The 55,769-nt window shown below is 70.2% G+C and carries 53 protein-coding genes and 1 pseudogene (1 of these 54 running past the window's edge); 29 read left to right on the top strand and 25 right to left on the bottom strand.

The features are described 5' to 3' along the window. The 4 genes from ACFYPC_RS16705 to ACFYPC_RS16690 form a co-directional block, all read right to left on the bottom strand. A protein-coding gene (locus ACFYPC_RS16705; protein WP_388676045.1) for a flavin reductase family protein crosses the window boundary here: on the bottom strand, positions 1-583 show its 5' portion. 44 nt of this gene lie to the left of the window's left edge; 583 of the gene's 627 nt are visible here — the first part of the coding sequence; the start codon lies at positions 581-583; its stop codon lies beyond the left edge, outside the window. Positions 584-640: 57 nt separating this feature from the next. Then, entirely contained in the window at positions 641-1,465 is an 825-nt protein-coding gene (locus tag ACFYPC_RS16700) for an enoyl-CoA hydratase/isomerase family protein (RefSeq protein WP_388676043.1), read from the bottom strand. Between the two features lie 172 nt (positions 1,466-1,637). Further along, positions 1,638-3,863 (bottom strand): acetate--CoA ligase family protein, encoded by a 2,226-nt coding sequence (locus ACFYPC_RS16695; protein WP_388676040.1) that lies wholly within the window; start codon positions 3,861-3,863, stop codon positions 1,638-1,640. A 344-nt stretch (positions 3,864-4,207) separates the two neighbouring features. Further along, the gene (locus ACFYPC_RS16690) at positions 4,208-5,413 is read right to left on the bottom strand and encodes a flavin-containing monooxygenase (protein ID WP_388676038.1); all 1,206 of its coding nucleotides are present in this window, start codon (positions 5,411-5,413) and stop codon (positions 4,208-4,210) included. 342 nt (positions 5,414-5,755) lie between these two features. On the opposite strand from ACFYPC_RS16690, the gene ACFYPC_RS16685 reads away from it, so the two are divergent. The 3 genes from ACFYPC_RS16685 (at position 5,756) to ACFYPC_RS16675 (ending at position 7,457) form a co-directional block, all read left to right on the top strand. After that, complete coding sequence (locus ACFYPC_RS16685) at positions 5,756-6,208, top strand: DoxX family membrane protein (RefSeq protein ID WP_388676035.1); 453 nt, start codon at positions 5,756-5,758, stop codon at positions 6,206-6,208. A gap of 78 nt (positions 6,209-6,286) precedes the next feature. Continuing rightward, on the top strand, positions 6,287-6,694 hold the full coding sequence (locus tag ACFYPC_RS16680) for a Zn-ribbon domain-containing OB-fold protein (RefSeq protein WP_388676032.1): 408 nt from the start codon (positions 6,287-6,289) through the stop codon (positions 6,692-6,694). Positions 6,695-6,845: 151 nt separating this feature from the next. After that, positions 6,846-7,457 carry a GNAT family N-acetyltransferase gene (locus ACFYPC_RS16675; RefSeq protein ID WP_388676029.1) on the top strand — a complete coding sequence of 204 codons (612 nt, stop codon included), beginning with the start codon at positions 6,846-6,848 and terminating at the stop codon, positions 7,455-7,457. 37 nt (positions 7,458-7,494) lie between these two features. On the opposite strand, the gene ACFYPC_RS16670 is transcribed toward ACFYPC_RS16675, so the two are convergent. Further along, positions 7,495-8,172 (bottom strand): pyridoxal 5'-phosphate synthase, encoded by a 678-nt coding sequence (locus ACFYPC_RS16670; RefSeq protein WP_388676026.1) that lies wholly within the window; start codon positions 8,170-8,172, stop codon positions 7,495-7,497. 40 nt (positions 8,173-8,212) lie between these two features. Then, positions 8,213-8,638, bottom strand: coding sequence for a pyridoxamine 5'-phosphate oxidase family protein (locus ACFYPC_RS16665; RefSeq protein WP_388676024.1), 426 nt, complete (start codon positions 8,636-8,638; stop codon positions 8,213-8,215). A 427-nt stretch (positions 8,639-9,065) separates the two neighbouring features. Between ACFYPC_RS16665 and ACFYPC_RS16660 the strand changes: the two genes are divergently transcribed. Next, positions 9,066-9,632: a GtrA family protein gene (locus ACFYPC_RS16660; protein WP_388676259.1), complete on the top strand. Its 567-nt coding sequence runs from the start codon at positions 9,066-9,068 to the stop codon at positions 9,630-9,632. Positions 9,633-9,652: 20 nt separating this feature from the next. On the opposite strand, the gene ACFYPC_RS16655 is transcribed toward ACFYPC_RS16660, so the two are convergent. Continuing rightward, the gene (locus ACFYPC_RS16655; protein ID WP_388676022.1) at positions 9,653-10,855 is read right to left on the bottom strand and encodes an acetyl-CoA acetyltransferase; all 1,203 of its coding nucleotides are present in this window, start codon (positions 10,853-10,855) and stop codon (positions 9,653-9,655) included. 200 nt (positions 10,856-11,055) lie between these two features. On the opposite strand from ACFYPC_RS16655, the gene ACFYPC_RS16650 reads away from it, so the two are divergent. Continuing rightward, complete coding sequence (locus tag ACFYPC_RS16650; protein WP_388676019.1) at positions 11,056-12,381, top strand: acyl-CoA dehydrogenase family protein; 1,326 nt, start codon at positions 11,056-11,058, stop codon at positions 12,379-12,381. A gap of 74 nt (positions 12,382-12,455) precedes the next feature. Then, positions 12,456-13,025 (top strand): nitroreductase/quinone reductase family protein, encoded by a 570-nt coding sequence (locus ACFYPC_RS16645; RefSeq protein WP_388676256.1) that lies wholly within the window; start codon positions 12,456-12,458, stop codon positions 13,023-13,025. Between the two features lie 186 nt (positions 13,026-13,211). On the opposite strand, the gene ACFYPC_RS16640 is transcribed toward ACFYPC_RS16645, so the two are convergent. Then, positions 13,212-13,847, bottom strand: coding sequence for a TetR family transcriptional regulator (locus tag ACFYPC_RS16640; RefSeq protein ID WP_388676253.1), 636 nt, complete (start codon positions 13,845-13,847; stop codon positions 13,212-13,214). A gap of 327 nt (positions 13,848-14,174) precedes the next feature. On the opposite strand from ACFYPC_RS16640, the gene ACFYPC_RS16635 reads away from it, so the two are divergent. Both ACFYPC_RS16635 and ACFYPC_RS16630 read left to right on the top strand, forming a co-directional pair. Continuing rightward, a complete protein-coding gene (locus ACFYPC_RS16635) occupies positions 14,175-14,942 on the top strand; it encodes a VOC family protein (protein WP_388676016.1) in 768 nt (255 codons plus the stop codon). 392 nt (positions 14,943-15,334) lie between these two features. Continuing rightward, positions 15,335-17,650: a PQQ-binding-like beta-propeller repeat protein gene (locus ACFYPC_RS16630; RefSeq protein ID WP_388676014.1), complete on the top strand. Its 2,316-nt coding sequence runs from the start codon at positions 15,335-15,337 to the stop codon at positions 17,648-17,650. Positions 17,651-17,820: 170 nt separating this feature from the next. Here ACFYPC_RS16630 and ACFYPC_RS16625 read toward each other — a convergent pair whose 3' ends face one another. The 3 genes from ACFYPC_RS16625 to ACFYPC_RS16615 are packed head-to-tail and all read right to left on the bottom strand — an operon-like array spanning position 17,821 to position 20,202. After that, entirely contained in the window at positions 17,821-18,603 is a 783-nt protein-coding gene (locus ACFYPC_RS16625) for an enoyl-CoA hydratase/isomerase family protein (protein WP_388676011.1), read from the bottom strand. Then, positions 18,600-19,046: a Zn-ribbon domain-containing OB-fold protein gene (locus tag ACFYPC_RS16620; RefSeq protein ID WP_388676009.1), complete on the bottom strand. Its 447-nt coding sequence runs from the start codon at positions 19,044-19,046 to the stop codon at positions 18,600-18,602. The genes ACFYPC_RS16625 and ACFYPC_RS16620 overlap by 4 nt, the downstream gene beginning before the upstream one ends. 7 nt (positions 19,047-19,053) lie before the next feature. Then, positions 19,054-20,202, bottom strand: coding sequence for a lipid-transfer protein (locus tag ACFYPC_RS16615; protein WP_388676006.1), 1,149 nt, complete (start codon positions 20,200-20,202; stop codon positions 19,054-19,056). Positions 20,203-20,354: 152 nt separating this feature from the next. Between ACFYPC_RS16615 and ACFYPC_RS16610 the strand changes: the two genes are divergently transcribed. Continuing rightward, positions 20,355-21,953: a FadD3 family acyl-CoA ligase gene (locus ACFYPC_RS16610; RefSeq protein WP_388676003.1), complete on the top strand. Its 1,599-nt coding sequence runs from the start codon at positions 20,355-20,357 to the stop codon at positions 21,951-21,953. 115 nt (positions 21,954-22,068) lie between these two features. Here ACFYPC_RS16610 and ACFYPC_RS16605 read toward each other — a convergent pair whose 3' ends face one another. From ACFYPC_RS16605 to ACFYPC_RS16595, 3 genes are all read right to left on the bottom strand, one after another. Further along, positions 22,069-22,821, bottom strand: coding sequence for a hypothetical protein (locus tag ACFYPC_RS16605; protein ID WP_388676001.1), 753 nt, complete (start codon positions 22,819-22,821; stop codon positions 22,069-22,071). A gap of 680 nt (positions 22,822-23,501) precedes the next feature. Beyond that, on the bottom strand, positions 23,502-23,729 hold the full coding sequence (locus tag ACFYPC_RS16600) for a hypothetical protein (protein WP_388675998.1): 228 nt from the start codon (positions 23,727-23,729) through the stop codon (positions 23,502-23,504). A gap of 206 nt (positions 23,730-23,935) precedes the next feature. After that, positions 23,936-26,893 (bottom strand): BTAD domain-containing putative transcriptional regulator, encoded by a 2,958-nt coding sequence (locus ACFYPC_RS16595; protein ID WP_388675995.1) that lies wholly within the window; start codon positions 26,891-26,893, stop codon positions 23,936-23,938. A 201-nt stretch (positions 26,894-27,094) separates the two neighbouring features. Here ACFYPC_RS16595 and ACFYPC_RS16590 point away from each other — a divergent pair, with 201 nt between their 5' ends. From ACFYPC_RS16590 to ACFYPC_RS16565, 6 genes are all read left to right on the top strand, one after another. Continuing rightward, entirely contained in the window at positions 27,095-28,342 is a 1,248-nt protein-coding gene (locus ACFYPC_RS16590) for an amidohydrolase family protein (RefSeq protein ID WP_388675992.1), read from the top strand. A 26-nt stretch (positions 28,343-28,368) separates the two neighbouring features. Further along, the gene (locus ACFYPC_RS16585; RefSeq protein WP_388676247.1) at positions 28,369-29,274 is read left to right on the top strand and encodes an LLM class F420-dependent oxidoreductase; all 906 of its coding nucleotides are present in this window, start codon (positions 28,369-28,371) and stop codon (positions 29,272-29,274) included. Between the two features lie 188 nt (positions 29,275-29,462). After that, positions 29,463-30,248: an SDR family NAD(P)-dependent oxidoreductase gene (locus ACFYPC_RS16580; RefSeq protein ID WP_388675989.1), complete on the top strand. Its 786-nt coding sequence runs from the start codon at positions 29,463-29,465 to the stop codon at positions 30,246-30,248. Positions 30,249-30,374: 126 nt separating this feature from the next. Further along, entirely contained in the window at positions 30,375-31,493 is a 1,119-nt protein-coding gene (locus ACFYPC_RS16575; protein ID WP_388675987.1) for an LLM class flavin-dependent oxidoreductase, read from the top strand. A gap of 25 nt (positions 31,494-31,518) precedes the next feature. Further along, positions 31,519-33,249, top strand: coding sequence for an amidohydrolase family protein (locus ACFYPC_RS16570; protein WP_388675984.1), 1,731 nt, complete (start codon positions 31,519-31,521; stop codon positions 33,247-33,249). After that, positions 33,246-34,721: an aldehyde dehydrogenase family protein gene (locus ACFYPC_RS16565; protein WP_388675981.1), complete on the top strand. Its 1,476-nt coding sequence runs from the start codon at positions 33,246-33,248 to the stop codon at positions 34,719-34,721. The genes ACFYPC_RS16570 and ACFYPC_RS16565 overlap by 4 nt, the downstream gene beginning before the upstream one ends. 21 nt (positions 34,722-34,742) lie before the next feature. Here the strand turns inward: ACFYPC_RS16565 and ACFYPC_RS16560 are convergent, their stop codons facing one another. Together ACFYPC_RS16560 and ACFYPC_RS16555 are read right to left on the bottom strand one after the other, a co-directional pair. Then, positions 34,743-35,042 (bottom strand): type II toxin-antitoxin system PemK/MazF family toxin, encoded by a 300-nt coding sequence (locus tag ACFYPC_RS16560; protein ID WP_388675978.1) that lies wholly within the window; start codon positions 35,040-35,042, stop codon positions 34,743-34,745. Then, positions 35,039-35,269, bottom strand: coding sequence for a hypothetical protein (locus ACFYPC_RS16555; RefSeq protein ID WP_388675975.1), 231 nt, complete (start codon positions 35,267-35,269; stop codon positions 35,039-35,041). Before ACFYPC_RS16555 ends, ACFYPC_RS16560 begins: the two co-directional genes overlap by 4 nt. 142 nt (positions 35,270-35,411) lie before the next feature. Between ACFYPC_RS16555 and ACFYPC_RS16550 the strand changes: the two genes are divergently transcribed. The 4 genes from ACFYPC_RS16550 to ACFYPC_RS16535 are packed head-to-tail and all read left to right on the top strand — an operon-like array spanning position 35,412 to position 38,750. Then, a complete protein-coding gene (locus tag ACFYPC_RS16550) occupies positions 35,412-36,167 on the top strand; it encodes an SDR family oxidoreductase (protein WP_388675972.1) in 756 nt (251 codons plus the stop codon). Positions 36,168-36,211: 44 nt separating this feature from the next. Next, entirely contained in the window at positions 36,212-37,108 is an 897-nt protein-coding gene (locus tag ACFYPC_RS16545; RefSeq protein WP_388675969.1) for an SDR family NAD(P)-dependent oxidoreductase, read from the top strand. Between the two features lie 24 nt (positions 37,109-37,132). Beyond that, a complete protein-coding gene (locus ACFYPC_RS16540) occupies positions 37,133-37,876 on the top strand; it encodes a TetR/AcrR family transcriptional regulator (RefSeq protein WP_388675966.1) in 744 nt (247 codons plus the stop codon). A 22-nt stretch (positions 37,877-37,898) separates the two neighbouring features. Beyond that, positions 37,899-38,750 carry an aldo/keto reductase gene (locus ACFYPC_RS16535; RefSeq protein ID WP_388675963.1) on the top strand — a complete coding sequence of 284 codons (852 nt, stop codon included), beginning with the start codon at positions 37,899-37,901 and terminating at the stop codon, positions 38,748-38,750. Positions 38,751-38,759: 9 nt separating this feature from the next. Here ACFYPC_RS16535 and ACFYPC_RS16530 read toward each other — a convergent pair whose 3' ends face one another. After that, positions 38,760-39,398 (bottom strand): TetR/AcrR family transcriptional regulator, encoded by a 639-nt coding sequence (locus ACFYPC_RS16530; protein ID WP_388675961.1) that lies wholly within the window; start codon positions 39,396-39,398, stop codon positions 38,760-38,762. A 65-nt stretch (positions 39,399-39,463) separates the two neighbouring features. On the opposite strand from ACFYPC_RS16530, the gene ACFYPC_RS16525 reads away from it, so the two are divergent. Continuing rightward, complete coding sequence (locus tag ACFYPC_RS16525; protein WP_388675958.1) at positions 39,464-39,796, top strand: EthD domain-containing protein; 333 nt, start codon at positions 39,464-39,466, stop codon at positions 39,794-39,796. 8 nt (positions 39,797-39,804) lie between these two features. Here ACFYPC_RS16525 and ACFYPC_RS16520 read toward each other — a convergent pair whose 3' ends face one another. Together ACFYPC_RS16520 and ACFYPC_RS16515 are read right to left on the bottom strand one after the other, a co-directional pair. Then, entirely contained in the window at positions 39,805-40,764 is a 960-nt protein-coding gene (locus ACFYPC_RS16520) for an alpha/beta hydrolase family protein (protein WP_388675955.1), read from the bottom strand. A 769-nt stretch (positions 40,765-41,533) separates the two neighbouring features. Continuing rightward, the gene (locus ACFYPC_RS16515; RefSeq protein ID WP_388675952.1) at positions 41,534-41,899 is read right to left on the bottom strand and encodes a hypothetical protein; all 366 of its coding nucleotides are present in this window, start codon (positions 41,897-41,899) and stop codon (positions 41,534-41,536) included. A gap of 84 nt (positions 41,900-41,983) precedes the next feature. On the opposite strand from ACFYPC_RS16515, the pseudogene ACFYPC_RS16510 reads away from it, so the two are divergent. Continuing rightward, positions 41,984-42,195 (top strand): annotated as a pseudogene (locus ACFYPC_RS16510) (IS630 family transposase); the annotation flags it as partial. 21 nt (positions 42,196-42,216) lie between these two features. Next, positions 42,217-42,654, top strand: coding sequence for a cytidine deaminase (locus ACFYPC_RS16505; protein ID WP_388675949.1), 438 nt, complete (start codon positions 42,217-42,219; stop codon positions 42,652-42,654). Between the two features lie 58 nt (positions 42,655-42,712). On the opposite strand, the gene ACFYPC_RS16500 is transcribed toward ACFYPC_RS16505, so the two are convergent. The 3 genes from ACFYPC_RS16500 to ACFYPC_RS16490 are packed head-to-tail and all read right to left on the bottom strand — an operon-like array spanning position 42,713 to position 44,192. Then, the gene (locus tag ACFYPC_RS16500) at positions 42,713-43,111 is read right to left on the bottom strand and encodes a nitroreductase family deazaflavin-dependent oxidoreductase (RefSeq protein ID WP_388675946.1); all 399 of its coding nucleotides are present in this window, start codon (positions 43,109-43,111) and stop codon (positions 42,713-42,715) included. 35 nt (positions 43,112-43,146) lie between these two features. Then, a complete protein-coding gene (locus tag ACFYPC_RS16495) occupies positions 43,147-43,329 on the bottom strand; it encodes a DUF397 domain-containing protein (RefSeq protein ID WP_388675943.1) in 183 nt (60 codons plus the stop codon). 11 nt (positions 43,330-43,340) lie between these two features. Next, positions 43,341-44,192, bottom strand: coding sequence for a helix-turn-helix domain-containing protein (locus ACFYPC_RS16490; RefSeq protein ID WP_388675940.1), 852 nt, complete (start codon positions 44,190-44,192; stop codon positions 43,341-43,343). A 211-nt stretch (positions 44,193-44,403) separates the two neighbouring features. On the opposite strand from ACFYPC_RS16490, the gene ACFYPC_RS16485 reads away from it, so the two are divergent. From ACFYPC_RS16485 to ACFYPC_RS16470, 4 genes are all read left to right on the top strand, one after another. Further along, on the top strand, positions 44,404-44,841 hold the full coding sequence (locus ACFYPC_RS16485) for an ATP-binding protein (protein WP_388675937.1): 438 nt from the start codon (positions 44,404-44,406) through the stop codon (positions 44,839-44,841). 261 nt (positions 44,842-45,102) lie between these two features. Beyond that, positions 45,103-45,309, top strand: a complete 207-nt coding sequence (locus ACFYPC_RS16480; RefSeq protein ID WP_388675934.1) for a hypothetical protein — start codon at positions 45,103-45,105, stop codon at positions 45,307-45,309. 479 nt (positions 45,310-45,788) lie between these two features. After that, positions 45,789-46,043, top strand: coding sequence for a helix-turn-helix transcriptional regulator (locus ACFYPC_RS16475; protein WP_388675931.1), 255 nt, complete (start codon positions 45,789-45,791; stop codon positions 46,041-46,043). After that, positions 46,040-46,681: a hypothetical protein gene (locus ACFYPC_RS16470; protein ID WP_388675928.1), complete on the top strand. Its 642-nt coding sequence runs from the start codon at positions 46,040-46,042 to the stop codon at positions 46,679-46,681. Before ACFYPC_RS16475 ends, ACFYPC_RS16470 begins: the two co-directional genes overlap by 4 nt. Before the next feature lie 307 nt (positions 46,682-46,988). On the opposite strand, the gene ACFYPC_RS16465 is transcribed toward ACFYPC_RS16470, so the two are convergent. After that, positions 46,989-47,846 (bottom strand): DUF2690 domain-containing protein, encoded by an 858-nt coding sequence (locus ACFYPC_RS16465; protein WP_388675926.1) that lies wholly within the window; start codon positions 47,844-47,846, stop codon positions 46,989-46,991. Then, positions 47,843-48,640 carry a peptidoglycan-binding protein gene (locus ACFYPC_RS16460; RefSeq protein ID WP_388675923.1) on the bottom strand — a complete coding sequence of 266 codons (798 nt, stop codon included), beginning with the start codon at positions 48,638-48,640 and terminating at the stop codon, positions 47,843-47,845. Before ACFYPC_RS16460 ends, ACFYPC_RS16465 begins: the two co-directional genes overlap by 4 nt. 307 nt (positions 48,641-48,947) lie before the next feature. On the opposite strand from ACFYPC_RS16460, the gene ACFYPC_RS16455 reads away from it, so the two are divergent. Next, the gene (locus ACFYPC_RS16455; RefSeq protein WP_388675920.1) at positions 48,948-49,397 is read left to right on the top strand and encodes a peptidoglycan-binding protein; all 450 of its coding nucleotides are present in this window, start codon (positions 48,948-48,950) and stop codon (positions 49,395-49,397) included. Between the two features lie 371 nt (positions 49,398-49,768). After that, positions 49,769-51,262, top strand: a complete 1,494-nt coding sequence (locus ACFYPC_RS16450) for an alpha/beta hydrolase (protein ID WP_388675917.1) — start codon at positions 49,769-49,771, stop codon at positions 51,260-51,262. Between the two features lie 145 nt (positions 51,263-51,407). On the opposite strand, the gene ACFYPC_RS16445 is transcribed toward ACFYPC_RS16450, so the two are convergent. Continuing rightward, entirely contained in the window at positions 51,408-52,874 is a 1,467-nt protein-coding gene (locus ACFYPC_RS16445; RefSeq protein WP_388676244.1) for a CehA/McbA family metallohydrolase, read from the bottom strand. A gap of 269 nt (positions 52,875-53,143) precedes the next feature. Here ACFYPC_RS16445 and ACFYPC_RS16440 point away from each other — a divergent pair, with 269 nt between their 5' ends. Beyond that, entirely contained in the window at positions 53,144-55,729 is a 2,586-nt protein-coding gene (locus tag ACFYPC_RS16440; protein WP_388675915.1) for a bifunctional FO biosynthesis protein CofGH, read from the top strand. The last annotated feature ends 40 nt before the right edge of the window (positions 55,730-55,769 follow it).

Raw genomic sequence — 55,769 nt, 5'->3', positions numbered from 1 at the left:
CGTCGCCCGTGCCCAGCGCCTCCACCCGCCCCACCACGATCAGATGGTCCCCACCCGTGTGCACCGCGTGGATCGTGCAGTCGATCCAGGCGGAGGCGTCCGCGAGACGGGGGGAGCCGGTGGCAGGGGCGGCGTCGAACGCGACGCCGGCGAACTTCTCCCCGCCGCGCACCGCGAACCCGCGGCACAACTCGCCCTGGTGCGCGCCCAGCACGTTGACGCAGAAGACACCGGCACGGGCGATCCGTGGCCAGGTCGACGACGTACGGCCGACCAGGAAGCAGACCAGCGGAGGGTCGAGCGAGAGGGAGGAGAACGACTGGCAGGCGAACCCGGCGGGGCCGCCCCTTCCCGAACCAGAGCCGTCGGAGTCCTCGCTCGCGGGTGCCGTGACGACAGTCACGCCGGTCGCGAAGTTCCCCAGTACGCGGCGGAATTCGGCTTGGTCGACCGGCGCGCGCTCGTCGTCCGCGACCGCCCGTAGCTCCGGGGGCGGCAGCGCTTCGACGGGCTCCGCGACCGTGGGCGCCCCGACCGACCTGAGGTATCGGACAGCGGTGGCCGCCATCCCTGCGTGTCCCATCACGACATCCATTGAAGCTGACGGATAGTCAGAAGTGAATGCCGTGAGCCGTTTTGGTCAGCGTCCGCGGTACTGAGGGTCCCGCCGCTCCACGAAACTCGCGACCCCCTCCTTCGCGTCCGCGGTCGTCATGTTGATCTCCTGCGCGGCGGCCTCGGCGGCGAAAGCGGTCCCACGATCGCTGTCCAGAGACGCGTTGACCAGCTGTTTGGTGAGGGCGAGCGCGCGGGTCGGGCCGGTGGCGAGGCGCTCGGACCACTCGCGGGCGGTCTTCTCCAACTCCTGTGGCGGTACGACCTTGTTGACCAGGCCGAGCCGCTCCGCATCCGCCGCCGTCAGCGCGTCGCCGAAGAACATCAACTCCTTGGCGCGCTGCGGACCGACCAGCCGGGGCAGCAGATACGCGCCGCCGCCGTCCGGGACGAGGCCGCGCCGTACGAACACCTCGATGAACCGGGCCGAATCCGTGGCGATCACGAGATCGCACGCGAACGCGAGGTGCGCGCCGATCCCGGCCGCCGTGCCGTTCACCGCCGCGATCACCGGCTTCTCGCAGTCGAGGACGGCCGCGATGAGGCGCTGGGCACCGAGACGGATCGTACGGGCGACGTCGCCGGGCACCCGTTCCCCGGCCGCCGCGCCCCCGCGCAGGTCCGCGCCCGCGCAGAATCCGCGGCCCGTCCCCGTGATGACGACAGCCCGTACGTCCGGGTCGGCGGAGGCTTCTTCAAGCAGCCCGATCACCCGTTCCCGCTGGTCCCGGGTGAGGGCGTTCATCGCCTCGGGCCGGTTGAGGGTGATCCACGCGACGGCATTGTCAGTGGCGTGAAGTATCAATGAGTCGAGGGACTTTTCGGGAGATTCATGGGGGGAGTCGGACATGGGGGTACTCCGTTTCGCACGAGGAGCGGTGGGTTTTTTCGTACGAGGAGCAGTGGGCCTCCGGTGTGGGAGGCACAGGACGCGCCGGTGGTGCGGGACCCGCGGGTGGCGCGGGTGGTGCGGGTGGTGTGGGACGCACCGGTGGTGCACGTGGCGCGGGTGGTGCGGCAGCTCAGCGGCACACCACCAGCGCGTCCAATGCCACCGCCCCCTGTCCCCGAGGCAGCACCATCAGCGGATTGATGTCCAGCTCCGCGATGTCGTCACCGAGTTCGAGCGCCATGCGCTGGACCCGGATGACGACCTCCACCAGCGCGTCGATGTCGACGGGCGGAGCGCCGCGGACCCCGTCCAGAAGCGCCCGCCCCCGCAGCTCGGCGAGCATGGTGCGGGCCTGGTCCTCGCCGAAGGGCGGCACGCGGACGGCTGCGTCGCGGAGTACTTCCACGAGGACGCCGCCGAGGCCGACGGTCACCGTCGGTCCGAAAAGCTCGTCGTGCGTGACACCGACGACCATCTCGACGCCCCGCTCGACCATCTGGCACACGAGCACCCCGTCGAGCGAGATCCCCTCGTAGCGCGCGATGTCGGTCAGCTCGCGATAGGCGTCGCGGACCTGGCTGGCGGAGGTCAGGGGAAGCTTCACCAGGCCGAGTTCGGTCTTGTGGGCGATCGGCGCGCCGGATGCCTTCATCACGAGGGGGTAGCCGATCAGGCTCGCCGCGCGCACGGCCGCCGCCGCACTGGTCACCAACTGTTCGCGGGGCACGCGGATTCCGTACGCGCGCAGCAACTGCTTCGCCGCGTGCTCGCTCAGCTGCTGCCCGGGCCGCATCAGGGCCTGCGCCTTGCGGAAGGAGGGCGAGGGGGTGCGGGGCGCCTCGTCGAAGGGGGAGCGGTAGGCGGCGGCGAACCGGTGGTGGTCCAGATAGGCGCGTACGGCGGTGATGCAGTTGGCGAAGGTACGGAAGGTGGCGACCCGGGAGGACCCGAGCAGCGTCTCGCGGTAGGCGGCCTCCGTGCCGACCGGCGACCCCCACACCACGCACACCAGCTTGTCGCTCTGTTCGGCCGCGTCCACCAGATCCTGCGCCAGCTTGTCGCTCATCGGCGGGAAGGGTCCCGTGATGGGGCAGACCAGCACGCCGACGGAAGGGTCGGCGAGGATCGCGTCGATGATCTTGCGGCCGCGCCAGTCGCCCACCGGGTGGCCGCCGTTGTCGACGGGGTTGGCGACGTTCAGGTAGTCGGGTATCCATTCGTGCAGCTCGGCCTGCTTGTCGGGCGGCAGCGTGGGCAGGGACAGTCCGGCCCCGCTCGCCAGGTCCGCGAAGTGCGCGCCCGTGCCGCCCGAGATCGAATAGACGACGACGCCGTCCGCCTGCGGGGCGCGGGCGCGGGCCAACAGGGCTGCGGTGTCCTGGAGTTCGTCGAGTCCGTCGACGCGGATCACGCCGTACTGCCGCATTGCCGCGTCCACCACGGTGTCGGCGCCGGTCAGCTTGCCGGTGTGTGAGGCGGCGGTGCGGGCGCCGGTCTCGGTGCGGCCGACCTTGACCGCGACGACGGGTACCCCGCGCCGGGCGGCGCGGTCGGCGGCGAGCAGAAAGGAGCGGCCGTCCTTCAGTCCCTCCAGGTAGCAGGCGATGGCACCGACCTCGGGCCGCTCGGAGAAGTAGGAGATGAAGTCGGCGGTCTCCAGGTCGGCTTCGTTGCCGGTGGGTGCCCAGTGCGAGAGCCGCACACCCAGCTCCTGCATCGCGAACACCGGCCGTCCCTGGTGTCCGGACTGTGTGATGAGCGCGATCGCGGGACCGTCGAGGTCGTCGCGGAATTCCTCGAAGGCGTTGAGGTTGGTGTTGGGCCCGAGCAGCCGCAGCCCTGAGCCGGCGACGGCGGTGGCGAGCCGGGCCTGTGCGAGGGCTCCCTCGGCTCCGGTCTCGGCGAACCCGGAGGCGAAGGCGACCGCGAACCTCACCTTGGCCTCGGCCAGTTTCTCGATCATGGGAAGGGGGTCGCCGACCAGAAGCACAGCCAGGTCGACCTGTTCGGGCAGGTCCGAGACGGAAGGGAAGCACGGTATGCCGAAGACGGACTGACGGGTGGGGTGCACCGGGTGCAGCCGCGCACCGACCCGTTCGGCCCAGGCGATCAGCTGTCGCGTGATGCCGGTGTTGGGCCGCCCTTCGGCGTCCGAGGCACCGATCACGGCCACGGATTCGGGACGGAAGAAGCGGTCCAGATCGGGTACGCCCGCATAAAGGGGGCGGCCGCTGACGTCCAGGTCGTGGACCTCGGCCGGTCGGCCGTGGACGACGGGTGAGGGTTGCTCGCCGCAGGCGATGACCCGGGCCCGGCGGGAGTCGGTGGTGAGGGTGCCGTGGGTTGATCCAAGCATCGGTCCGCCCGCTCCTGTGTGACAGCCAATTAACTGACGCATAGTCAGATTACTTAACTGACGCCGCGTCAGGAACTGTTGTGCACGCAAAGACGTGCGGAGGGGCGCTTGGTTGGGGGTTCTCGGCTTCCGTACCCCCGCTCGCGAGAGTCTCATGCGTGATGTGGACCCGGGTGGCGCGCTGCAGGCGGGATCGCCCGAAACCGTGGCCGCAAGATCACCGCGAGGTGGGGCGAGGCGAGGCGAGTCGAGGTGAGGTGAGGCGAGTCGAGGCGGGGCGCGCGAGGCGGCACCGGGCAGCCCTCGGCCGGGCAGGGTCGGGCAGGGGGCTGAAGGTTGCGGGATCAGGGTGTGGACGACGGTTTGCGTGTCGCGGGGTGGCGGGCGACCGCCTTGGCGATCTTCTCGGCGTCTAGGGCGAGTTCGCGGAACATTCCGCTGATGGGGTTGGTGAAGCCGCTGAAGTAGAGGCCGGGGGCGTTCCTCGGGGTGCGGGCGCCGTGCACGGCCGGCTTGCCGCGTGCGTCCAGTACGTCGAGGTGCCCGACGAGACCTTCCAGGGCGCGGACGTAACCGGTCGCGGCAATCACGACGTCCGGGCCGATCCGGCCTCCGTCGGCGAGGGCGACCTTGCCGTCCTCGAAACCGTCCACCGCGGCCACGATCTCGACCCGGCCCTTGCGGACGGCGTCGATGAGGCCCACGTCCTGGACGGGGATGGAGCCTTCGTTGACGCGTGAGTAGAGGCCGGTGTCGGGGCGGGGCAGCCCCTGGGCGGAGAGGTCGGGGACGCTCAGCCTGGCCATCGGCCCGGCGAGGCGGTCGACGAGGCCGACCGGCAGTCGTCGTACGACGATGCCCGTGAACTGGGCGGCCCATCCGGCCGTGGAACGGCGCACGATGTGCGGGGCGGTCCGGACGGAGAGGCGGACGCGCGAGGCACCGCCGTCGATCAGGTCCACGGCGATCTCGGCGCCCGTGTTGCCGACGCCGACGACGAGGACGTCGCGGCCCGCGTAGGGGGCGGGGTTGCGGTAGTGGCCGGCGTGCAGGAGTTCGCCGGTGTAGCCGTCGCGGCCGGGCCAGTCGGGGATGTGCGGCGTGTGGTTGTAGCCGGTGGCGACGACCACCGCGCTGCCCGTCAACTCCCGCCCCCCGGTGGCGTGCAGCAGCCAGCCGTCGCCACCCGGGGCGGGTTCGACGCGCGAGACCTCGACGCCCGTCACGATCTCCAGCTGGTGGTGCTCGGCGTACTTCTCCAGGTAGCGCACCACGTTGTCTCGTGACACCCATCGTCCGAACTCACGCGGCATGGGCAGACCGGGGAGCGACGACAGTCGCCGTGTGGTGTGCAGGTGCAGCCGGTCGTAGTGGCGCCGCCAGGACGCCCCGACGTGCTCGGACTTCTCCAGTACCACGGCGCGTACGCCCTGCGCGCGCAGGGCGTAGGCCGCGGCGAGTCCGCCGGGGCCGCCGCCGATCACGTACACGGGGCGGTCTTCGTGGGACGGCACCGGGTGCGGTGTCGAGGAAGCAGAGGAGTCGGCCATGTCCGCGAGCGTAATCACGTAGTTACTTGTTAGGTCTCGGTCAAGCCCGGAATCGGTTGCGAACTGATCACGGCTGTAGGAGGGGTGGGTGGGGTTCGTGGCGTAGGTCACTTCATTGTGCCGGGTGCGTGGACGTGGAGAGGGTGGGTGTGCCGGTGCCGGGCTGAGGGGTCGCGCCGGGTGCCTCGGGGGAGGGGGTGTCAACGGGCAGCCTCCGGAGGGAAGGCTTGGCCGCCGGGAGTGCGAGCCGGGGCCGTACGTCTCTTGCCTGTGGGGCCCCGTGCGGTGAAACTGACGTACGAAACTGACGTACCGTCAGAAACCGAGGGAGTGGGTTCGCCCATGGACACGATCTGGCTCAGCGAGGCGCAATGGCTGGCCGTGCTCCGTATCGGGCTCGGGCTGTGGTGGCTGGAGAGCTGGCGGCACAAGGACAAGAAGGCGTGGTTCGAACGGGGCGCCGGGATCGCCTGGGCCGCGGACATCGCGGCGAAGCACCGATGGAACGCGGTCCGGAGCGGCTTCGACACGGTGGTGGCGCCGCGCCCGCGGACGATGGCCTACGTGGTCGCGTACGCGGAACTGGCGCTCGGCCTGGGGCTGATCCTCGGTTTCCTCACGCCGATCGCCCTGGTCGGAGGACTGCTCCTCAACCTTCTCTACCTCGTCCTCATGATCCACGACTGGGCCGAGCAGGGCCAGAACTCGATGATGGCGCTGATCTCGGTCGTCGCGCTGTTCGGGATGTCGTGGCAGACGTGGTCCTTGGACGACGCGATCGGACTGTTCTCATGACCGCCGGGTTGCCGACCTGCTCCGCCGGCCTCGTGAGTGGCGGGCGGCGGTCCTGGTGAGTGGCGGGCGGCGGTCCTGGTGAGTGGCGCGCGTTTCGATCTGCCCGAGGTGGACGCCTTCACACGGCCGTACTGGGACGCGGCGGCGGAGGGCCGGCTCCTGGTCCGTCGCTGCGGGGGCTGCGGACACGCCCACCACTACCCGCGGGAGTTCTGCCCGCACTGCTGGAGCGAGGACGTCCGGTGGGAGCCGGCGAGCGGGCGCGCCACGCTCTACACCTGGTCCGTCGTCCACCGCAACGACCTCCCGCCGTTCGGTGAGCGGGTCCCCTACGTCGCCGCCGTCGTCGACCTCGTGGAGGGACCGCGGATGATGACCGAGGTGGTGGAGTGCGCGGAGGGGGCGCTGCGGGCCGGGATGGAGCTGGGGGTGACGTTCCGGTGCGCGGTGGACGTGTGGGTGCCGGTGTTCCGGCCTCGGGGGTGAGTCGTACGCGCGCTCGGACGGCCGGGGTGTGCGGGGCCGAGCCCCTGCCGCGTGAGCGGTCGGTGCCCGGCATCCGGTGCCGGGTCGCTGGTGCTTCGGTGTTCCGGCCCCGGGGTGGGGGCCGTACGCGCTGAGGCGTTTCAATGGATGGATGGCCGACATCCACGAGCAGTACGCCCTCCGTCCCTTCCCCGAGAAGCGTGGTCACGGTCTGCGGCTGCGCCCCTGGAACGCCGAGTCCGACGTCGATGTGTCGGCGTGGCTGCGCGGGCTGTCCGACCCGGAGTTCCAGCGCTGGAACACGCCGCTGAAGATCGTCCGGGACATCGACGGCGCGCGTGAGTCGCTCCGCTCGCGTGCCGAGGCCGCGACGGACGCGAGCGGTGTCTCCTTCTGCGTCACGGATGCGGACACCGGCGAGGTGCTCGGCCACATCGGCGTCAACGAGATCGACCACGTCATACGCAACGCCCGCGTCGGCTACTGGGTTCTCCCCGAGGCCCGCGGCCGCCAGGTCGCCACCCGCGCCCTGCTCGTCGCCACCGGCTTCGCCTTCACCGACCTCGGTCTGCACCGCCTCGAACTGGGCCACGCCCTCGGCCACGACGCGTCCTGCCGCGTCGCCGAGCGCTGCGGATTCCCGTACGAGGGGACACTGCGGGGCGCGATGTTCGAGGCGGGACGGCACGACGCGTTCCGCGATGTGCATCTGCATGGGCGGGTGGCGACGGATCCGGAGCCCGCGGTGCCGTCCTCGGGCTGAGGTGCCTCAACGAGTTACAGCCCGACGCCGCTCACCTTCACGGCCACAGCAGTTCCTTGAGCCAACCGGAGTCGGTGCGGCGGTAGTTGAGGCGTACGTGTTGTCTGCTGGGGCTGCCCTGGAAGAACTCTGCTTCGTCCGGGCGGAGGTGGTAGAGGGTCCAGGTGGGGGCCGGGGTGGTGGGGTCGTGCTGGGCCTGTGACCAGGCTGCGCCGGACGCCTGCTCCAACTCCTTTAGGGAGGGCAGGACTTCACTCTGGTGACCGACGAGGGCCGCGGCGAGAGCGCCGGTGGAGCGGGCGTGCAGGTCGGCCTGGCTCGCCTCGGGCGGGGCCACGGTGACAGGGCCGCGGAGGCGGATCTGGCGCCCCTGTGCGGGCCAGTAGAAACCGAGGGCGGCGTACGGGCGGGCGGCCAGTTGCCGGCCCTTGCGGCTCGTCGCGTGCGACGCGAAGGACCAGCCCGCCGGGTCCGCCCCGTGCAGCATCACCGTACGGACGTCCGGCAGTCCGTCCGCGTCCACCGTGGCGAGGGAAACGGTGTGCGGCTCGGTCTGCCCAGCCGCCACCGCCTCCGCGAACCACCGCTCGAACAGCGGCAGCGGCTCGTCGGGCGCCGCCCCCGGATCGAAGGAGGGCAGCTCGGTGTCCCAGACTCGTTGGGACCGGAGGAGACGGACGAACTCGGCTGACGGGTCGGTGTGGTCGGCGCTCATGCCCTGATTGTCACGTGGGATCCGGATCCACGTACCCCGCTCACACCGAGCCGAGGTCGGACGAGACCCAGTGTTCGGGCCGCATGCGGACGATCACATTGGCGCCGTGTTCCTTCCAGGCGAAGTCGACGTAGGCGTCGACCTTTTCGGCCGGGAGGTAGCGGGCCGAGATCTCATGGAGCTGTTCGCGGGTGGCGGGCGTGGTGTCGAGCACCGGTCCCTCGACCGACACGTACCGGATGGTGGGTTCGAGCCGGTCGACCAGCAGCGTGAACCGGCCCGCCGCACTGATCAGGCTGTTCTTGCGGGAGTCCCGCCCTGTCATGATCCACACGACGCCGCCGGGCTCGTACTGGTACCAGATGGGCACGGTGAGAGGGGCCCTTCTCTCCCCGGCGTCGATCGCGATCGCGGCGACGTGCGGCTCGGCGAGGAAGGCTTCGCGCTCTTCGCGGGTCAGGGCCATGTCGGTCTCCTCCATGCTGCGGGCGGGCTGCGAATGGTGGCTGTCTGCGTCAGCGTGCCCGGTACCACTCCGTATTCCGGGCGACCGACACACCCGTGGGCACCCGGCACTTGGTGGGGCTAGCCGTACCCCGGGTCGGGTAGTACACCTCCTCGTGCTGAGGGCCGGGCGACGGCATCGTTGAACCCAGTTGATCCCAGAGGTTCACGGCCCCGATCCCAGAGGTTCACGGCCCCTGATTCCAGAGGTTCACGGCCTCGCCCGGAAGGAACCCCCCATGAGTTCGCTGCTGTTGTCGAAGCCGGAGACGGCGTTCGCGGCGCGGGGTTCCGAGCCGAAGGAGCCCGGCACGGACGGTGTACGCCGGACCCGGGTGGTTCCCTTGACCTCGGTGACCTCGGTGACCTCGGTGACCTCGGTGACCTCGGTGCGCCCGGCTGTCTCGGCGGTTACGGCGGTTACGGCGGCCCCGGCCGCCCCCGGTCCGCTCGCTTCCTTCGCCCGGTTCGTGCTCTGCGGTGGCGGTGTCGGGCTCCTCTCCAGCGTCGCCGTGGCGCTGCTCGCGGGGGCGCTGCCCTGGGTCGTGGCGAACGCGCTGGTCACCGTCGCCTCCACCCTTCTCTGTACGGAGTTGCACGCCCGCTTCACCTTCGGGGCCGGGCGGCGTGCCGGACTGCGCCAGCACTGGCAGTCGGCGGGATCGGCTGGGGGTGCCTACGCGGTGACCTCCGCCGCGATGCTCGTACTGCACCTGGTGCAGTCGTCGCCCGGCATGCTGACGGAGCAGATCGTCTACCTCAGCGCCTCCGGGCTCGCCGGAGTCGGACGGTTCCTGGTGCTGCGGCTGTTCGTCTTCGCCGGCGGCCGGAACAGTAACCGGATATCGGTGTCCGCACAGATGCCGGGGGCGATCCCGGCGCCGCGCAGGGCGAACGGACAGCGGATCAGTGCCCGCCGGCCGGGGCCCAACGTGGCGTCGCCTTCGGTGAGTTGAGGCAGGAGCCGATCGCGAACTCACCCCCGCCCCAGCACCACCGTCGCCGAGGAACAGAACCACCCGCCCGTCCCCGAGGCGACCGCCAGCTCCGGCAGGTGCCCGCCGGCCTTTCTCACCTGGCGTTCCCCGGCCTCGCCACGCAACTGCCGTACGGCTTCCACCAGCAGGAACAGCCCCCGCATCCCGGGGTGTTGGGCCGACAGCCCGCCGCCGTCGGTGTTGACGGGCAGTTCCCCGCCCACCAGCAGCCGGCCCTTCGCGGCGTCCACGAACGAACCCCCTTCCCCCTTCGCGCAGAAGCCGAGGTCCTCCAGCGTCACGAGCGTCATGTAGGTGAAGGCGTCGTAGATCTCGGCCAGGTCGATCTCGTCTGGGCGGATCCCGGCGCGGGCGAAGGCGAGGCGGCCGCTCTCCGCCGCCGGGGAGACGGTGAAGTCCGCCCACTCGGACATGGTGGTGTGCGAGACGTGCTCGCCGGTGCCGAGGACCCAGACGGGAGCGGTACGGCAGTCCCGTACGTACTCCTCGGCCGCCAGCAGGACCGCCGCCCCGCCGTCGGAGCGGATGCAGCAGTGCAGCTTGGTGAAGGGGTCCGCGATCATCGGGCCGGACAGCACGTCGTCGACGGTGACCGGGTCGCGGAACATCGCCTCCGGGTTCGCCGCCGCGTTCGCGCGGGCCTGGACGGCGACGGAGGCGAGCTGTTCGAGGGTCGTGCCGTACTCGTGCATATGGCGCCGGGCCGCCATCGCGTACTTGGCGATGAGGGTGTGGCCGTACGGGACCTCGAACTGGAGGGGGCCTCGGGCGCCGAAGGAGAGGTTGCCGGTGCGGCGGCCCGCCTTGATGTCGGCGCGGGCGGTGGAACCGTAGACCAGCAGGACCGCGTTCGCGTGGCCGACCGCGATCGCGTCGGCCGCGTGGGCCGCCATGACCTCCCAGGTGGAGCCGCCGACGGAGGTCGAGTCGACCCAACTGGGCCGCAGCCCCAGGTACTCGGCCACCTCGACGGGCGCCAGCGTGCCGAGGCCCGCCGACGCGAAGCCGTCCACCACCTCACGGCCGAGCCCCGAGTCGGCCAGCGCACGGCGGGCGGCCTGGGCGTGCAGGGCGTACGGGGTCGCCTCGTCGACGCGTCCGCAGTCGGAGAGGGATACGCCGACGACGGCGACCTTGCGCTTACCGGAAGCCCTGTCCTCGGAGGGAGTTCCTGGCGTCATGGACCTGACGGTACATCAGGTAATGGTGGGTGGAGGAGGGTGTGGCGGCCTGTGCGTTCCCGTGCTGCGGGGCGGGCGTTCCGCGCTGTAAGACCGTGCAGTCCCCTGGTGCAAGACCGTGCATTCCCCCGATGCAGGCCTGTGCATTCCTCGGGTGCGGGCCTAATATGACGACCCGTCAGATTTCGGAGGGAGGCCGCATGGACGCCCGTTTCACCGCTGAGCAGGAGGAGATCCGGCACACGCTGAGGGAGTTGCTGGTCAAGCGGTGCGGGCCGGAGCAGCTGCGGGCCGCCGTGCGGAGCCCCGACGGATACGATCCCGCGCTCTGGGACGCGCTCGCGCGGCAGCTCGGGCTGCCCGGTCTGGCCCTGCCCGAGGAGTACGGCGGCGTCGGCTGCTCGGCCACCGAACTCGCCCTCACCTGCGAGGAGTCGGGGCGTGCCCTCGCTCCCTCGCCGCTCCTTTCCACGGCCGTCCTCTCGGCCCCGCTGATTCTGACCCTGGGCACGGAGGCGCAGCGCGCCGAACTGCTGCCGCGCCTTGCCTCCGGCGAGGTGACCGCCGCCCTCGTGGTGCCGGGCGCTCGGCTTGCGACCGTGCTCGGACTGGTGGGCGACAACCGCGGGGACTGGGCAGGAGGCGGCCGCGCTGGGGGCATACAAGCTCGGCAGGTCGATGGTGTGTGGCGGCTCTATGGGCAGGCGGCACAGGTGCTCGACGGACATAGCGCGGGGCTGCTTGTGGTGGCTGCGCACACAGGGGGCTACGTACGGGCCCGGACGCTGTTGTTCCTCGTGCGGGTGGGGAAGACGTTCTCGACCCGAGCAGGGGACGGGGCTGTCGACGGGCTGGTACGGGTCCGACAGACGTCCCTCGACGAGACCCGGCCCCGGGCCAGGATCGAACTCCGGGATGTGGAAGCCGAGTTGCTCGGAGGCGAGGAAGCCGACGTGACCGGGGCGCTCGCCGTTGCCGGGGACGTGGCCGCCGCCGTACTCGCTGCCGAGGCCGTGGGAGCCGCCGACCGGGCGCTGGAGCGAACGGTCGAGTACGTGCGGCAGCGGGAGCAGTTCGGGCGGCCGATCGGGTCGTTCCAGGCGGTGAAGCACCGGCTGGCGGATGTGTACGTGGGGGTGCAGGCGGCGCGGTCGGCGGCGTACTACGCGGCTTGGGCGGCTGGCGTCGAAACCGGTTCCGGTGTCGATGTCGGCGCCGGTACCGGTACCGGCACTGGCACCGGCACCAGCTCCGGTGTAGACGCCGGTTCCGGTCGCGGTGGTGAGCGGGTGGGCCGGCTCGCGCTCGCTCAGGCGCTGGAGGCGCTGCGGGTCGCCGCGTCCGAGGGGATCCAGTTGCACGGCGGTATCGGGTTCACCTGGGAGCACGAGGCTCATCTGTACTTCAAGCGGGCGGCCGGCGACGAGCTGCTCTTCGGGCCGGTGCATCGGCTACGGGGGTATGCCGCCGATGTAGCGCACTTGTTTGATTGCGGCAGCCTCAGCCGTGGAAAGGTGACCGTGTGATGCGCAAGGCCAGTGCCAGTGCCAGTGCCAGTGCGGGTGCCGGTGCCGGTGCCGGTCGTCGAGTCGGAGGCAAAGTGCTGGGGGTCCGGCTGGTGCAGAGGGTCTCCTCGACCCGGGCGTTCGCGCGGCTCGCGCCGTATGTCGTTCCCGCGCTGGACCGTGTGGTGCACCGGCTGACGCGCGGCAAGGTGCTGCTCAGCGCGCAGATGCTGCCGGGGGTCGTCCTCAGCGTGCGCGGCGCCAGGAGCGGGGTGGAGCGTCGGACGCCATTGGCCTGTATGCCCGAGCCCGCGACTTCAGGCGCTTCAGGCGCTCCAGGTGCTTCAGATGCTTCAGATGTCGTGGGTGTCGGTGGTGTCGCGGGTGCCGCGGGTGTTACGGGTGCCGTCGGTCCGCGGAGCTGGATCCTCATCGGCTCCAACTTCGGGCGCCCGGATCACCCTGCCTGGACCGCCAATCTCCTTGCGCATCCGGACGCCGCGATCAGCTGGAAGGGCGAGGACATCGCCGTAACCGCTCATCTCCTGGAGGGGGACGAGCGGGCCGCGGCCTGGAAGGCGGTGGTGGCGTTCTGGCCGCCGTACGTCACCTATCAGGAGCGGATCGACCGGGAGATCCGGTTGTTCCGGATCGTACGGCGCTGAGCTCATCCGAAGGGGGCGAAGGGAAGGGTCGTGCGAAGGGGGCGAGGGGGAAGGGTTGTGCCGCGTCCACAACGCAGCGGGCGGCAGTCCACCTGGATGGATGGACTGCCGCCCGCATGACAGGAGTTGGGCAGCTGGACGGAAAGGGCAGGGCTGGGCTGGGACAGGAACAGGCGTGAAGGATGGTTACTTCGTGGGCTTCTTGCCCGTCACGCCCAGGTGCACCAACAGTGCCAGATTCGGCTTGAGTTCAGCCTGCTTGACGCCCCACGACTGGAAGCCCCGCTGGTGCGAGGCCACCGCCGCGAGCATGGCGACGAGGGAACCGGCCATCGCTGCCGGGTTCACGTCCTTGTCGACCTTGCCCTTGGACTGGAGTTCGGTGACCGTGTCCGTAAGGGAGTTGTTCACGGAGTTGAGGATCTTCATACGGATCTTGTAGAACCGTTTGTCGCCCTCGGCGGCACCCAGATCGACGACCCTGAGGATCGCGTCGTTGCGCCGCCAGAACTCCAGGAAGCCGTCGACGAGTTCCTGCGAGGTCTGCCAGCCGGCCTTGCCGACCCAGGAACGGCCATCGAGCAACTGGGCCAACCCGGCGCCCTCCGTGGCCATTTGCTCGGCGATCTCCAGGACGGCGCCTTCGACGTCCGGGAAGTACTGGTAGAAGGTCGCGGGTGAAGTGCCCGCCTTCCGGGCGACATCAATGACTTTGACGTCCCGGTAGGGCGAGGAGCTGAGCATCTCGCTGAGGCAGTCGAGCAGCTTCTGCCGGGTCGCCTGCCCACGCCGCCCGGCCACGCGGCCGTCGACGGTACGCACTTGTCCTGTCATGCCGTCAGCTTACCGAGGGGTGATCGGAGCGCGATTCGGCCGACTGCAAATGGGGTGCGGCTGCTCATCACAGGGGTGCGTGGGCCTGTTCACACCGGGTGCGGGCGCTGCTCACGCGGGGGACCGCGTGCCCGTGCGTGAACCCAGACACGGCCCCAGACACGAGCCCAGACACGAGCCCAGACACGGACCCAGACACGGCCCCAGACACGGCCCCAGACACGAGCCCGTACACGAACCCCCGTACACGAGCCCCCGTACACAAAGGGATGCGCATGCTCTGCGGGATGCGTGAAGGCCCGTTAGCTTGGCCGCATGGCCGAATCCGCCCCTTTGCCCGGGAGCCCCGCCGCCTTCTCCGAAGGTGTGCCCTGCTGGATCGACGCACAGCTCCCCGATGTCGCGGCCGGCAAGCGCTTCTACGGCGAGCTCTTCGGGTGGACCTTCGAGGAGGGGCACCACCCGGACGAACCCGGGGCTCCGGCGCGAGGGGCTGTGCGGGCGCGCCATCACGGCGAGCCCGTCGCCGCCCTCGTGCACAAGCGGGACGGCCGGATGCCCACCGTATGGACCGTGTACTTCGCGACGCCGGACGCCGTCGCGCTCGCCGGCCGGATCGAGGCGGAGGGCGGTCAGCTGATCACCGCGCCGACGCCGGTGGGCGACTTGGGCACGAGGGCCCTCGCGGCCGACCCGGAGGGCGCGGTCTTCGGCATCTGGCAGGCCGGTACCCACCCCGGCTTCGGCAGGCGCCACGAGCCGGGCACCTTCTGCTGGGCCGAGCTGTACGCCCGGGACATGGCGACCGTCGACCAGTTCTACGGCACCGTCTTCCTGGAGGCCCTCTTCGGTCCCGACGCCTCCCCCGACTTCGGGCGGGCCCCCGTGTCCGACGTGTTCCCGGCCGAGATGCCGCCCCACTTCCTCGTGCACTTCGGCGTCGAGGACTGTGACGCCGTCATCGGGACGGTCAACCGGCTCGGCGGCCGCGTCCAGGCCCCGCCCTTCGACACGTCGTACGGGCGGGTGGCGGTGGTCACGGACAACCAGGGGGCGTCGTTCGCCGTACTTGAGCGGCCCTAGCCGGTAGAAGCCGTACTTGAGCGGTCCTAGCCGGTAGAAGCCGTACTTGAGCGGTCCTAGCCGGTAGAAGCCGTACTTCAGCGGCCCTAACCGGCAGGGGCCGTACTTCCGTCGGTCCCAGCAGTCAGGTGGCGCGGCAGGGTTGTAATTGACATGGCCTATGGGGCGTAAAAAGTCTTGTCCCGGCCGTATACGGGGGTGGGGGTCCCGGCCGTGCTCGAAAGTGCGGCCATTTTGCCCCAGGACACCCCGTTCCGCCCCCGGGTTCGCAACCATCGGCTCGGACAGGAAGAATCGGGGTGCGTGCCGCCATGGCGGTGCGGTGGTGAGACGCTGCACTGGGTCGCGTTCACACGTGGATGGCGTGGCCCGTACGGGGAGGTGGCAGGCAAGTGGTGGATCAGCTGACGCAGCACGATCCGCGTCGGATCGGGCCGTTCGAGGTGCTGGGGCGGCTGGGTGCCGGCGGCATGGGGCTGGTCTATCTCGCGCGCTCGGCCTCCGGCCGGCGCGTGGCGATCAAGACGGTCAGGACGGAGCTCGCCGAGGACCAGTTGTTCCGGGTCCGTTTCTCGCGCGAGGTCGAGGCGGCCCGGGCTGTGTCGGGCTTCTACACGGCGGCGGTGGTCGACGCCGACGCGCGCGCGGCCGTGCCGTGGCTGGCCACCGCGTACGTGCCCGCTCCCTCGCTGGAAGAAATAGTGAATGAGTGCGGGCCGATGCCGGCCCAGGCGGTGCGCTGGCTGGCGGCCGGTGTCGCGGAGGCGCTGCAGTCCATCCACGGCGCGGGCCTCGTCCACCGCGACCTGAAGCCCTCGAACGTCCTCGTCGTCGAGGACGGTCCACGAGTGATCGACTTCGGTATCGCCTCCGGCGTCTCGAACACCCGTCTGACCATGACGAACGTCGCCGTCGGTACGCCCGCCTACATGTCGCCCGAGCAGGCCAAGGACTCGCGCAGCGTGACCGGCGCCAGTGACGTCTTCTCGCTCGGCTCGATGCTCGTCTTCGCCGCCACCGGCCACGCCCCCTTCCACGGCGCGAACCCCGTCGAGACCGTCTTCATGCTGCTCAGGGAGGGCCCGGACCTCGAAGGCCTGCCCGAGGAACTGCGCCCCCTGATCGAGTCCTGTATGCAGATGGAGGCCGCGGGCCGCCCCAACCCCGCCGACCTCCAGGCCCAGCTGGCACCCCACCTCTTCGGCTCCGGATCCGATGACAGCGGTACGGCGTCGGCGTGGCTGCCCGAGCGCGCGGTGACCCTGATCGAGCAGCGCCGAGGGGGCCGGCCGCCCGCGAAGCCCTCGCCGTCGGCGGGCCGCAGCGGTGGCGGGCGCGTGCCGCCTCCGCCCGCGCACGCCCCCCTGCCCGTCGGGGCGCCCGACACCGGCCCCGTACGCCTCGCGGGCGGCAAGGTGCCCATCGGCCCAGGTCCGCGCGTCGCCGACGCCCGCGCCGCCGCTGTCAAGGCACCCCCTCCGGAGGCGGGACTCGCCGCGTCCTGGTCCCGGCCGCGCGCCGGCGTGAACGGCGCCGACCCCGCGCCCGTCGCCGCGCCCCCCGCGCCGGACTCCCCGGCCGGCTGGCGGCCGTGGCGCTTCCGCATGTCGAACGACGTATGGGGTACGCCCGCGGTCGCCGACGACCTCGTCTACGTCACCTCCTTCGAGGTGCACGCCCTGGACGTCGCGACCGGCCGGCGCCGCTTCAAGACGCGCGACGTGGCCTGGTCCATGTCGGTGGCGGACGGCCGTATCCACGCCTCCGACGGCCCCACGCTCTTCGCACTGAACGCCCGGGAGGGCGGGGACCTGTGGCGGCTGTCGACGGACGCCTGGGTGTACTCGCTCAAGGCCGACCGGGGCACCGTCGTCACCGGCACGCGTGGCGGCGGCGTACAGGCCTGGGAGGCCGCCAACGGCCACAAACTGTGGGAGCTCACCGGCGCCCAGACCGACTTCGAGTCCCCGGAGGCCGGGCCCGCCGTCCACGACGGCACCGTGTACGTCTGGCAGGACGCCCGGCTGCGTGCACTGGAGGCCCGTACCGGCAAGGAGCGCTGGTCCTACCCGATCGGTGACGCGGCTTCCTGCGGCGGCGTGCCCGTGCGGATCACCCAGGGGCCCGACGGGTACGTGTACATCTCCGCCGGCACCCGCGTCCTCGCCGTCGACGTGGCGAACGGTCACGTCCGCTGGCACTTCGAGGCCCCGGCGGTCTTCCTCTGCCCGCCGACCTTCGTGCCGGGTCCCGCCGTCACCGGCGGTGGCGTCTACCTCGCCGACTACCTCGGCACCGTGTACGCCCTGGACGCCGCCGACGGCCGCGATCGCTGGCGCATCGCGACGGAGTCCCGCGCCTCCATCGAACCGGTCCTCGTCGCCGCCGGTCACGTCCACGTCGGCAGCGGCAAGGGCCTCTACACCCTCGACGCCGTCACCGGCACCCCCAAGTGGCGCTTCCAGGCGGGCGGCGACCTGGTCGGCGCCCCGGCCGTCGCCGAGGGCCGCATCCACTTCGGCTCCACCGACCATCTGCTGTACACCCTGAAGGCGGACGACGGGCGGCTGCGCTGGAAGCTCGCCACGGGGGGTGAGATCACCGGAGCCCCGGTGGTCAAGGACGGCGTCGTGTACGCCTGCAGCAAGGACCGCTGCGTGTACGCGCTGGACGCGGAGAAGGGGACGGGGACGGCTCGGACGGTGTGAGGGGGAGTTTTCGCCCCCTCCGCCCCTGCTGCACTGGCCTCAGCCCGTCCGGCGTTTGAGGACGAGCGCGTTCAGCGCGACAGCGGGGGTCTGGGGGCGGCAGCCCCCAGGAGCAAGGGACGGGTAGGGGCGGAGGGGGCGAGAAACCACCCCCACCCCCGTCACCCGCCTCAGCGGGTCCTGAACCCCGTGCCGCGGGCCGCGAACAGGCTCGCCTGGCGGTCCCTCGGCAGGTTGCCGAGGGAGACGAGATGCGGCGCGTGGGCGAGCGCCTGGGTGCGGGCCGGCTCCTGCGCGGCCCACAGCGCACGCACGGTGCCCTGGACGGCCTCGGCCGGATAAGAGGCGATGACGACGGCGCAGGCCACGGCCGCCGCCAACGCCCCACCGGAAACGGTGAGTTCGGACACCAGCCCCACCTCGTACGCACGCCGCGCCGAAATCCGCTCGGCGGTCCCCATCAACGCCATCCGCGCCACATCCCCGAACGGCATCCGCTGCGCCATGTAGACGGACTCGTACGCGCTGACCATCCCGTATGTGGTGTGCGGATCGAAGAACGTCGCCGTCTCGTCCGCGACGACGAACTCCGATTCCCCCAGTAGGTAGAAGGCCCCGCCGCAGGCCATGCCGTTGACGGCCGCGATGACCGGCTTCCACAGGTCGTTCGCCTTCGGCCCGATGGCGAGGAGCGGATCGTCCACCATGTAGGGGGAGTTGGGCTGCGGGACGTCGACGCCCCGGTCGATCCCGGTGCAGAAGGCCCGCTCGCCCGCCCCGGTGACGACGAGGGCCCTTACGGAGTCGTCGTACCGGAACTCCCGCCATGCCGAGGCGAGTTCCGAGGCCGTCTCGACGTCGATGGCGTTGAGTTTCTCCGGCCGGTCGAGGGTCAGGACGGCGACCCCGGTGTCCTTGTCGGCGCTGACGCGCAGGCCGCTGCCGCCGCTCATGACCGCTCCAGGATCCAGTGGGGCACGGACATCCCGGCGACCTCGGTGAACACGGCCTGCACCCGCGCCCCGATCCGAATCCGGTCAACCGCAACGGAGTTGAGCGGCGCGCCGGGCCCGCTCACCAGATTCCCCACCAGCCGGATCCGCGGAGCCTCCGCGAGCTCGACCACGATCGCGTTGTACGGAGCCTGCGCGGCGTACGCGGGTAGGAGCGGCGGGTGCGGGACGACGTACGACCAGATACGCCCCCGCTCGCTCATCCTGCGCCACTCGCTCGCGAAGGAGTGGCAGAGCGGGCAGCAGGGGCGGGGCGGGAAGCGGAGTTCGCCGCAGTCGGCGCAGGCCTGGATGCGGAGTTCGCCGCGGGCGGCGTACTGCCAGAAGGGGGCACCGTCGTCGTCGGGGACGGGGGAGAGGAGGGTGGTCTCGTCGTTTCTCATGGGTCGGTCAACTCCTCAGGAGAAGGGCGGAGGTCGGGACGCCCTCGCCGGCCGTGACCAGGCAGGTGGCGGCGCCCGGCACTTGGGCGGTGCTGGTGCCCCGCAGTTGCTTCACCCCTTCGTTGATGAGGTTGAAGCCGTGCACATACGCCTCGGAGAGACCGCCTCCCCCCGTGTTCACGGGCAGCCGCCCGCCGATCTCCAGCGCACCGCCCTCCGTGAACCCCGCGCCCTCGCCCTTCCCGCAGAAGCCGTACCCCTCCAGGGAGAGCGGAATGAGAGGCGTGAACGCGTCGTAGATCTGCGCGACATCCACATCGTGGGGCGTGAAGTCGGCGTGCTTCCACAGGTGTCGGGCGGCGGTCCAGGCGGGGCCGGTTAGCGGATCGTCGTTCCAGTAGTTGACCATGCCGTGATGCTGGGCGGGCAGGCCCTGGGCGGCGGAATGGACGTACACGGGCTTGCGTCGGCAGTCCCTGGCCCGCTCGGCGGAGACGATGACACACGCCAACGCACCATCCGTCTCAAGGCAGTTGTCGAAGAGGCAGAGGGGTTCGCTGATCCAGCGGGAGGTCATGTACATCTCGCGGGTGAGGGGGCGCTCGTACATGATCGCGGCCGGGTTCTGGTTGGCGCGGTTGCGGCAGGCGAGGGCGACGTTGAAGAGGTGGTCGCGGGTCGCGCCGTACTCGTGCATGTAGCGGCGTGCCAGCATGCCGATCTCGTCGGCGGGTCTGAGCAGCCCGAAGGGTCGCGTCCACTGGGCCGGGGTGGGGAGTTGGACGCTCGTGTTCGTCCAGGGCCGGGGCCCGCTGCCCCGCTTCCGCGACCGCCAGGCCACACCCACGCTCGCCTGTCCGGTGGCGATGGCGGCGGCGAGATGCGCGACGGTGGCGCACGAACCCCCGCCCCCGTACCCCACTTTGCTGAAGAAGGTGAGGTCACCGAACCCGACGGCCTTCGCCACCTCCACCTCGTCGGTCTCCTCCATGGTGTAGGAGGCGAGCCCGTCGACCTCGGCCGGCTCGATCCCGGCGTCGCGGAGCGCGGCGAGAACCGCCCGACAGGCCAAGGCCTTCTCGGACTCGGGGAGTTGCCTGGCGAACGCGGTCTGCCCGATCCCGACGATGGCAGTGGCGTCCTTGATTCCCGGCATGGTCCTGGGAGTCCTGGGAGTGGCCCTTTTCGCGGTCCTTGCCATGTGCGCGCACCTCCGCACGGAGTCCCGACTGCTGACAGACCGTCAGGCTACAGCTAATCTGACGGTCAGTCAGTTAGGGCGTTTCGGGTGGTGCAGGGAGGCGTGAGATGCGCGGAGACCTGGAGTGGGGCAGCATCCCGGGACTGGTCCGGTCGGCGGCGGCACGCTTCGCGGACCGGGAGGCGGTGGTGGACGGCCGTACGCGCATCTCGTACGAGGAGTTGGGTGCCCGCGTCGAACGCGCGACGGCGGCCTGTCTCGCGAGTGGGGTCCGGCCCGGCGACCGGGTCGCCATCTGGGCCCCGAACACCTTCGACTGGATCGTCTCCGCGCTCGGCGCGGTGTCGGCGGGAGCCGTCCTGGTCCCGCTGAACACGCGCTTCAAGGGGACGGAGGCGGCGTACGTACTGGCCCGCAGCCGAGCCCGCCTGCTCTTCGTGACCGGCACGTTCCTGGGCACGTCGTACGTGGCGTCGCTGCGGCGCGCCGCGGGGGAGGGCGACGGCGCGGGCCCGCTCCCCGGCCTCCCGCACCTTCAACAGGTGGTCGTGCTCTCGGACGACGCCCCCGCCGACTTCCGTACCTGGAAGGACTTCCTGGCCTCCGGGGAGGGCGTGGGCGCGGCGGAAGTACGCGAACGGGAAGCCGTCCTCTCCGGAACCTCCCCTTCCGACATCGTCTTCACCTCCGGCACGACGGGCCGCCCCAAAGGCGCGGTGATCACCCACGCGCAGACCCTGCGCGGCTACGCGATCTGGAGCGAACTCGCCGGCCTGCGCGAAGGCGACCGCTACCTGATCGTGAACCCCTTCTTCCACACCTTCGGCTACAAGGCCGGCATCGTGGCCTGCCTGATGCGCGGCGCGACGATGATCCCGCAACCGGTGTTCGACGTCGACACGGTCCTCGCGAACGTCGCCTCGGAACGGATATCGGTCCTCCCGGGCCCGCCCACCCTCCATCAGTCCCTGCTGGACCACCCCTCCAGGGACGCACACGACCTCTCCGCGCTGCGCCTCGTCGTGACGGGCGCGGCGGTGGTCCCCCTGCGGCTCGTGGAACGGCTGCGGACAGAGCTGAAGATCGACACGGTCCTGACGGCGTACGGGCTTTCGGAGGCGAGCGGCATCGTCACGATGTGCCGCCGTGGAGACGCCCCGACCGTGATCGCCTCGACGTCCGGGCGGGCTATCCCGGACACGGAGGTACGGGTGGTGGGGCCCACAGGGGAGCCCCTCGCGCCGGGCACCCCCGGCGAGGTCCTCGTCCGCGGCTTCAACGTCATGCAGGGCTACTTCGAGGATCCGACGGCCACGTCCGCCGTGCTGGACGCGGACGGCTGGCTGCGCACGGGCGATGTGGGGGTGCTGGACAGGACCGGCAACCTCCGCATCACCGACCGCCTCAAGGACATGTTCATCGTGGGAGGCTTCAACGCCTACCCCGCCGAGATCGAACAGCTCCTCGGCCTCCACCCGGACGTCGCCGACGTGGCGGTGATCGGGATCCCGGACGGGCGCCTTGGGGAAGTCGGCAAGGCGTATGTCGTACGGCGTCCGGGGGCCGTGGTGACGGGGGACGACCTGATCGGCTGGGCTCGACGCGAGATGGCGAACTACAAGGTGCCGCGGGTGGTGGAGTTCGTGGGGGAGCTGCCTCGGAACGCCGGGGGGAAGGTGGTGAAGGGGGAGTTGCGGGGGCGGTGAGGCGGCGGGGATGGGGTCGGGATGGTGGGGGCTGTCGGCGACGGGCGGCTGCCAGGCGTGGGGTCGGGATGGCGGGGCTGTCGGCGACGGAGCCCGTGCCACAGGCATGGGGAGGCTACGCTTCCGCGCTTCCTGGGCGGGTAAATGGGCGGGTAAATGGGCGCGGCTCGGTGAGCGGACCGAGCTTGGTGAGGGCCTGGTGGATCTCCTCGATGATCTGGGCGGGGCGTCCGAAGGCGTCCGCTGCGGTGTAGCGGAGGAGGAGGCGTACCTCCGGGCACTGGAGGACTTCGTTGTAGCGGGCGATGTCCCGGTGGTGGGACGAGCGGGTGCCGTGGTAGGCGTAACCCTCGATCTCGACGGCCAGTCCCTCCGCCCGGAAGAGGAAGTCCAGGCGGCAACGGCGGCCGCCGGGGGTGAGGAGTTCGGCCTGGGGCTCCGGATGGAGGCCTGCGTCGTGCATGCGCAGCCGTGCGATTGTCTCCGCGGGTGAGCCGGCGTACCGGTCGGCGAGCTTCAGCCGGCGCCGGGCCCTGGCCGCCCCGAGCAGAGGAGCTTCCAGCGCGGCTGCGATCACGTCGCGAGTCGCGAGCGGTGCGCGGCGGATTCCGTCGACCCTGCGCCAAGTGAGCGCCGACTCGGTGGCAACGAGTGCGTCGTCCCTCGACCCGGCTCGCAGCAGATCCGCGAGCGTGCGCCCGACACTCGTGATCCGCAGGCCCCCTCGCTCGACCACATCGCCCCGCGCGAGAGGCAGCCGGTACACGCGCACGCCGTTGCCCTCCCGCCGGACGGACAGACTGGGGTCACAGAACTCCAGGGCGGTTTCTGGAGCGCTCCTCTGCGTCGCCGCTCCTTGGGCTGCCATCCCTGGCACCGTCGGCCCTTGCGCCGCCACCCCTGGTGCCGTCGGCCCTTGCGCCGCCACCCCTGGCACTGTCGGCCCTTGCGCCGCCACCCCTGGTGCCGTCGCTCCCCGTGCTGCCGCCCCTTGTGCCGTCGTCCTCTGCGCCGTTCCCGCCGTTCCCGCCGTTCCTTGGGGCAGGTTCAGCACCTCGATCTGCCAGAGTGCGGCCGCCGAGCGGTGGCTGATCACGAGCTGAGGTGTGAGCAGCTGCACGGCACGCAGCCGCACGGAAAGGTCCACGCGTCGCCCCGGCTCGGCCCAGGCCCCGGCCCGAATCCGGGTCCACCCCTCCACCCCGAGCTTCCGGAAGAGACTCTGCCTGGCCCACCCACCCTCAAGAGCACGCGAAACAAGCAAAACCCCTTCATCAGCAATCGCACCCAACCCCATCCGCTCCACACCCCCACACTCCCGCACCTCCCCCCCTTCCACTCCCCCTGTGGATATCGGAGGTCGGCCAGGATGATGAGGGATTGGCAGATATGTCCCAGCGGTGGGGCTCGCGACCAGGCATTTTCGTGATGGTGGGCGGGACGTATCTGCCAATCGCCGCGCGAAGCGGGTTGGGCGCCGGGTATGCATCGGCCGCGGTGGCTCCCCCTCCGCGCCACCGCGGCCGATCCCCGTCGGGATGGAGGTTCTTAGCGATCCAGGTCCAGGACGGGCGGGGCGGGGGCGTGGTTGTCCATGGTGGCTACGGTGTTGTCGACCGGCGGGGCGGGCGCGTGGTTGTCCATCGCGACGATGGTGTCGTCGGCAGGTGGGGTGGGTGCGTGGTTGTCCTCGGCGGCGTTCGTGCCGTCGACCGGCGGCACGGGCGCGTGGTTGTCCTGGGTGGTGGCGTCAGCGTTCTTCTGCTTGTCACTCATGGCTGCGAACTCCCCGCTTTTCGACTGAAGTCTGTTGGGAGCCCCTGTCCGGCAACTCCCCCGAGGGTCGCCGGACAGGGGCCGAATGGACTCTCACACAAGGTGGTGAGTCCCAGTGACCCGCCTGCCCCCCGACGCAACGGATCAGTGCGCTGAGCATGTCAGCGGGGCATAAACAATCGATGAACGCCCTTGAGTCGGACGTCTCAGGCAGCGGAGGCGGGAGCGAGCAACGTTCGTACGTCCGCTGCCTCCGCCGCACCGGACGCTTCGTACAGCGCGAGCGCCTCGAGCCAGCAGGCGCGTGCGCGGTCCACCTGGCCCAGGGCGTCAAGTGATCGCCCCAGGGTCGTAAGGACGTTGGCTCGCATGCGGTCTCCACCGATGCAGCCGATCGCGAGAGCCTGCTCCGCATGCTGTGCGGCCATCGCCGATTGACGCCCCGCGAGGTGGGCCTGCGCGATGCGGAGGTGGGTGGTTCCCTCCCAGAGGCGCTGGCGGTTCGTCTGGAACATCTGTAGGGCCTCGTTCAGCTCACTCAATGCCTCCGACGGGCGCCCGGCCTGTGTGAGGGCCAGCCCCAGGGCGTACCGGGCGTTGGCCAGCCGCAAGGTCAGACCCAGGCGGTCATAGATGTCAATGCCTTGCTGGGCGAGTGAAATGGCACGCGCAGTACGGCCCATGGCGAGATGAACCCGAGAGAGGTTGCACAAGGCGCTTGCTTGGAGGGGATGGTTTCCGTCCGCTCGTGAACCTTCGATCACCGAGAGGAGGTGCTCCTCGGCGTCTGCGTTTCGGCCTTGGATGAACGCGATGATCCCTCGGTCGTTGCTCGTCCAGTGGAGCGCGGAGGCGTCATCGACCGAGCTCGCGAGCAGCACTGCCTGGCGCGCCTCTTCGTCGGCCTCGCCATAACGCCCGGCCACGAGATGGACGTTGGTCAACGTTGTCCGGGCGCGCCCCTCCGCACGGTGGTCGCCGAAGGCGTGGGCGGCGTCCCTGGCGGCGAGAGCCGCGGTCTCGTACTGCTTCGAGTTGGCCCCCGACTCCCCCAAGTCCTTCGCGGCCCACAGCAGGTCCACTCCTCGGCGCAGCCGACTGCCTCCAACTGCCTGCCTCGCACACGCCAGTAGGCAGTTGGCCTCGGAGTACAGCCAGTCGAGAGCCTCCTGGCGGTCGCTGAACTGCAGGCCTGCGTACTGTGTCGGCTCAAGGTGATCCACCAAGCGGTCTCCTGGCCGCTCGATCGCGAAGACACCCGCCGCCGTAGCCAAATAAAAGTCCAGCAACCGGGACATAGCCGCATCCCGCTCCCCACCCGGCTGCTCATCCCGCTCCGCGCACGCCCGGGCGTAAAGCCGCACCAGATCGTGGTACCGATACCGCCCCGGCGCCGCCGACTCCAGGAGCGAGGTGTCGACGAGGGACTCCAGCAGGTCCTCGGTGTCGTCCACCGTCAGGTCGAGGACCGCGGCTGCCGCTGCCAGGGACATGTCGGGACCGTCCGCCAGCCCCAGCAGCCGGAACGCACGGGCCTGTGCCGGCTCCAGCTGGCCGTAGCCCAGTTCGAAGGTCGCCTTGACCGCGAGGTCGCCCGCCTGCAACTCGTCCAGGCGGCGCCGCTCGTCCCCGAGCTTCGCCGCCAGTACGGACACCGTCCACGTACGCCGGGCGGCCAGCCGCGACGCCGCGATGCGGATCGCCAGCGGAAGGAACCCGCAGGCCGCGACCACGTCGAGCGCCGCCTCGCGCTCCGACTCCACCCGCTCCCGCCCCACGATCTTCGTGAAGAGCTGGAGAGCCTCCTCGGGCGACATCACGTCCAGGTCGACCAGATGGGCCCCGGCCAGGTCCACCATGCGCACGCGTGAGGTGACCAGGGCCGCGCAGCCTTCCGTCCCCGGAAGCAGCGGACGTACCTGTGCGGCATCCCGGGCGTTGTCCAGCAGGACCAGCACGCGGCGGCCGTCGAGTACGGAACGGTAGAGGGCTGAGCGCTCCTCCAGGGAGTCCGGGATGGCGGAGTCGGCCGTGCCCAGGGCGCGCAGGAACGCGCCGAGTACCGTCTCCGGCTCGGCCGACCGCGCCCCCGCCCCCTGGAGGTCCACGTACAGCTGCCCGTCCGGGAAAGCACCCCGTGACTGGTGGGCCACGTGCACGGCCAGCGTGGTCTTCCCGACGCCGCCGATGCCCGCCAGCGCGGAGACGGCCATGACGCGGCCCTCGCCCTCGTCGGAGGAGGCGGAGGCCAGGACGTCGCTCAGTTCCTGGACGAAGGAGACGCGGCCGGTGAAGTCCGTGACCGTGGCCGGGAGTTGGGCCGGGCGGACCGGCGCTGTCGCGGGCTCCGCGGCCGGGGCGGACGGTTCGGCCAGGGCCGGGTCCGCCTGGAGAATCCGCTGTTGGAGTTCCTTCAGGCCCGCTCGCGGGTCCACGCCCAGTTCGTCGGCAAGCAGGCGCCGGGTGTCCGCGTACACGGCCAACGCCTCCGCCTGTCGCCCGCTCCGGTACAGCGCGAGCATCAGGAGTTCACGTAGGCGCTCCCGGAGCGGATGCGCCGCCGTGAGCGCGGTCAGCTCGGACACGGCCTCCGCGTGGCAGCCCTGCTCCAGGTCCATGTCCAGGCAGGATTCGAGGAGTTGGAGGCGGAACTCCTCCAGCCGCGCACGCTGCGTATCCGCGGAGGGGCCCGGCATGTTGGCCAGCGGCTCGCCCTCCCACAGGCTCAGTGCCCGCCTCAGTACATCGCGGGCGTGGCAGAGATCGCCGGCGGTGCGTGCCTTCTCGGCGTCGTTCGCGAGTTCCTGGGCGAGGGCGAGGTCCAGCGTTCCGCCGCCGCCGGACAGCCGGATCGCGTAACCGCCGGACTCGCTGACCAGGATTTCGGGGCCCAGCGTCTTCCTGAGCCGTGAGGCGTACGTACGGACGGTGGCCAGTGCCTGGGCCGGGGGATCGTCACCCCACAGGGCGTCGATCAGTTCGGCGGCCGTGGCCGTACGTCCTTCGCGGAGCAGCAGGACCGCCAGCAGGGCGCGTTGCTGCGGGGAGCCCGCGGGCAGGAGTTCCTCTCCGCGCCAGGCGCGCACCGGGCCGAGCACGCAGAAGCGCAATGCCGCCGGTTCCTCGCGACCCCGCTGCTTCGGTACTCGCGGCACACCGTCCATCGCTGCCCCCTGCCGAACCGTTGGTACTGGGACGCCAGTTTGCCTTGTTCATGGCGGATGCGTCAGCAGTGGGAGACGGCGATCACAGGCCGCCGTGCCGAACTCCCCGGACGATCACAGGGTCCACACGCGGTCCACGCAATCGAGCGGGCACCGACCAGAGAGCTGACGGCCCGTCAGATCGGCGCTACCGTACAGAGCATGGAGACCTTCCCGAAGATCATCTCGGTGGACGACCACACGGTGGAGCCCCCCAACGTCTGGCGGGACCGGCTCCCGTCGAAGTACCAGGACCGAGGCCCGCGCATCCTTCGCGCGCCGCTGAGGGAAATGAGCTTCCTCGGCGGCAAGTTCGCGCCCGTCATGGGCAACCCGGGCGACGACGGGCCGACAGGCGACTGGTGGGTGTACGAGGACCTCCACCGGCCCCTCACCCGCCTCGACACCGCGGTCGGATACGACAGGGACGAGATCAAGCTCGAAGTCATCACGTACGAGCAGATGCGGCCCGGTTCGTACGACGTGCCGCAGCGGCTCGCCGACATGGACGTCAACCATGTCCAGTCCGCCCTCTGTTTCCCGACCTTCCCCCGCTTCTGCGGCCAGACCTTCACCGAGGCCAAGGACCATGAGCTGGGCCTGCTGTGCGTGCGGGCCTACAACGACTGGATGGTGGAGGAGTGGTGCGGGCCGGACGCCCGCGGGCGGCTGATACCACTCACCCTCATCCCCCTCTGGGACCCCCGGCTCGCGGCGGAGGAAGTGCGCCGCAACGCCGCCCGTGGCGTACGCGCCGTGGCCTTCTCCGAGATCCCGCCGCACCTCGGACTGCCCTCCATCCACACCGACGACTGGGACCCCTTCCTCGCCGCCTGCGACGAGACCGGCACGGTCATCGCCATGCACATCGGGTCCAGCAGCAGGATGCCGTCCACCTCCGCCGACGCCCCGCCCGCCGTCGGCTCCACCATCACCTTCGCCAACTGCTGCTTCTCGATGGTGGACTGGCTGATGAGCGGGAAGTTCGAGCGCTTCCCGGGTCTGAAGGTCATGTACGCCGAGGGTCAAATAGGGTGGATTCCCTACATACTTGAGCGCGCGGACGTGGTCTGGGAGGAGAACCGCGGGTGGGGCGGCGTCGCGGACAAGGTCCACCGGCCGCCCTCCGAACTCTTCGCCGAGCACGTCTACGGCTGCTTCTTCGACGACGCCTTCGGCCTCAGAAACCTCGATGACATCGGGGTGGGCAATGTGCTGTACGAGACCGACTACCCGCACTCCGACTCGACCTGGCCGAAGTCCCGGGAGGTCGGCGAGGCCCAGATGGGGCACCTCGACGCGGACGTGGTCGACCGGATCGTAAGGGGCAACGCCATCGAGCTGCTCGCGCTCACGCAGGACGGGCTGTGGGCCGGTCCGGGCGGTGCGCGTTCTGGTGGTGCACGTTGAGCACGGGCAGGCCGCCGCTGTACGGGATGCAGCTCCCGATCCAGTCGCAGAGCACCATCTACGCCGAGCCGTGGGAGGCGGACGCCGGCCCCGCCGACCTCGTCGAGATCGCCCGCGCCGCCGACCGCTCCGGCTTCGCGTATCTCGCGAGCTGCGACCACGTCGCCATCCCGCGCCGTCTCGCGCGCGCGATGAGCACCGTCTGGTACGACCCCGTCGCCACCCTCGCCCTCCTCGCGGGCGTGACCGAGCGCGTACGGCTGCTCAGTCACGTCGCGATCGTCGGGCTGCGACATCCGCTGGTCACCGCCAAGCAGTACGCGACCCTCGACCACCTGAGCGGCGGGCGGCTGATTCTCGGCGTCGGAGCCGGGCACGTACAGGAGGAGTTCGAGGTCCTCGGGGTGGACTTCGCGCGGCGGGGGGCGGTCCTCGACGAGTCGATCGACGCGCTCAGGGCCGCGCTCGGGCCGGACGAATTCCCCGTGCACCACGGCAAGTTGTACGACTTCGAAGGGCTCGGCCAGCTGCCCAGGCCCGCGCAGCAACACGTGCCGGTCTGGGTCGGCGGGTCTTCGCCCGCCGCCGTACGCCGGGCCGCGCTGCGCGGTGACGGGTGGCTGCCGCAGGGTGATCCGCGCGACCGGCTGCCGGAGCAGATCGCCAGGCTCCGGGGGATCAGGCAGGACGCGGGCATCGAGGACCCCGTCACCATCGGCGCCATCACCGAGCCGCTGTACGTCGGTGAGCCCGGCTGGGATGTCGGGCGGCGCACCCTGCACGGGGCGCCCGAGGTGCTCGCCGAGTCGCTGCGGGCGTACTCCGCGATGGGTGTGGACCAGGTGCAGGTGCGGTTCCGCAGCCGGAGCCGCGCCGAACTCACCGACCAGATCGCGGCGTTCGGCGCCGAGGTCGCTCCGCACCTGAGCTAGCCGACTTCGCTCCGCACCTGAGCTGACCGAGGTCGCGCCGCACCTGAGCCGGCCGACTTCGCTCCGCACCTGAGCTAACCGAGGTCGCTCCGCACCTGAGCTAAACCGACTTCGCTCCGCACCTGAGCTGAAGGAGAGCCGCAGGCCACACCCGGCCCTCCCGGGCCGGCTGACACTTACGGAGAGCCATGGGCAAGCTGGACGGACGCGTCGTGCTGATCACCGGTGCGGCGCGCGGGCAGGGCGAGCAGGAGGCGCGGCTGTTCGTCGCGGAGGGCGCGCGGGTCCTTCTCGCGGATGTGCTCGACGACCAGGGGGAGACCCTGGCCAAGGAGATCGGCGCGCGGTACGTACACCTCGACGTGAGCCAGGAGGCCGACTGGCAGGCCGCGGTCGCTGTCGCCAGGGAGGCGTACGGGCGGATCGACGGTCTCGTCAACAACGCCGGCATCCTGCGCTTCAACGAGCTGGTCAACACCCCGCTTGACGAGTTCCAGCAGATCGTGCAGGTCAACCAGGTCGGCGTCTTCCTCGGGATCAAGACCGTCGCTCCCGAGATCGCGGCGGCGGGCGGGGGCACCATCGTGAACACCGCCTCGTACGCCGGGCTCACGGGGATGGCCTGGGTGGGCGCCTACTCCGCGACCAAACACGCCATCGTGGGGCTGACCCGGGTCGCCGCCCTGGAGCTCGCCGCCAAGGGGATCCGGGTCAACGCCGTCTGCCCGGGGGCCGTCGACACCGCCATGAGCAACCCGGCGCTGCTCGACCCGGACGGCGACCCCGCCGGCCATACGGCGCCCTCGGCGGCGGTCGACGCGCTGTACCGCAAGCTCGTGCCGCTCGGCCGGATCGGCAGGCCGGAGGAGGTGGCCCGGCTCGTCCTCTTCCTCACCGGCGAGGACTCCTCGTACATCACCGGACAGCCGTTCGTGATCGACGGGGGGTGGCTGGCGGGGGTGAGCGTCATCTGACCTCGCACAGCCTCCAGCTGACGCGACGTCAGCTATTGACGCCTTACGGGCGCGGTGGAACAGTCGGCAGATGAACCTGACGGTACGTCAGATAGCTGGACACGGACGTGGGGACGGTGAACCTCCTTGGAATTCGGGCTCTTTGTACAGGGATACGTGGGCAAGCGGGCCGAGACCGATCCGCTCGCGGAGCACAAGGCGCTGATGGAGGAGACCGAGTACGTCATCCAGGCGGACAGGTCCGGCTTCAAGTACGCCTGGGCGTCCGAGCACCACTTCCTGGAGGAGTACTCGCACCTCTCGGCCAATGACGTCTTCCTCGGCTACCTCGCGCACGCCACGGAGCGCATCCATCTCGGCTCCGGGATCTTCAACCCGCTCGCCCAGGTCAACCACCCCGTGAAAGTCGCCGAGAAGGTCGCCATGCTCGACCATCTCAGCGAAGGCCGCTTCGAGTTCGGCAGCGGCCGGGGCGCCGGCTCGCACGAGATCCTCGGCTTCATTCCCGGCGTCACCGACATGAACTACACCAAGGAGATCTGGGAAGAGACCATCGCCGAGTTCCCGAAGATGTGGCTCCAGGAGGAGTACGTCGGTTTCCAGGGCAAGCACTGGCAACTTCCGCCCCGCAAGATCTTCCCCAAGCCGTACGGGAAGTCGCACCCCGCCATGTGGTACGCCGCCGGGTCGCCGCCCTCGTACGCCATGGCCGCCCGCAAGGGGCTCGGGGTCCTCGGCTTCAGTGTGCAGAAGGTCTCCGACATGGAGTGGGTCCTGGAGCAGTACAAGACGGCGATCGTCGAGGCGCGGCCGGTCGGGGACTTCGTCAACGACAACGTGATGGTGACCTCGACGGCCATCTGCGCGCCGACGCACGCGGAGGCCGTACGGATCGCCGCCGGTGGCGGACTGCACTACCTCCAGTCGCTCGTCTTCCGCTACCACGACACCTTCCCGCGTCCCGAGGGCTTCCCCGTCTGGCCGGAGACGCTCCCCGAGTTCAACGAGGAGATCATCGAACTCCTCATCTCCGAGGAGTTGTTGATCTGCGGCGACCCGGCCGAGGTGCTCACCCAGTGCAAACGGTGGGAGCAGGCGGGCGCGGACCAGCTCAGCTTCGGGATGCCGATCGGGATCTCCCGGGAGGACACCCTCCAGTCGATCAGGCTGATCGGCGAGCACGTGATTCCGAAGATCGACACGGATCCGGTGCACCGGACGACCCGGTTCCGCAACGCCGTATAAACGCCGTACAGGGGGTTCCCGCGCGATGCTCGACCATCTGATCAAGGGCGCGACCGTCGTGGACGGGAGCGGTGCCCCTGCGTACACCGCCGATGTGGGGATACGGGACGGCCGTATCGCGGTCATCGGGGCGGTGACGGAGGACGCGAGGACGAGCGAGGACGCCCAGGGGCTCGTCCTCGCCCCCGGGTTCGTCGACCCGCACACGCACTACGACGCCCAGCTCTTCTGGGACCCGTACGCCGCCCCGTCCCTGAACCACGGGGTGACGACGGTCGCGGGCGGCAACTGCGGCTTCACCCTTGCCCCGTTGAACCCCGACCGGCCCGAGGACGCCGACTACACGCGCCGCATGCTGTCCAGGGTCGAGGGCATGTCGCTGGTCGCCCTGGAGCAGGGCGCGCCCTGGAACTGGCACGGCTTCGGGGAGTACCTGGACGCCCTGGAGGGGCGGATCGCCGTCAACGCGGGCTTCATGGTGGGGCATTGCGCGCTGCGGCGGTATGTGATGGGCGCGGATGCGGTGGGCGGGCAGCCGACCGAGGAACAGCTGGGGGAGATGCTCGACCTCTTCCACCAGGCGATGGCTGCCGGGGCCTGGGGGCTGTCCACCACCCAGTCCTCCACGCACTCCGACGGCGACGGGCAGCCGGTCGCCTCGCGGCACGCGAAACCCGCCGAACTGCTGGCCCTCTCCCGCGCGGTCGGCGAGCACGAGGGCACCCAGATCGAGGCGATCGTCGCGGGCTGCCTGGACCAGTTCAGCGACGACGAGATCGATCTGTTCGTGGAGATGAGCGCGGCGGCGGGCCGTCCCCTGAACTGGAACGTGCTGACGATCGACGCCGCCGTCCCCGAGCGCGTCCCCCGGCAACTGGAGGCGAGCGAACGCGCCCGCAAGTCCGGTGGCCGCGTCGTCGCGCTCACCATGCCGATCCTCACCCCCATGAACATGTCGCTCGGCACCTTCTGCGCCCTGAACCTCATCCCCGGCTGGGGCGAGGTACTGGCCCTTCCCGTCCCCGAGCGGATCGCCCGCCTGCGCGACGGCGACGTACGGGCCGAGATGCTGCGCCGGGCCGCCGGCAAGGAAGCGGGCGTCTTCCGGCGGCTCGCCAACTTCGGGCGGTACGTCATCGGCGACACCTACAGCGCCGCGAACGAGGGACTGACGGGGCGGGTCGTCAACGACATCGCCGCCGAGCGCGGACAGGAGCCCTTCGAGTGCCTTGTGGAGATCTGCGCGGCCGACGAACTGCGCACGGTGCTGTGGCCGATGCCCACCGACAACGACCCCGACTCGTGGGCGCTGCGCCAGGAGACCTGGCGGCACGAGGACGTCATGCTCGGCGGCTCCGACGCGGGCGCCCATCTGGACCGCATGTGCGGAGCCCCGTACACCACCCGTTTCATCGGTGACTGTCTGCGCGGGCGGAAGCTCGTCACGCTGGAGGGTGCCGTGAAGATGCTGACGGACGACCCGGCGCGGCTCTTCGGGCTGCGGCAGCGGGGGCGCCTGGAGGTGGGCTGGCATGCGGATCTCGTCCTCTTCGACCCGGAAAGGATCGACGCCGGCAAGGCCACCCTGGTGCACGACCTGCCGGGTGACAGTCCGCGCCTCGACTCGAAAGCAATCGGGATAACAGCGGTCTGGGTCAACGGAGTTGAGGCGATCCGCAGTGACGAGGTGACGGGTGCGGTACCGGGAAAGGTGCTCAGGTCCGGGCGGGACACGCAGACGGTGAGCACCAGGTGAGCGCTGCCGTGACCGGGGGAGTGGCCGACGGGCAGCGGTTGTTCATCGGCGGTTCGTGGGTGGCGCCCGACAACGGGTTCTACGAGGTGACCGACCCGGCGACCGAGGGTGTCGTCGGGCGGGCGCCGGAGGCCTCGCGGGAGCAGGTGTACGCGGCCGCCGCCGCGGCCCGCGAGGCCTTCGGACCGTGGTCGCGCACCCCTGCCGAGGAGCGCGCCGCCGTCCTCGGCAAGGCGGCCGGGATCATCCGCCGCAACCTGCTCCCGTACGCCGAACTCGCCCAGGCCGAGAGCGGCGCCACCACCGGGACGGCCCGTGCGATGCAGGTGGGCGTGGGTATGGCCCGCTTCCGCCGGTACGCGAAGGCCGAACCCGTCGAGCAGCCGCTGCCGCCGCAGATCAACGAGGCGGGGCCGTTCGGCGGGGCGGCCGTCATAGGCGCCTTGGCGGTACGCCAGCCGGTCGGCGTCGTCACCTGCATCACCTCGTACAACAACCCTTGGGCCAACCCGGCCGGCAAGGTCGCCCCTGCCCTCGCCATGGGCAACACGGTGGTTGTGAAGCCCGCCCCGCAGGACCCCCTCTCCGTGTACCGGATGGCGGAGGCCCTGGAGGCGGCGGGCGTCCCGCCGGGCGTCGTGAACGTGGTCAGCGGCACGGGAGTCGAGGTCGGCGAGGCGGCGGTCGACTCCCCGGACATCGACATGGTCAGCTTCACCGGCTCGACCGCCGTCGGGCAGCGCATCGCCGAGGTGTGCGGGCGCGGTATGAAGCGGCAGTTGATGGAGCTGGGCGGCAAGGGCGCGGCGGTCGTCTTCGACGACGCGGACCTGAAGTCGGCGGTGTCGGGCATCGGGACGACGTTCTCCTTCTACAGCGGGCAGATCTGCACGGCGCCGACGCGGGTGCTGGTGCAGCGCGCCGTGCACGACCGGCTGGTCGAGCAACTGGCCGCGTACGCCGCCCACTTGAAGGTCGGCGATCCGCGTGACCCTGGCACGGTGGTCGGCCCGGTCATCTCCGCGGCCCATCGCGACCGGGTCGAGTCCTACGTCGAACTCGGCCGCAAGGAAGGCGCGCGGGTGCTCGCGGGCGGCGTACGGCCCCCACTCGACCGCGGCTTCTATGTCGCCCCCACCCTCCTCGCCGACTGCACCCCGGACATGCGGGTGGTCCGCGAGGAGATCTTCGGCCCCGTCGTCGTGGTCGTCCCCTTCGAGGACGAGGAGGAGGCCATCGCCCTCGCCAACGACAGCGACTACGGCCTCATCGACTACGTCTGGTCCGGCGACATAGCCCGCGCCTTCCGCGTGGCGCGCCGCCTCCGCGCGGGCGGCGTCGGCGTCAACACCGTCGGCCGCAACATGGAGGCCCCGTTCGGCGGCTTCAAGAAGAGCGGGGTGGGCCGGGACGTGGGGTCGTACGCGCTGCACGCGTACAGCGAGGTGCAGGCGATTGTCTGGCAGGGGTGAGCCGGGCCGCGTCCTGCATGGCTACAGATCGAAGACGGCCCGGAGCCCGATCTCGACGGCTTCCATGACCCGTTCGTCCACGGGCCCCAGGTCTTTGGTGTATCGAGGGGCCGACAATGTGCGGAACTCGCCGAGGATGACGGTCCCCGACGAGGGGGTGCTGACCGGAATGTCGACGAGTGTCGCCTCGCGCACCTGCTGCGGGTAGATCAATACGCAGGTGGCGGTCTTGTTCTGCGCGTTCAAGGCATCGGACGAGATCACCAGGACGTGCGCGGGACCTCCGGCGAAAGACAGTTGGTAGACGTGTCCGCGCTTCACCGGCCAGCCACCCGTGCCCAGCGCTCCAGGGTGGTGTCCTCGCTCTCGGCGGGCTCCGCCGCGGTGGTGACGATCCCGGCCTCGGCCCGCACCTGTGCGGACCTCTCTAGCTCTTCGGCGAGCATCTGGCGGCGCAGTATCCGGGCGGTGTACGCCGAGGCGTTGCCCTTGGCCTTCACATACGCGGCCACGTCGTCCGGCAGGCTCATCGTCATGTTCACCGTCATGCCAGCATCATACATAGCTCAATGTCGAAAGCATGACGTAGTGCCGCTACGGCCGTGGGTAGCGTTGCTACCTCTTTAGTGTTAGCGTTGTTCCTGTCGGGGGGCGGAGACCGCTACCCCAGTCACGACTAGGAGCAACGTCATGAGTGAGCAGTCCAGCACCGGTACGGACGCCCGCGTGGCCGTCGTCACCGGCGGTTCGCGTGGGATCGGGCGGGAGACCGCCGAGCGCCTGGCCGCCGACGGGTTCGCCGTCGTCGTCAACTACGCGGGCAATGAGGCCGAGGCCGACAAGGCCGTCGCCGCGATCACCGGGGCCGGCGGGCAGGCGATCGCCGTGCGTGCCGATGTGGCCGACGAGACCGAGGTCGCGGCGCTCTTCGACGCGGCGGAGAACGCGTACGGCGGGATCGACGTCGTCGTCCACGCGGCCGGTGTCATGGCGCTGGCCCCGCTCGTGGACCTCGACCTCGACGCCCTCGACCGGATGCACCGCACCAACATCCGTGGCACGTTCGTCGTCGACCAGCAGGCCGCGCGGCGGCTGCGGGCGGGCGGCGCGATCATCAACTTCTCCAGCTCCGTGCTGGCGCTCGCGATCCCCGGCTACACGGCGTACGCCGCCACGAAGGGCGCCGTCGAGGCGGTCACCCTGATCCTCGCCCGCGAGATGCGCGGCCGGGACATCACCGTGAACGCGGTGGCACCCGGCCCGACCGCCACCGCCCTGTTCCTGGACGGCAAGGACGAGGAGACCATCGCGCGGATGGCCGCCCAGCCGCCGCTGGAGCGCCTCGGCACCCCCGAGGACATCGCCGGGGTCGTCTCCTTCCTCGCCGGTCCCGCGGGCCGCTGGATCAACGGCCAGGTGCTCCGCGCCAACGGCGGCATCGCGTAGTCATCCGAGGTCCCAACCCCCTTTCAGATTCAAGGAGTTCAGCCATGAGCAAGGTGATCGTGATCACCGGTGCCGGTTCCGGCTTCGGTGCTCTCTCCGCCCGCGCGCTCGCCCGCGCCGGGCACACCGTCTACGCCGCGATGCGTGACGTCGCCGGCCGCAACGCGGACCGGGTCACGGAGGCCGCGGCGTACGCCGCCGAACACGAGGTGGACCTGCGTACGGTCGAACTGGACGTCCTCTCCCAGGAGTCGGCGGACGCGGCCGTCGCCACGATCCTGGCGGAGGCCGGCCGCCTGGACGTCCTCGTGCACAACGCGGGCCACATGGTGACCGGCCCGACAGAGGCCTTCACCCCGGAAGAACTGGCGGCGGTGTACGACACGAACGTGCTCGGCACCCAGCGGGTCAACCGGGCCGCGCTGCCGCACCTGCGGGCGCAGGGACACGGCCTGGTGCTGTGGGTCGGCTCCACGTCGACGAGGGGCGGCACCCCGCCGTATCTCGCCCCCTACTTCGCCGCGAAGGCTGCGATGGACGCGCTCGCGGTGTCGTACGCCGCCGAGCTCGCCCGCTTCGACATCGACACGACCATCGTCGTACCGGGCTCCTTCACCTCCGGCACCAACCACTTCGCCACCGGCGGCCACCCCGCCGAACAGACGGTGATCCCCGCCTACGAGGAGCGCTACGCGGGCCTGATGGACCAGGTCTCCCAGCGCCTGGCCGCCCTCGCGCCCGCCGGCGCGGACGTGTCCCAGGTGGCCGACGCGATCGTCGAGGTCGTCGACACCCCGCACGGCCGGCGCCCGTTCCGGGTCCACATCGACCCGGCGAACGACGGCTCCGAAGAGGTCAGCGCGGTCGCGGACCGTATACGCGCCGAATTCCTGAAGCGGATCGGCCTGGACGACCTGCTCGCCCCCCACCAGGCGGTCTGAGTGGCATCCGTTAGCGTCGCTACCGTGAGTACGAAGGCGCGCATTCTCGAAGTGGCGGCCGCACTGGTCGCCGAGTCCCCGGACGGGGATGTCTCGACCCGGGCGGTCTGCGATGCGGCGGGAGTCGGCGCCCCTGCCCTCTACCGCCACTTCGGGGACAAGGAGGGCCTGCTGTCGGCGGTCGTCGACCACGGCTGGGACCGGTATCTGGCGACCAAACGCCACCGCACCCCCGGCACGGACCCCGTCCAGGACCTGCGCGACGGCTGGGACACCCACACCGAGTTCGCCCTGCAGAACCCGAACCTCTACCGCCTCATGAACTCCCCGGCGATGCGCACACCCCCGGCCGCGGCGCAGGAGTCCCACCAGATCCTCACCTCCGACCTCCAACGGGCCGCCGAACAGGGCAAGTTGCGCCTAGCCCCGGAACTCGCCGCCCAGATGATCATGTCGGCGAACGTCGGCGTCGCCCTGATGCTGGTCTCGCGCCCCGCGACCTTCACGGACGGGACGGTGTCGCGGCGGGTACGGGACGCGGTGCACGCGGCGGTCTTCACACCGGACGTGATGGACTCCCGTACGGCATCGGGGTCCCGTACGGCATCGGGGTCCCGCACGGCATCGGGGCCCGACGCCGAGGGAGCCCGCGTCCCTGCCACGGCCGCCCGCCTCAACGCCCTCCTGCGCCAGACCACGCCCCCGACCCTCACCCCGGCCGAGACGACTCTCCTGACAGAGTGGTTGAACCGCCTCTCGAACGAGTGACGGTGAGCGTGAAGGGGAGCCGATGACACAGGCAACGTTCCTTGTCGGTGGGGATCTGACCGTGGGGCGGCTGGGTTTCGGGGCCATGCGCCTGCCGACCGATCCGGGACCCGCGCGCGAGGCAGCGGTGACGGTCGCCCGCCGGGCTGTCGAGCTGGGCGTGACACTGATCGACACCGCCCATATGTACGGCTGGGGAGCCAACGAGGAGTTGCTCGCCGAGGCCCTGCACCCCTACCCGGACGGGCTGCTCATCACCACCAAGGTCGGTGTCGCCCGATCGGCGTCGACGGGGGAGTGGGGACTCGACGGCCGCCCGGCCGTCCTGCGCGCCCAGGTCGACGAGGCCCTCCGCCGCCTCCGCGTAGACCGGATCGAACTTCTCCAGCTCCACCGCATCGACCCGGAGACGCCGCTCGCCGACCAGCTCGGCACGCTGCGGGAACTCCGGGACGAGGGCAAGGTGGGCCGGATCGGGCTGTCCGAGGTCACCGTCACCGAACTCGACCGGTCGCGGGAGATCGTCGCCATCGCCAGCGTGCAGAACCGCTACAACCTCCTCGACCGCGAGTACGAGCCCGTGCTCGCGGCCTGTGAGGCGGCGGGGATCGCGTTCCTGCCGTGGCGGCCGGTCGCGGCGGGAGACTCAGGAGCAAGAGCCGAAGTTGCCGCCGTGGCATCCGAACTCGGCGCCACTCCCACCCAGCTCTCCCTCGCCTGGCTCCTGGCCCACTCGCCGGTCATCCTCCCGATCCCGGGCACCGCCCGGATCGACCACCTGGAGGAGAACCTCGCCGCCACGCACATCCAGCTGACCCCCGGGCACCTGGACCGGCTCGACCGGCTGTACGAGCAGGGTGAGGGCGGGTTGTGAAAGTGCCGGTTACGGCCACTTGTTGATAGCTGCGACCGGCAAGGCAGCTTCCTGGAGAGCGGTGGGCCTGTCCGCATCGGTGGGCCCGGTCCTCCTGGTCGCCAAGGCCTGAACCAGTCGGCGATTCGCTTCCTGGGCGGTCATTCCCCAGTCCCACTCGGCTTTGTGGAGCCGAAGGGAGACGACACCGTGCCACGCCGACCACAGCAGGAGTGCGGAGGCGAAGGGTGCGTCCGGGTCGATGAGCCGCGCGAGTTCGACGATGCGCGCCTGGAGGCGGGGGCCGTGCGCGGCTCTGGTCTCCGGCAGGGCGTCATTGCTCTCGAACAGGAGCTGGTACGCGCCCGGGTGGGCGGCGCCCCAGGCGATGTAGGCGTCGCCGGCGACGACCAGCTGGTTGCCGGCCTCGTCCGTGGCGTTGAGGGCCGACTCGACCGCTTCGACCAGCGAGGTGTACTCGGCGTCGAGCACCGCGGAGCGCAGGTCCGCCTCGGAGGGGAAGTGCCAGTACACGGCCGAGGGGGCAACCCCGCAGGCCCGGGCGATCGAGCGCAACGACGGAACGGCCACCGCTTGGGGCTCCGCCAGCATGCCGATCGCGGCGGCCACCAGCTCGGAGCGCAGGTCGCGGTTTTCTGTCTTGGTCACCGATTCATTGAACACCTGTTCATGGTAGCTTGCAATGAACAGGTGTTCAGGAAGGTGGTGTCGGCATGCTCAGGCTGATGACGGTGATCAGGAAACGCCCGGAGATTTCCACGGAGGACTTCCGCCGGTTCATGGAACTGGAGTACGGACCGACCTATGTGGCACTTCCCCAGGTCAAGGAGTACGTGCAGTACTACCTGACCGACCTCGCGACGGACGGGGAGGAGGAGCCGATCGACGCGATCGTGCGGATCGCCTTCGAGTCGGAGAAGGAGATGCGCGAGGCCCTCGCGACCGAGGAATACCGGAAAGCGCACGAACTGCGGACGGCGTACATGCGGGAGACGTCCGTCGGTATTCATTCGGCCGTTCTGGACCGCAGGGTGCAGTTGGTCTAGGGAGCGGCCTACTTCGATTCGATGCGTCCGAGCGGGTCGGGGTCGGATGCCAATGCGTCACGCGCCGTCTGCCAGGCGGGGTCCCCGGGGTGGAGCTCGCTGCGGAGGTAGGCCCAGGTGAGCTGCTGGACCGCGGCCACGCGTGCGGGGTTCTCGTCCGTGGTCTCGGCGACGTCGTATCCGGAGATCCCGCCGAGCCCGTGCTCCGCGTCGAACAGGGTGAGCAGGGACTTGGGGCCGGGAGAGAGGACGTACGGATCGGCGTGCCAGTCCGGGCCCGCGACCGTCAGGTGGGCGGAGGTGTCCTTGTCGCCGGCGACCACGAGCGTGGGCGTCGCCATCTCGGCGAAGTCCATGGTCAGGAAGAAGGGGTAGTTCTCGGCCACGAACTCGCTGACGGCGTCGCCGCCCCTGCCGGGCGCGGCAAGGAGCACACCCGCCTTGACCCGGGAGTCGGCCAGCTTCACCACCGTTCCGTCGTCCGGATCGGTGAGCCGGGCGCCCAGCAACAGGCTGGCGGTGTGCCCGCCCATCGAGTGCCCGGCCACGGCGACCTTGCTGTGGTCCAGGCGCCCGGCGAGCTGCGGCACGGCGGCCTCGATCACGTCGAGGTGATCGAGAATGCGCGTCATGTCCTCGGCCCGTGAACGCCAGTACATCGGCGCCCCCGGGGTCTCGGGGTCCAGGTTCAGCTTCCTGGAACTCAGATGGGTGGGCTGGATCACGACGAAGCCGTGGGCCGCCCAGAAGTTGGCGAGAGGGGCGTAGCCGTTCAGGGAGGAGAGGTGGTTCGAGTAGCCCTGTCCGTGCGAGAGGAGGATGACCGGCAGGTCGCTCCCGGCCACGGGTGCGGAGACCCGTACCTCCAGGTCCACGACTCGATCGGGAGCCGGCAGCACCACCGGACTGACGGAGAGGACGGGAGTGGGCGAGCTGAGGATGTCGGCGGGGTAGGTCGATTCGCTCATGTTGCTGGGTCCGTTCAATGGCTGGCTGTGCGATGGCAGCCGTCCCCGCTGTAGGCCCGGGGAGGCGGTCGGGAGGCGTCGGCTCCAGAGGCCCGGATCGGGATGCGCTGAAGCGGAGCGTTGTTCCGATTACGATACGGAACATCGTTCCGCTTTGTCAACGCGTCAACGCGTCAACGCGTCAACGCGTCGATGCCGGGTGGGGCGCGTGGCGATGTGCGTTCCGCGCGGGGGCGGGCGGGGATGGGCAGGGATGGGCGGCATCGCGCTGCTGCCCCCCCGCGTCCGTCATCGGCCTCTGGACAGGGGGAAGGCTTCGTGTCCGGGCGGAGCGGCCGTGTCGATGACCGCCTGGAGATCCACCTCGCCAGCTGTCTGAACAGAAGTCCTGACTCAGAAAACCAGCCCTGGCCCCGGTACCTGCGTTGTGCCGGGGCCCGTCATTTCCCCCGCCCCCCGCCCCCGCTCCGAGCCGCCTGCACCGCCGGTCAGCACCGGGACGGTTGCTGGTGGCTTCCAGTGCCTCGTCGACCATCTCGAAGGGCACAAGCTGGATGAGTTCGCCGAGATGGCCCGGGGCGAAGGGGCCTTCGGCCACCCGGACGGCGCGGGTGATGGCGGACCTGTCTGGACAGCGGAGCCACCGTGTGAACGGCTTGTCTTGGTCGACTGCCAGTTCTACCGGGGCTCCGCTCCTCACGTCCGGCGAAGCCGCAGCCTACGGCCCCTGGACAAACACCACCCACCCGGAAACTTCGCGGCCTTGAGGCTAGCCGTGTGAGGCCGCGAACCCGGTGGCGACCCAGCCACTGCCACTCCAGTGCATCTCGTACCCGTACGCCACGGCCCCGGGATCGTTTCCGTGCAGGGACTTCATCCGATCCCAGCTCTCGTCGCTGGACTCGTCCGGCTGGTACACCGCCATCCAGTACTGCGGCGTCGACGTGTCGCCGCAACTACGGTGCCCCCAGAACTTCAGCGTGTGCGTGCTGTCGGTGAACACGGTCCGGTCCGTGTCGTTGATCGTCCACCAGTCCCGACAGTCCGTGCTGTCCGCCGCGGCGGGACCGGCAACGACCAGTCCGCACCCGATCGCCGCGACAGTGGCGAGAGCCGAGGCCCGTAACCAGTTCATCGAAAACTCCTTTGATCGTGGTTTTCGGCAGCGTAATGGAACGTTCGTTATATCGGGTTAACAGAATTCCAACGCTCGACCGCCAACGTCGAGATCGCCTGCACCCTGACAAACTCCTCCTGGCTCAACCGGATCGAAGCCCAGTTCACTGCCCTGCGCTACTTCACCCTCGACGCACCGACCACGCCGACCACAAGGAACGGGGCAGCATGATCCGCCGCTACATCATCTGGCGAAACCGCCACGCCGACGACCGGCGCCTGCGCGCCGTCGTCGACAAGGCCAACGTCGCCTGACCGCGCAAGAAGGCAGGGAAGATGACCACACAGAACGACCGTGTCGACCACGAACTGATCCGGGCAGCGGCGCACGTCGCAGCCACCCGCTGCCGGGGCGACAACCACACCATGGCGGCTGCGGCCCGCACCCGGGACAGCCGGATCGTCACCGCGGTGAACGCCTATCACTTCACCGGAGGCCCCTGCGCGGAGCTGGTCCTGATCGGCACCGCTGCCGCCCAGGGCGCTTATGACCTGGACACCATCGTCGCCGTGGGTGACCGCGACCGAGGCGTCGTGCCCCCATGCGGCCGTTGCCGCCAGGTCCTTCTTGATTACTTCCCCGCCCTCAAGGTCATCGTCGGGACAAACGACAGCCTCCGAACAGTGCCCGTCACCGACCTGCTTCCCGAAAGCTACATCTGGGCAGACCACCAGCTCGACGCAGAGGAGAGCGCACCACTCAGCACGAGCTGACACCCCAGGCAGTTACAGGGCGAACGTTGCCTGCTTCGGAGCTAGCCGCCGACGCCGATCAGCCGTCCGTCAGATCCACCCGCACCGTCAGCAGGTTCGTGCCGAATGCACGGACCGCGGCGCTGTTCAGCCGGGGCAGGGACCTGAGCCGTTCGCGGGCGTCGTCCCGGGTCAGCAAGTGGGCCGTCCCCTCGTGCCAACGCCCCTTGACGCGCACCCGGACCCTCGGGTCGGCCTTGATGTTCCGCACGTACTGCGACTTCTCGCCGTACTCGGACACGATCCAGAACTCCCGCCCGACGCGCCGCCCACCGACCGGCGTCCGGCGCGCCAGCCCCGACTTGCGCCCCGTGGTCTCCAGCAGCGTCTGAAACGGCAGCAGCTTCATGACCGGGTTCCCGATCCGTCGCTGGAGCGAGGTGACGATACGGAACTTGAGTTCGTGGTGGCGGGGCATGTGGGGGCTCTTTCGTTGGCGGACCCGGGCGCGGGTCAGTTGTGGTTCTTCTTCAGCGCTCGGAGGAAGGTCGCGAAGGTGTCCGGGTGGGTCGAGAGTATGGCTCGGGTGAGGTCGCTGCTTTCGGTCAGATGGACCGTTTCTGCGGTGGCGGCGACGTGGAGGCAGGATTCGCCCTGGGCGCAGTGCGACGATTTCTGCCAGACGTGGGCGGGCATGGCGGTCTCCTTCACAGTTCGGTGGAAAGGCTGTGGATGAAGTCCCTGGATTTTTCCGGGGGGAGTGCAACCGACTCCATGCGGTTGAGCAGGTTCCGGTACGTGTCCAGTTCGGCCTCGGCGTCGACCTGGGCGGGCCCGTGCGACTGGTCCAGTGAGACCGTGTCGAGCCGGGGGACCGTCCCGTGGAGGTACAGGAATGTCTGCCCCGAGCCCGGGTGGGCGCCGATGGCGAACGGAATGACCTGGACAGTGATGTGCGCACGTTCGCCTTGCGTCAGCAGATGGGCCAACTGCCGCTTGGCGACGTGCGGGCCGCCGACGGGAACGCGCAGCGCGGCCTCGTGGATGATCGCCTGGTACGGGATGGGGGTGCCCTCATCCAGGAGTGCTTGGCGTTGGAGCCGGTGGCTCACCCGGTGTTCGATCTCCCGGCGGTTGAACTCGGGCACCGCCTGTTCGTAGATGGCGCGGGCGTGGTCGGCGATCTGGAGCAGGCCCGGGATGTGTGCCGTGTTGGCGGCTCGCAGCCTGACCGCGTGGTGCTCGACCTCGGCCAGGTCGAGCAGCCCGGCCGGCAGTACCTCCCGGAACGTCTCCCACCAGCCACCTTTCCGCTCCGTGGCCAATTCGATCAATCCGTCGACGTAGGCGTTGTCGGAGCAGCGGTAGATACGGGCCAATGCGCGCAGCCTGTCGGGGCTCACGCCGAACCGGCTGGCCTCGATGTTGCTGAGCTGCGCCTGACTGACGCCCAGTTGGCGAGCCCCCTCGGTCACGGTCAGCCCTGCGCGCTCGCGCAGCCGCCGCAACTCCGTGCCGAGGCGCAGTCGACGGGCGGTGGTGGCGGTCCTGGGCGCCATGACTCAACTCTCCTTGAACGGGCGATCGTTGGGGTCACCCACACGAGGGAAAATCTCACGTGATTGCCCAAATGGGAAATGTATTAAGTCGCGAGCCACTAGCTTAATGACCCAGGCGCCCCGCCCGGGAGTACCCCGCTCGACGGAGCGGCATCGTCACTGGGCTCCGCAGACCAACGACCCCAACTCCCTCTAGTGATCGGAAACTTCCGTGGCAACCGTATCGCCGCACTGGTCCTACACCCTGCAACTTCCGCACGATCCGCGGGCTCCGGGCATCGCCCGGGGAACCCTCAGGCTGATTCTGGCCGCCCATGAAATGTCCGAACTCTCCCCGACGGCAGAGCTGTTGGCGGCGGAACTGCTGACGAACTCGCACTGTCACACCAGTGGCCCGTATGCCCTCCGGGTCCTCTCGACCGAGTCGGACCGGCTGAGGGTCGCCGTATGGGACTCCGACCCGAGAATCCCGCCCGGCTTCGGCGACGTACCCCCGCCTGCCGCGGAAACCGCCGAACACGGCCGCGGCCTGCACCTCGTACGGGCCTGCGCCGACGCGTGGGGCGCGTCTGTGCTGCGTGAGCTGGGCGCGTCGAAGGGCGGCAAGCTGCTGTGGGCCGAGTGCGGGCGCGGAGTGGCGGCGTGGTGAGCGGGGCGGTGCGGGCCGTGGGGAATGGCGTGCGATGTCCGTCCGGGGCGGGGGCCGCCATACTGGGAGGTGGAGCCATGCCCGTTCGTCAGGAGCAGACCATGAGCGCACAGCCTGAGCACGGCTGGGGGGCTGTGCCCCTCCCGGAGATCCGGACCGTGGACGACCTGCGCAGCGCACTCAGCACATGAGCGATTTCCCGCTGGAGGAGGCCGAGCCCGCCAAGAGGCGTTCGGGGACCTCACGGAGGGGGAGCGGGAAGTGGTCCGGGACGCACTCAAGGTCATCGGACGGGATCCGACGGCGGGGCGCGAGATCCCAGGGTGGCGCCCACCCTCCGCGGAGTACACGTACACCACGCCGCTCGCTCACGACTCTGCCGAAGCGATCACCATCGTCTACACGCACACCCCTGGCATGGGCGTGACGGTCGTGTACTACTTCCGCGATCCACTGGTATTGGGCTAATACCGAGGATCTCTGCGCGACGGTGGTCGCTGGTCCACGAACTCGCAGATCACACGCCTCCGGCCAAGCGCGACCTCCGGCCAGCCCGACCTGCGATCGGACATCCGCCCCCACGTACCCAGGCCGACGCGGTCCGTCACCCGAGGACCGGCCGCGGGCGCTGCTGAGAGCACTCGACCGCGGAAACGCGGCCTCACCCGATCTCCCCCTCGCCGTCGAAGCCGGATTCCACGTGCACGATCGCCGTTTCGGTGCGAGGCCGCGCAACGCCGCACCCGCCGTGGTGCCTGCTTGTAGCGCTTTTCCACGAACTGTACGAGTTCGGCCCGCCGACCCACCGCGGTTGCGGTTCTACAATTGAATGTAGTAGTTCTACTATGGATCGTCCAAGGAGTACGAAGAACGTCAAGCCTTTGAGTGTGAGGAGAAGCGCATGGATGGCACGCTGCGAGCCGCCCGGCTGCCGTGGGTGGCGCCTGATGCCTGCTGACAAGCAGGGCAATGGTGACGGAAACGCCTATAACCGGATCCCGATGCTGCGGGCCGAACGCGGTGTCTCGCGCCGTGACTTGGCCACCGCCCTGGGCGTCCACTACCAGACCATCGGCTACATCGAGCGTGGTGAGTACAGTCCCAGCCTCCACCTGGCGCTGCGCATCGCCGAATACTTCGAGGTCCCGGTCGAGGTGGTCTTCTCCCTCAAGCCCTTCCCCCGGATCGGAAACACGTCATGACGAACGAAGAACGGTCTGCGAACGACCACGACTCCGCCCGTCTCTCCTGGTGGAGCGAACAGCAGGCGAAGTCACAGCTCAGACGCACGGAGCGCCTGCGTGCCCTTGACCCGCAACTCGAGCGACTGTCCGCCCGCTATGCCGGCCGACGCCCCCGCCGTGTATTGGCGGTTGCGGGAGGCTCGTGCCTGGGGCTGCTCTGGGTGGATGCCGCCGTCTCATGGGCTCTGGCCCCGAGCGACACGGCGATGATCGTCAACTTCGTGGTCCTCGGCGTCATGTTGGTGGTGGGCGTCCCGCTGGCCGGCCGGCTTCTCGCGACCACCCGGGGAATGATCTCCAGGCGGGAGCACGAACTCGACGAACGGGAGCTGGCCGGCCGTCTCCGCGCGTTCTCAACTGCGCACCGATCTAGCACCGTGGTGATGGTCCTCCTCTGGGCTGTGATCATGTTTGCCACGCACGGGGACGGCCGGGACTCGCAGATCCCGGGCGCCGCGCTGATTCTGATCCTCTTCGCCCTGCTGGTGACCCACGCCCTCCTGCCGCTCATCGTCGCGACCTGGCAGATACCCGACCCGCCCGCCGACGAGGACGAGTTCGACGACATCAGCCATTCAGCAGGAGAAGATCACTGAGAACGTGAGGTGAGTGAACCAGCCAGGCGGAGCCTGTTGCTGGGCGCGGCTGCGGCCGGGCTCGGTCTTGTCGGCTGCACGGGCGGGGGCGAGGGCAAGGAGCCGGCACCGAACGGCAGTTCACCGAGTACCAGCTCCTCCAGCACGTCCTCCAGTACGTCCCCCTCGTCGCCCCCGCCGGACCCATTTCCCGTCCGCCTTCCCCTGGCACTTAGTCCGTACCGAGGTCGAACCCCAGGTCAAAGGGGCGGCCGTACGGCTCCTGGAAGCCCCCGGTACCTGGCCGCGCGTCGGCGAGAGGCCGAGGCTACTGAGGTGACGGCGGCCGGTTCGTCGTGGTGGTCCCGCCCACGCGGGCCTCGACGCACTCCCGTTCGCCGTCCGGGGACGCGGGACGGAAGCAGGCCTGGACCGTGCTGCCGGGGTGGGTCGCGGTCATCTCGGTGTAGACGTAGGTTTCCGTGTCGTCCGTGTCCTCGACGCGCACGTCGTGGGTCGGGCCGCCCGCGGTGACCTCCAGCCGGTCGCCGATCCGGGTCGCCCAGGCACGGGCCCAGCTCGCGCCGCACCTCTCGCTGTAGCGCAGCTCCACATGGGCGCCGGTGGCGGTGCGGTACGTGGTGAGGGTGACGGGGCTGATGCCGCAGGTCAGGAGCAGCGGGTCCCGGCCCTCGCAGGCGGTTCCGTGGCATTGGGGGGCGAGAGAGTACGGAACGGAGGCCGACAGCGCTTCGTCCTCCGGGGCCTCCCGGTCCGGCGGCAGGAAGAGCGCCAGTGCCACGCCGCCGACGAGCGTGGCGTACACCGACGCCAGCACCACCATGAGCCGGCCTCTGCGGCGGAGCGGCCGCCCGGTCTCGGGGGGCCGGGACGGTTCCTGCGGCTGTGGCGGCGGCTCGTCGGCGGCAGGGGCGGGGACCGCCGCGCGTCCGCTCCAGTCCGACTCGGCGATCTCCCACAGGGCCAACGGCCGCCCGTCAGGTTCGTTCGCGATCCGGCACAGGTCCTGCACGGCCTGACGAGGGGGCAGGCTCTTGCCGTTGAGGTAGCGCTCCCAGGAGGACTTGCTGTACGACGTTCGTTCCGACAGCGCCGCCAGGCTCAGACCCGTACGGGCCCGCAGCTCCCGCAGTACGGTGGTCAGCCGGGTGCGTTCCGCGGTCACTTCGGTGCCGCCTCCCGTAGGGCCTTCCAGGTGCTCAGGCCGATGACGCCATCCACGACCAGCCCGTCCCGTGTCTGGATGCGCTTGACCGCGGCCTGTGTCTTCGGGCCGAAGACGCCGTCGATCTCTCCCAGGGAGTAGCCCGCCCTGCGCAGCAGGCACTGCGCCTCGGCCACTTCCACCCCGATGTGGGTGTTCGCCAGGATGGTGTTCGTGGTACGGCTGAGGCCCGCGTACCAGAGGCCGTCACGCTGCTCCAGTCGGCAGGTGTAGATGACCGGCACCAAGGACTCCGACACGACGGCCGGGGTCGCCGCGACCGTATCGGCGCGGATGTCCGCGAGCTCGGTGCGGGCGTCGGCGAGCCGCACGGCCAGCAGGAGCGCCGCGGAGACGGACAGCACCAGGGCCACCGCTCCCGCCGTGACGGCGACGCGCAGGTAACGCCCGTACGGCTGCTGCTCCGTGGGCGTGTGTGCAGGCGTCTCCGGTGCGCTCTCCGGGGCATCGGTGGTAACCACGCGTCCCTCCGCCCAACGTTCGGCGGCTATCTCGTGCAGCACCAGCAGCCGGGTCGGATCGTCACTGCCGATGCGGGCGATCGCCTCGACGGCCTCCCGGGGCGGCAGTGACCTGCCGTTCAGATACCGCTGCCACGACCTCGCGCTGTACCCGGTCTTCGCGGCCAGTTGACGCGTGCTCAGTTGGCTGCGGTCCTTCAGTTTGCGCAAAGGCACGACCAACTGGCGGATGTGTGGATGCAGTTCAGCAGGCAACTCTTTCCAGCGCGACATGTTTCCCCCGGTTCGCGTCAGGGACCGCTGGTCCGGCCCCGTATCCCGGTCTCATTCTGCATCAGCCGTCACTGCGCTCGCGGAGCGGCTACCACGCCCCCGTGCAGAACTGGCCATCCCCGCTCACGGTCGTCCCCCCGTAGCGACTCGGCGTGCAACGTCCCAGCAGGTCAGCGGGTGGGACGTCCCGGGACGACGCCACTTCCACGTCAACTGTGGCTGACCGGCGCGCCGAACCCGCAATCTCGTTGTGGAGCCGGCCGGTGTGGTCGGTTGCCTTCATCGCAGGTCAACGGAGGAGAACAGCATGAGAGCTCTCACGAAGGCACTCGTCAGTGCCACCGCCGCGGTCGGGATCGCCGTCGGCGGCCTGGCCACCGCGGGCACGGCCATGGCGGCACCCGCGTCGGCCCAGCAGCAGGCGGTGGCCGGTGAGGTCGGCACGCTCGCGGTGGTCAACCTGGGGCTGGACACTGCCCATGCGAAGAACTGGCAGTGCTGGCTGCGCGACACGGGTTACAACCCCGGCACGATCGACGGGCTGCTGGGCACCAACAGCTGGAAGGCAGCGCAGGAGAAGTTCGACGACTTGGGTTACTACAACGATGCTATCGACGGCATCGTCGGACCCAACACGATCAAGGCTCTGCAGCTCTACCTGAACCTCCAGGGCGCCAACCTTGTCGTCGACGGTGTCGCAGGGTCGGCGACCAAGGCCGCGTTCTGGGAGTTCACCGGGAGGTTCAGCACCTGCTGAGCCGACCCGACGACCGCACACACGCCGCGGCCCGGTCCTCCCACCAGGGGGAGGACGGGCCGCGTGCCGTGTCTCGACGCGGCCCAGAGCCGCCCGGGCGTCCTGATGGCCCAGCATGATGTCGCCGGTCCAGAGGGCGGTGGCGCCCGCGCCCGCCTCGCCCTCCGCAGCGACTGTCACGGGGTATCCGCGCGGGACCGGGGCGTCCGCCCGCACCACGGCCACCGTGTCCGGGGCGCGCTGTACGGTCAGGACCGCGTCGGGTCGGCGCGCTCGGGCAGCATCGCGGGATGGCTGTGCGGTAAACCCCCCGGAACATAGGGGGGTTGGCGGGATGTGACGGTGAGGGGCGGGCGGCGAAGCTCTTCCGTATGACGAAGACCACACGGAATGTCGCCCTGATCGCGGCCGCTGTCGTCGTGCTCGGCGTCACCGCGCCGCTCACCGTGACGGCCGCCGCAGCTCCCTCTGCTTCTCTTACTCCTCAGCCCCTCGACTGGGCGAAATGTGAGGGGAACGGACTTGATCCCCGGCAGGAGTGCGCGACCGTACACGTCCCGATCGCCTACTCCGATCCCGGTGGCAAAAGGATCGGTATAGCCGTCTCCCGTATCCCCAGCGAGAACCCGGCCTTACGCCGTGGGGCCTTGCTGCTGATCGCCGGCGGGCCCGGCGGCGGCAGCCTCGATGAACTGTCCCAGAAGGGGCAGACGCTGCCGCAGGAGGTGCGGGACGCGTACGACCTGATCGGGTTCGATCCTCGGGGGGTCGGCCGTTCCGCGCCGGTCAGCTGTGGTCTCGACGCCGGCGACCTCGCCAGGTCCACGTTCTGGCCGTGGCCGGCCCCGGACGGATCGGTCACCGAGAGTATGGTCACCGCCCAGCGGATGGCCGACGCCTGCGCACGCGACGGAGGCGAGCTGATGGGGCACATCAGCACTGCCGACAACGCACGTGACATCGACCGCATCAGGGCGGCGCTGGGAGAGCGGAAGCTGTCCGCGTGGGGTATCTCGTACGGCTCGTATCTCGGCGCTGTCTACAGCCAGTTGTTCCCTCAACGCACCGACCGCTTCGTGCTGGACAGCAACCCGGACGGCGATGGCGACCCTTCACGTGCCTTGTGGGCGGGATTCGAGACCGGTGTCGAGGACGTCTTCCCTCAGTTCGCCAAGTGGGCATCCGGACCCGGAAATCCATACCGGCTGGCCGATACGGCGGCCGAGGTGCGGCCGCTGCTCCTACGGCTCGCCGCCCGGCTTGATCGTGAGCCGATCCCGTGGCCCGGAGCCAATCCGGCGGAGTTGAACGGGAATGTGCTCCGCCAGACCATGGTGGACACCTTCTACGACCCTGACGGATTCCCGGCTCTGGCCCAGCTGATCCTGGCCGCGCAGAAACGCACTGTACCGCCGGCGCCCGAAGCGCCCCCCGAGCCGCTGTTGCAGAACGGCCTCGCCGTCGCCCTCGCCACCTTCTGCAACGACGAGGAATGGCCCAGGTCAACATCCGTGTACCAGAAGGAGGTTGACGAGAGCCGGGCCAGGTATCCGCTGACCGCCGGGATGCCGAGGAACGCGACGGCCTGTGCGGCCTGGCCGTATCCGCTGAAGGAGAATCCCGTACGGATCACCGATCGAGGTCCGTCCACGGTCCTGCTCGTCCAGAACGAGCGCGACGTGGCGACCCCGCTGAGCGGAGCCCTGAAGCTCCGCGCCGCCCTCGGCAAGCGCGCCGTCATGGTGACCGTGAACTCCACCGGACACGACGCTTACCTCGCCAACGGCAATGAGTGCGGGGACCGGATCGTCACCCGCTACCTGGCGACGGGGGATCGGCCCCGCCGGGACACCTACTGCGGCTAGGAGACCCGCGTTGACAGTGTGACCCCACAGCGATTCCGGTGGGGTGAGCGAACCAGCCAGTCGGGGGCCGCCCGCCGGGACCGCAGGCCCCCGCCACCTCCTCGTCCTCGTCCTCGTTCTCGTTCTCGTTCTCGTTCAGCCAGGGTCAGCGCCCCAGAAAGATCGGATTCGTGAACGCCGCCAGCGCCCCGGGCAACGGCGCGAGCACCACCTCGTGACGCAGCTCGGCCCGTACGTACGCCGCGTACGAGGCCGTCGTACGCCACTCGACCGTGCCGGAGCCGTGAACCGGCAGCGGATCGCTGGTGAACAGGACGCCCTGGTCGGTGACGAGACGGACCGTGCAGCGGGGTGCGCCGGTGGCCTCCAGGCGGACCGTGACCGGGGTGTCCTTGTCCACCTTCAGCCGCTCGCCGATGCCCGCGTGCTCCCCTTTCGGACCGACGGCCGAGAAGGCGAGCGACACGGCCTGGGACTCGGCCACGTACGAGCGGCCCGCCCGGATGCCCTCCTGGATGGCCTCCCGGGTCAGGTCGTCGGCGAGGACGACCGTCTGGGGGCGGCCGATCGGGTCGGGATCGCGGTGGGCGTCGCTGTTGCCCATGGCCGGGATCCAGCCACGGCCATCACGGCCCTCCCGCACCGCCGCCACCAGCATGCCGTCCCAGTCCGCGAGGGCCACCTCGTCGTCTGGGCCGTACGCGCCGTTCCACACCTCGACCGCGTCCGCCTCCCCGAACCCGAACTTCCAGTTGCAGCCGATGCAGGTGGCGTGCGGGTGGGCGGGCACGACCAGGCCGCCGGAGCGGCGGATCTCCCGGGCGTACCTGCCGAAGCGGTTGTCGCGGGCACGGTAGCGCCAGTCGATGAAGGTGCCGGGGTCGGTGCCGAGGGCGAGGACGTGACCGTTGCGCGTGGTGACCTCCTCACCGAGCAGGATCAGCAGTTCGCCGTCGGGATGAGGACCCGCCTGGTCCGCCCAATGGGCGTGCGCGGACGTGGTGTTGTGCTCGGAGGAGTTGATGAAGTCCAGGCCGGCGGCGCGCGCGAGGGCTGCGATCTCGGCCGGGGTGCGGCGGCCGTCCGAGTACCAGGAGTGCAGATGGCAGTCGCCGCGGTACCAGGCGCGGCCCCTGCCCTTCGCCCGCGAGGGCGGGTACACCGGCTGCACGGTGGGGCTCGGCTCCCCGTAGGTGAGCGTGATCGTGATCTCGTACGGCAGTCCCTGCGGGGAGACCGTGTACGGGCCGAGGGCGATGTACCAGGTGCCCTCGTGGACCGGCCCCGGGAGGTAACCCGGTGTCGCGTCGTCCGCGCGGATGAAGAACTCCGTGCGGGCCCCGCCCGACCAGCCCCGGAAGCCCTTGCCGGCCGGTTCGGTGCCGCGCTGGTCGAAGACGCCGATGTCGAGGGCGTTGCCCTGGGTGCCCGCCGGCACGGGCGGCCGGTCGTAGGTGTACGAGACCTTGATCTCCCTTACGCCCGCCGGGACCTCGACGGGGAGGTACACGAAGTCCGGCGAGCCGGTGGGCAGCGTGCCGCGCACCGTCCTCGTCTCCTGCTCGTTCGCCGCCTCGGCGTCGTAGCCCGGTGAGAAGGTCACGCTTCCCAACGTAAGCGCGGCAGCCGCTCCCGTCACGATCAGAGCGGAGCGCGTCTGCCCATGGCGTTGGTTCGTCGATGCCGCCGATGCCGTCGGTGCCCTGGTCGTCCTCACGTACGGCGGCGCGCGCCCGCGCGGCCACCGACACAGGGCCCGTCCGTAACGACCCGCCGCATCGGAGTAAGCCGAATCGGAGGAAGCCGTATCGCGGCAAGCCGCATCGGAGGAATACGCCTGTGCCCGGTGGTCCCTGATCACCGCGATCGTATGCTCGAAGGATGACGACTTCCGCGACCTCTGGAACCGGCCCGACCGAGAACTCCATGCGTCGCGCCCTCAAACGCGCCCGTGACGGCGTCGCCCTCGACGTCACCGAGGCCGCAGTGCTGCTCCAGGCCCGCGGCGCCGACCTCGACGACCTCACCGCGTCCGCCGCCCGGGTGCGGGACGCGGGCCTGGCGGCGGCGGGCCGCCCCGGCGTCATCACGTACTCCAAGAGCGTGTTCATCCCGCTCACCCGCCTGTGCCGGGACAAATGCCACTACTGCACCTTCGTCACGGTCCCCGGCAAGCTGCGCCGGGCCGGCCACGGGATGTTCATGTCCCCGGACGAGGTCCTCGACATCGCCCGCCGCGGCGCCGAACTGGGCTGCAAGGAAGCGCTGATCACCCTCGGCGACAAGCCCGAGGACCGCTGGCCCGAGGCACGCGAGTGGCTGGACGCGCACGGGTACGACGACACGATCGCGTACGTACGGGCCATCTCGATCCGCATCCTGGAAGAGACGGGGCTTCTCCCGCACCTCAACCCCGGGGTGATGTCGTGGACGGACTTCCAGCGGCTGAAGCCGGTGGCGCCGAGCATGGGCATGATGCTGGAGACCACCGCCACCCGCCTCTGGTCCGAACCGGGCGGGCCGCACCACGGCTCACCGGACAAGGAGCCCGCCGTACGGCTGCGGGTGCTGGAGGACGCCGGCCGTTCCTCCGTCCCCTTCACCAGCGGGATCCTGATCGGGATCGGGGAGTCGTACGAGGAGCGCGCGGACTCGCTGTTCGCGCTGCGGCGCATCTCCCGTGCCTACCACGGCATCCAGGAGCTGATCATCCAGAACTTCCGCGCCAAGCCGGACACGGCGATGCGCGCCATGCCGGACGCCGAGCTGGACGAGCTGGTCGCCACGGTCGCGGTGGCCCGGCACATCATGGGTCCCGCGGCCTGCCTCCAGGCGCCGCCGAACCTGGTGGACTCCGAGTACGGGCGGCTGATCGGCGCGGGGATCGACGACTGGGGCGGGGTCTCGCCGCTGACCATCGACCATGTGAACCCGGAGCGTCCGTGGCCGCAGATCGACCTGCTGACCGCGGAATCCGCGGCCGTCGGCTTCGAACTGCGCGAACGCCTCTGTGTCTACCCGGAGTTCGTGCAGCGGGGCGAGCCGTGGCTGGACCCGCGGCTGCTGCCGCACGTACGGGCGCTGGCGGACGCGGAGTCGGGGCTGGCGCGTGCGGACGCCGTCGTCGAGGGGCATCCGTGGCAGGAGCCCGAGGAGGCGTTCACCTCGTCGGGGCGTACGGATCTGCACGCGTCGATCGACACCGAGGGCCGCACCGGCGACCGCCGCGAGGACTACGACCACGTCTACGGCGACTGGGAGGCGCTGCGGGAGGCTGCGGCGCCCGGGATGGTGCCGTCGCGGATCGACACGGACGTACGGGCCGCGCTCGCGACGGCCGCCGACGACCCGACCCGCCTGAGCGACGACGAGGCGCTGGCGCTGCTGCACGCGGACGGGCCCGCGCTCGACGCCCTCTGCCGTATCGCGGACGACGTCCGCAAGTCGGCGGTCGGTGACGATGTCACCTACATCGTCACCCGGAACATCAACTTCACCAACGTCTGCTACACCGGCTGCCGCTTCTGCGCCTTCGCCCAGCGCCGCACGGACGCGGACGCGTACACCCTCTCCCTCGACCAGGTCGCGGACCGCGCCCAACAGGCGTGGGACGTCGGGGCCGTCGAGGTCTGCATGCAGGGCGGGATCCACCCTGACCTGCCCGGCACCGCCTACTTCGACATCGCGCGTGCGGTGAAGGAACGCGTCCCCGGCATGCACGTGCACGCCTTCTCCCCGATGGAGGTGGTGAACGGCGCGACCCGCACCGGCATGTCCATCCGCGAATGGCTCACGGCCGCCAAGGAGGCGGGCCTCGACTCCATTCCCGGCACCGCCGCCGAGATCCTCGACGACGAGGTCCGCTGGGTCCTGACCAAGGGCAAACTCCCCACGGCCACCTGGATCGAGGTCGTCACCACGGCCCACGAACTCGGTCTCCGTTCCTCCTCCACGATGATGTACGGCCACGTGGACCAGCCCCGCCACTGGCTCGGCCACTTCCGCACGCTCTCCCGCATCCAGCAACAGACCGGCGGCTTCACCGAGTTCGTGACCCTCCCGTTCATCCACACCAACGCGCCCGTCTATCTGGCCGGGATCGCCCGCCCCGGACCCACCATGCGGGACAACCGCGCGGTCATCGCCATGGCCCGCCTCCTCCTCCACCCGCACATCCCCAACATCCAGACCAGCTGGGTGAAGCTCGGCACCGACGGCGCCGCGGAGATGCTGCGCTCCGGCGCCAACGACCTCGGCGGCACCCTGATGGAGGAGACCATCTCCCGCATGGCGGGCTCGTCGTACGGCTCGTACAAGTCCGTCAGGGAACTGGTCGCGGTCGCGGAGGCGGCGGGCCGCCCGGCGAAGCCGCGTACGACGTTCTACGGCGAGGTGTCGCAGGAGCGGCAGGAGTCGGCCGCGGCGTCCGACGGCCACCTTCCGGAGTTGTTGCCGGTGTTGGACTGAAACTGCGGCGGAGTGGGGCGACCGGCCCCGGCCCCGGCAC

It is taken from the genome of Streptomyces sp. NPDC005808 (assembly GCF_042871385.1).
In the GTDB taxonomy this organism is placed as follows: domain Bacteria; phylum Actinomycetota; class Actinomycetes; order Streptomycetales; family Streptomycetaceae; genus Streptomyces.
Note: the sequence above shows the minus strand (reverse complement) of the source record. Positions and strands in the feature narration are given on the sequence as shown.

Coding starts and splice junctions, on each gene's coding strand:
- ACFYPC_RS16700 (WP_388676043.1), bottom strand. CDS start 1,465: ATGTCCGACTCCCCCCATGAATCTCCCGAAAAGTCCCTCGACTCATTG.
- ACFYPC_RS16695 (WP_388676040.1), bottom strand. CDS start 3,863: ATGCTTGGATCAACCCACGGCACCCTCACCACCGACTCCCGCCGGGCC.
- ACFYPC_RS16690 (WP_388676038.1), bottom strand. CDS start 5,413: ATGGCCGACTCCTCTGCTTCCTCGACACCGCACCCGGTGCCGTCCCAC.
- ACFYPC_RS16685 (WP_388676035.1), top strand. CDS start 5,756: ATGGACACGATCTGGCTCAGCGAGGCGCAATGGCTGGCCGTGCTCCGT.
- ACFYPC_RS16675 (WP_388676029.1), top strand. CDS start 6,846: ATGGCCGACATCCACGAGCAGTACGCCCTCCGTCCCTTCCCCGAGAAG.
- ACFYPC_RS16670 (WP_388676026.1), bottom strand. CDS start 8,172: ATGAGCGCCGACCACACCGACCCGTCAGCCGAGTTCGTCCGTCTCCTC.
- ACFYPC_RS16665 (WP_388676024.1), bottom strand. CDS start 8,638: ATGGCCCTGACCCGCGAAGAGCGCGAAGCCTTCCTCGCCGAGCCGCAC.
- ACFYPC_RS16655 (WP_388676022.1), bottom strand. CDS start 10,855: ATGACGCCAGGAACTCCCTCCGAGGACAGGGCTTCCGGTAAGCGCAAG.
- ACFYPC_RS16650 (WP_388676019.1), top strand. CDS start 11,056: ATGGACGCCCGTTTCACCGCTGAGCAGGAGGAGATCCGGCACACGCTG.
- ACFYPC_RS16635 (WP_388676016.1), top strand. CDS start 14,175: ATGGCCGAATCCGCCCCTTTGCCCGGGAGCCCCGCCGCCTTCTCCGAA.
- ACFYPC_RS16625 (WP_388676011.1), bottom strand. CDS start 18,603: ATGAGCGGCGGCAGCGGCCTGCGCGTCAGCGCCGACAAGGACACCGGG.
- ACFYPC_RS16620 (WP_388676009.1), bottom strand. CDS start 19,046: ATGAGAAACGACGAGACCACCCTCCTCTCCCCCGTCCCCGACGACGAC.
- ACFYPC_RS16615 (WP_388676006.1), bottom strand. CDS start 20,202: ATGCCGGGAATCAAGGACGCCACTGCCATCGTCGGGATCGGGCAGACC.
- ACFYPC_RS16610 (WP_388676003.1), top strand. CDS start 20,355: ATGCGCGGAGACCTGGAGTGGGGCAGCATCCCGGGACTGGTCCGGTCG.
- ACFYPC_RS16605 (WP_388676001.1), bottom strand. CDS start 22,821: ATGGCAGCCCAAGGAGCGGCGACGCAGAGGAGCGCTCCAGAAACCGCC.
- ACFYPC_RS16600 (WP_388675998.1), bottom strand. CDS start 23,729: ATGAGTGACAAGCAGAAGAACGCTGACGCCACCACCCAGGACAACCAC.
- ACFYPC_RS16595 (WP_388675995.1), bottom strand. CDS start 26,893: ATGGACGGTGTGCCGCGAGTACCGAAGCAGCGGGGTCGCGAGGAACCG.
- ACFYPC_RS16590 (WP_388675992.1), top strand. CDS start 27,095: ATGGAGACCTTCCCGAAGATCATCTCGGTGGACGACCACACGGTGGAG.
- ACFYPC_RS16585 (WP_388676247.1), top strand. CDS start 28,369: ATGCAGCTCCCGATCCAGTCGCAGAGCACCATCTACGCCGAGCCGTGG.
- ACFYPC_RS16580 (WP_388675989.1), top strand. CDS start 29,463: ATGGGCAAGCTGGACGGACGCGTCGTGCTGATCACCGGTGCGGCGCGC.
- ACFYPC_RS16570 (WP_388675984.1), top strand. CDS start 31,519: ATGCTCGACCATCTGATCAAGGGCGCGACCGTCGTGGACGGGAGCGGT.
- ACFYPC_RS16555 (WP_388675975.1), bottom strand. CDS start 35,269: ATGACGGTGAACATGACGATGAGCCTGCCGGACGACGTGGCCGCGTAT.
- ACFYPC_RS16550 (WP_388675972.1), top strand. CDS start 35,412: ATGAGTGAGCAGTCCAGCACCGGTACGGACGCCCGCGTGGCCGTCGTC.
- ACFYPC_RS16545 (WP_388675969.1), top strand. CDS start 36,212: ATGAGCAAGGTGATCGTGATCACCGGTGCCGGTTCCGGCTTCGGTGCT.
- ACFYPC_RS16535 (WP_388675963.1), top strand. CDS start 37,899: ATGACACAGGCAACGTTCCTTGTCGGTGGGGATCTGACCGTGGGGCGG.
- ACFYPC_RS16525 (WP_388675958.1), top strand. CDS start 39,464: ATGCTCAGGCTGATGACGGTGATCAGGAAACGCCCGGAGATTTCCACG.
- ACFYPC_RS16520 (WP_388675955.1), bottom strand. CDS start 40,764: ATGAGCGAATCGACCTACCCCGCCGACATCCTCAGCTCGCCCACTCCC.
- ACFYPC_RS16515 (WP_388675952.1), bottom strand. CDS start 41,899: ATGAACTGGTTACGGGCCTCGGCTCTCGCCACTGTCGCGGCGATCGGG.
- ACFYPC_RS16505 (WP_388675949.1), top strand. CDS start 42,217: ATGACCACACAGAACGACCGTGTCGACCACGAACTGATCCGGGCAGCG.
- ACFYPC_RS16500 (WP_388675946.1), bottom strand. CDS start 43,111: ATGCCCCGCCACCACGAACTCAAGTTCCGTATCGTCACCTCGCTCCAG.
- ACFYPC_RS16495 (WP_388675943.1), bottom strand. CDS start 43,329: ATGCCCGCCCACGTCTGGCAGAAATCGTCGCACTGCGCCCAGGGCGAA.
- ACFYPC_RS16490 (WP_388675940.1), bottom strand. CDS start 44,192: ATGGCGCCCAGGACCGCCACCACCGCCCGTCGACTGCGCCTCGGCACG.
- ACFYPC_RS16475 (WP_388675931.1), top strand. CDS start 45,789: ATGCCTGCTGACAAGCAGGGCAATGGTGACGGAAACGCCTATAACCGG.
- ACFYPC_RS16470 (WP_388675928.1), top strand. CDS start 46,040: ATGACGAACGAAGAACGGTCTGCGAACGACCACGACTCCGCCCGTCTC.
- ACFYPC_RS16460 (WP_388675923.1), bottom strand. CDS start 48,640: ATGTCGCGCTGGAAAGAGTTGCCTGCTGAACTGCATCCACACATCCGC.
- ACFYPC_RS16455 (WP_388675920.1), top strand. CDS start 48,948: ATGAGAGCTCTCACGAAGGCACTCGTCAGTGCCACCGCCGCGGTCGGG.
- ACFYPC_RS16450 (WP_388675917.1), top strand. CDS start 49,769: ATGACGAAGACCACACGGAATGTCGCCCTGATCGCGGCCGCTGTCGTC.
- ACFYPC_RS16440 (WP_388675915.1), top strand. CDS start 53,144: ATGACGACTTCCGCGACCTCTGGAACCGGCCCGACCGAGAACTCCATG.